The organism is Bradyrhizobium sp. P2_E8 (genome assembly GCF_056403875.1).
Map to the genome: position 1 here is coordinate 1 of NZ_JBFUES010000002.1, position 41,478 is coordinate 41,478.

35 protein-coding genes are annotated in these 41,478 nt (G+C 60.0%); 16 read left to right on the forward strand and 19 right to left on the reverse strand.

Annotation, left to right across the window (positions count from 1 at the left end; translation table 11 throughout):
* Nucleotides 1-204 precede the first annotated feature (204 nt).
* Both AC1D00_RS00210 and AC1D00_RS00215 read left to right on the forward strand, forming a co-directional pair.
* Entirely contained in the window at nt 205-2,472 is a 2,268-nt protein-coding gene (locus tag AC1D00_RS00210; RefSeq protein WP_025576378.1) for a hypothetical protein, read from the forward strand.
* Nucleotides 2,473-2,475: 3 nt separating this feature from the next.
* Nucleotides 2,476-3,990, forward strand: coding sequence for an MBOAT family O-acyltransferase (locus tag AC1D00_RS00215; protein WP_477009255.1), 1,515 nt, complete (start codon nt 2,476-2,478; stop codon nt 3,988-3,990).
* Nucleotides 3,991-4,025: 35 nt separating this feature from the next.
* Here AC1D00_RS00215 and AC1D00_RS00220 read toward each other — a convergent pair whose 3' ends face one another.
* The 8 genes from AC1D00_RS00220 to AC1D00_RS00255 all read right to left on the reverse strand — a co-directional run bounded on the left by AC1D00_RS00220 (nt 4,026) and on the right by AC1D00_RS00255 (nt 11,887).
* On the reverse strand, nt 4,026-4,778 hold the full coding sequence (locus AC1D00_RS00220; RefSeq protein ID WP_404554800.1) for an ABC transporter ATP-binding protein: 753 nt from the start codon (nt 4,776-4,778) through the stop codon (nt 4,026-4,028).
* A 79-nt stretch (nt 4,779-4,857) separates the two neighbouring features.
* Nucleotides 4,858-5,598: an ABC transporter permease gene (locus AC1D00_RS00225; RefSeq protein ID WP_198033904.1), complete on the reverse strand. Its 741-nt coding sequence runs from the start codon at nt 5,596-5,598 to the stop codon at nt 4,858-4,860.
* Between the two features lie 202 nt (nt 5,599-5,800).
* Nucleotides 5,801-6,769: an aldo/keto reductase gene (locus AC1D00_RS00230; RefSeq protein ID WP_477009256.1), complete on the reverse strand. Its 969-nt coding sequence runs from the start codon at nt 6,767-6,769 to the stop codon at nt 5,801-5,803.
* A 20-nt stretch (nt 6,770-6,789) separates the two neighbouring features.
* Nucleotides 6,790-8,772 carry a B12-binding domain-containing radical SAM protein gene (locus AC1D00_RS00235; RefSeq protein ID WP_477009257.1) on the reverse strand — a complete coding sequence of 661 codons (1,983 nt, stop codon included), beginning with the start codon at nt 8,770-8,772 and terminating at the stop codon, nt 6,790-6,792.
* A complete protein-coding gene (locus AC1D00_RS00240) occupies nt 8,738-9,367 on the reverse strand; it encodes an NUDIX hydrolase (protein ID WP_477009258.1) in 630 nt (209 codons plus the stop codon). Before AC1D00_RS00240 ends, AC1D00_RS00235 begins: the two co-directional genes overlap by 35 nt.
* A complete protein-coding gene (locus tag AC1D00_RS00245) occupies nt 9,357-10,376 on the reverse strand; it encodes a GHMP family kinase ATP-binding protein (protein ID WP_477009259.1) in 1,020 nt (339 codons plus the stop codon). Before AC1D00_RS00245 ends, AC1D00_RS00240 begins: the two co-directional genes overlap by 11 nt.
* A 1-nt stretch (nt 10,377) precedes the next feature.
* Entirely contained in the window at nt 10,378-11,352 is a 975-nt protein-coding gene (locus AC1D00_RS00250; RefSeq protein ID WP_477009260.1) for a GDP-mannose 4,6-dehydratase, read from the reverse strand.
* Nucleotides 11,353-11,356: 4 nt separating this feature from the next.
* Entirely contained in the window at nt 11,357-11,887 is a 531-nt protein-coding gene (locus AC1D00_RS00255) for a dTDP-4-dehydrorhamnose 3,5-epimerase family protein (RefSeq protein WP_404554789.1), read from the reverse strand.
* 234 nt (nt 11,888-12,121) lie between these two features.
* Between AC1D00_RS00255 and AC1D00_RS00260 the strand changes: the two genes are divergently transcribed.
* From AC1D00_RS00260 to AC1D00_RS00280, 5 genes are all read left to right on the forward strand, one after another.
* Entirely contained in the window at nt 12,122-12,973 is an 852-nt protein-coding gene (locus AC1D00_RS00260) for an NAD-dependent epimerase/dehydratase family protein (RefSeq protein WP_404554787.1), read from the forward strand.
* A gap of 168 nt (nt 12,974-13,141) precedes the next feature.
* Nucleotides 13,142-13,906, forward strand: a complete 765-nt coding sequence (locus tag AC1D00_RS00265; protein ID WP_404554786.1) for a class I SAM-dependent methyltransferase — start codon at nt 13,142-13,144, stop codon at nt 13,904-13,906.
* Nucleotides 13,906-14,688 (forward strand): transketolase, encoded by a 783-nt coding sequence (locus AC1D00_RS00270; RefSeq protein WP_404554784.1) that lies wholly within the window; start codon nt 13,906-13,908, stop codon nt 14,686-14,688. Before AC1D00_RS00265 ends, AC1D00_RS00270 begins: the two co-directional genes overlap by 1 nt.
* Nucleotides 14,672-15,562, forward strand: a complete 891-nt coding sequence (locus AC1D00_RS00275) for a transketolase family protein (protein ID WP_477009261.1) — start codon at nt 14,672-14,674, stop codon at nt 15,560-15,562. The genes AC1D00_RS00270 and AC1D00_RS00275 overlap by 17 nt, the downstream gene beginning before the upstream one ends.
* A gap of 54 nt (nt 15,563-15,616) precedes the next feature.
* A complete protein-coding gene (locus AC1D00_RS00280) occupies nt 15,617-16,570 on the forward strand; it encodes an NAD-dependent epimerase/dehydratase family protein (protein WP_477009262.1) in 954 nt (317 codons plus the stop codon).
* Nucleotides 16,571-16,587: 17 nt separating this feature from the next.
* Here AC1D00_RS00280 and AC1D00_RS00285 read toward each other — a convergent pair whose 3' ends face one another.
* The 3 genes from AC1D00_RS00285 to AC1D00_RS00295 form a co-directional block, all read right to left on the reverse strand.
* The gene (locus AC1D00_RS00285; protein ID WP_477009263.1) at nt 16,588-17,520 is read right to left on the reverse strand and encodes a class I SAM-dependent methyltransferase; all 933 of its coding nucleotides are present in this window, start codon (nt 17,518-17,520) and stop codon (nt 16,588-16,590) included.
* Nucleotides 17,521-17,537: 17 nt separating this feature from the next.
* Nucleotides 17,538-17,690: a DUF5989 family protein gene (locus AC1D00_RS00290; RefSeq protein WP_092183768.1), complete on the reverse strand. Its 153-nt coding sequence runs from the start codon at nt 17,688-17,690 to the stop codon at nt 17,538-17,540.
* Nucleotides 17,691-17,862: 172 nt separating this feature from the next.
* On the reverse strand, nt 17,863-19,506 hold the full coding sequence (locus AC1D00_RS00295) for an SGNH/GDSL hydrolase family protein (RefSeq protein WP_477009264.1): 1,644 nt from the start codon (nt 19,504-19,506) through the stop codon (nt 17,863-17,865).
* Between AC1D00_RS00295 and AC1D00_RS00300 the strand changes: the two genes are divergently transcribed.
* From AC1D00_RS00300 to AC1D00_RS00310, 3 genes are all read left to right on the forward strand, one after another.
* Entirely contained in the window at nt 19,499-19,678 is a 180-nt protein-coding gene (locus AC1D00_RS00300; RefSeq protein ID WP_156937115.1) for a hypothetical protein, read from the forward strand. The two genes, AC1D00_RS00295 and AC1D00_RS00300, sit on opposite strands and share 8 nt — an antisense overlap.
* 123 nt (nt 19,679-19,801) lie before the next feature.
* Nucleotides 19,802-20,818, forward strand: a complete 1,017-nt coding sequence (locus tag AC1D00_RS00305; RefSeq protein ID WP_477009265.1) for an SGNH/GDSL hydrolase family protein — start codon at nt 19,802-19,804, stop codon at nt 20,816-20,818.
* 3 nt (nt 20,819-20,821) lie between these two features.
* Complete coding sequence (locus AC1D00_RS00310; protein ID WP_477009266.1) at nt 20,822-22,228, forward strand: MBOAT family O-acyltransferase; 1,407 nt, start codon at nt 20,822-20,824, stop codon at nt 22,226-22,228.
* A gap of 22 nt (nt 22,229-22,250) precedes the next feature.
* On the opposite strand, the gene cysC is transcribed toward AC1D00_RS00310, so the two are convergent.
* On the reverse strand, nt 22,251-24,164 hold the full coding sequence (gene cysC, locus AC1D00_RS00315) for an adenylyl-sulfate kinase (RefSeq protein WP_477009267.1): 1,914 nt from the start codon (nt 24,162-24,164) through the stop codon (nt 22,251-22,253).
* The gene (cysD, locus tag AC1D00_RS00320; protein ID WP_477009268.1) at nt 24,148-25,086 is read right to left on the reverse strand and encodes a sulfate adenylyltransferase subunit CysD; all 939 of its coding nucleotides are present in this window, start codon (nt 25,084-25,086) and stop codon (nt 24,148-24,150) included. The genes cysC and cysD overlap by 17 nt, the downstream gene beginning before the upstream one ends.
* A gap of 217 nt (nt 25,087-25,303) precedes the next feature.
* Between cysD and AC1D00_RS00325 the strand changes: the two genes are divergently transcribed.
* Complete coding sequence (locus AC1D00_RS00325) at nt 25,304-27,148, forward strand: hypothetical protein (RefSeq protein ID WP_477009269.1); 1,845 nt, start codon at nt 25,304-25,306, stop codon at nt 27,146-27,148.
* A 34-nt stretch (nt 27,149-27,182) separates the two neighbouring features.
* Complete coding sequence (locus AC1D00_RS00330; RefSeq protein ID WP_477009270.1) at nt 27,183-27,959, forward strand: sulfotransferase family 2 domain-containing protein; 777 nt, start codon at nt 27,183-27,185, stop codon at nt 27,957-27,959.
* Nucleotides 27,960-28,077: 118 nt separating this feature from the next.
* On the opposite strand, the gene AC1D00_RS00335 is transcribed toward AC1D00_RS00330, so the two are convergent.
* The 5 genes from AC1D00_RS00335 to AC1D00_RS00355 form a co-directional block, all read right to left on the reverse strand.
* Complete coding sequence (locus tag AC1D00_RS00335) at nt 28,078-29,028, reverse strand: glycosyltransferase family 2 protein (protein ID WP_477009271.1); 951 nt, start codon at nt 29,026-29,028, stop codon at nt 28,078-28,080.
* A 39-nt stretch (nt 29,029-29,067) separates the two neighbouring features.
* Nucleotides 29,068-30,558, reverse strand: a complete 1,491-nt coding sequence (locus tag AC1D00_RS00340) for a hypothetical protein (RefSeq protein WP_477009272.1) — start codon at nt 30,556-30,558, stop codon at nt 29,068-29,070.
* Between the two features lie 101 nt (nt 30,559-30,659).
* Nucleotides 30,660-33,419, reverse strand: coding sequence for a hypothetical protein (locus AC1D00_RS00345; RefSeq protein ID WP_477009273.1), 2,760 nt, complete (start codon nt 33,417-33,419; stop codon nt 30,660-30,662).
* Between the two features lie 3 nt (nt 33,420-33,422).
* On the reverse strand, nt 33,423-34,367 hold the full coding sequence (locus tag AC1D00_RS00350; protein WP_477009274.1) for a glycosyltransferase: 945 nt from the start codon (nt 34,365-34,367) through the stop codon (nt 33,423-33,425).
* Nucleotides 34,368-34,447: 80 nt separating this feature from the next.
* Nucleotides 34,448-35,791, reverse strand: a complete 1,344-nt coding sequence (locus AC1D00_RS00355; RefSeq protein ID WP_477009275.1) for an O-antigen ligase family protein — start codon at nt 35,789-35,791, stop codon at nt 34,448-34,450.
* Nucleotides 35,792-36,037: 246 nt separating this feature from the next.
* Between AC1D00_RS00355 and AC1D00_RS00360 the strand changes: the two genes are divergently transcribed.
* The 3 genes from AC1D00_RS00360 to AC1D00_RS00370 all read left to right on the forward strand — a co-directional run bounded on the left by AC1D00_RS00360 (nt 36,038) and on the right by AC1D00_RS00370 (nt 39,931).
* Nucleotides 36,038-37,333 carry a glycosyltransferase gene (locus tag AC1D00_RS00360; protein WP_477009276.1) on the forward strand — a complete coding sequence of 432 codons (1,296 nt, stop codon included), beginning with the start codon at nt 36,038-36,040 and terminating at the stop codon, nt 37,331-37,333.
* A gap of 271 nt (nt 37,334-37,604) precedes the next feature.
* Nucleotides 37,605-38,030, forward strand: a complete 426-nt coding sequence (locus AC1D00_RS00365; RefSeq protein WP_477009277.1) for an SxtJ family membrane protein — start codon at nt 37,605-37,607, stop codon at nt 38,028-38,030.
* Between the two features lie 71 nt (nt 38,031-38,101).
* Nucleotides 38,102-39,931, forward strand: a complete 1,830-nt coding sequence (locus tag AC1D00_RS00370) for a carbamoyltransferase family protein (protein ID WP_477009278.1) — start codon at nt 38,102-38,104, stop codon at nt 39,929-39,931.
* A 226-nt stretch (nt 39,932-40,157) separates the two neighbouring features.
* On the opposite strand, the gene AC1D00_RS00375 is transcribed toward AC1D00_RS00370, so the two are convergent.
* On the reverse strand, nt 40,158-40,985 hold the full coding sequence (locus AC1D00_RS00375; protein ID WP_477009279.1) for a dienelactone hydrolase family protein: 828 nt from the start codon (nt 40,983-40,985) through the stop codon (nt 40,158-40,160).
* 91 nt (nt 40,986-41,076) lie between these two features.
* Here AC1D00_RS00375 and AC1D00_RS00380 point away from each other — a divergent pair.
* Nucleotides 41,077-41,478 (forward strand): type 1 glutamine amidotransferase family protein (locus tag AC1D00_RS00380; RefSeq protein WP_477009280.1); only part of this gene is annotated, 402 nt, incomplete at its 3' end.

The following is a 41,478-nucleotide window of genomic DNA, read 5'->3' on the forward strand; positions in this document are numbered from 1 at the left end:
TCCCGGGATTGGGCGACCATCAACTCCGAGTTTTGCAATGCAGATCTCTGCTGCGGCGCACGGCCGGAAAGTTCGGAACCGTCAAGCTCGAGCAGCGCGCTGATAGCTTGCTCCTATTCGCGTTCCTGCCCATTTGACCCTCGTGGAGTCCTTGGATAGGTTGCGCTCAACCTACGAAATCAACTCAAGCGAGCCACGACCAAGGTGAGCGCACTCGTCTCTGCGACCAGCAAGGCTGCCGATCCCGCATCGTCAATCGGCTCCAGCTTTCGACGCTTTACCGTCGGATTCATTGGATTTGTAGCGATACCTCCGCTCGCCCTCTCCGCGCTCATCGTATTGGTTGATCCCTACTACGTGTTCGGAACCCCTGACATTCCGGGGATCAATGTCGTGCGGCCGCGCTACGAAAATCACGATCCCGCCGTGAAGCCGTATCAGGTGCGGCGGATCAAGCCCGACGCGGTCATATTGGGCAGTTCCCGCGCCGAGGTCGCGCTCGATCCGCGACATCCCGGATGGGACGGCAAGAATGTCTTCAACTTCGGCCTGCCTTCGGCCACCAGCTATGAGGTCATGCTGGCGTTTCTCCACGCGCAATCAGTTGCACCGCTCAAGCAAGCCGTGATCGGCCTGGATTTCTTCGGCTTCAACATCTTCTTTCCGCGCGACCAGACATATCTGGAGGGTCGATTCTCCGGCGACGGGGTTCGGGCCTTCGCCGATTTTCTGACGGGAGAGCTTGCAAAGCGCCGGCCCCACGGCGCGGGCAAACCTCCTGCCTCCGTTGTAGCGCCTGCTCCCGGGGAAGTGGCTCGCACGCAGGCTCAGCCTGCGCTGCCGACGGAAGCCGACACGGACCCTGCTTGCAAAGACGCGGACCGTGAGAAATGCACCCAAGCCGGGTTAGCGGAGGGCAGTCCCCCCACCGACTGGAACGAAGCGCTCTACCTTCGACTCTATCCGGATGTCGCCGCCGAAGTTCGGCGAGGCACCTTCGTCAGCGGCTATCACCACTATCTTGCCGCCGGGCGCACCGAAGGTCGGCAGAACGGTGCGCCGCCACCTCACTGGAATGAGGCGCAGTATCTTCGAATCTATCCTGACGTCGCCGCCGCAGTTCAGCGGGGCACCTTTGTCAGCGGCTATCACCACTATCTTGCCGCCGGGCGCGCCGAAGGCCGGCAGGACGGCACGCCCCCGCCCGGCTGGCGCGAAGAGCTCTATCTGCGCGTCAATCCCGACGTGAAAAACGAGATTGCCCGCGGCACCTTCATCAGCGGCTATCACCACTATCTCGCCGCCGGCAAGGTGGAAGGTCGCGAGGGCGGCTTCACACCGGAGGGTTGGAGCGAGACGAGATATCTGCAAGTCAACCGCGACGTCGAATATCAGATCTCGCAAGGTCTTTTTCTGAACGGTTATCACCATTATCTCGCGGCCGGACGTGCCGAAAAGCGAATTGGCGGATTCCTCCCCGACGGCTGGAACGAAGTCAACTATCTGTCCAGGAACCCCGATGCACGCATCCGATTGGCGCTCGGCGAATACGGCGACGGCTATTCGCACTACGCCGCAGTCGGTCAAAAGCAAGGATTGACGGGCGGATTCCCGCACGCCGATCTTTCGGACGCGCTACTGTCGCGTTGGCCGACGCTCGGAAGAGCATCGTTTCAGATTGGAGAGCTATTCCGCCTGATTTTTTCGACAACGGCCGTGCGCGACGCACTCGCAACACTTCGCGGGCAATCGGAGCCCGCATCGTTCGACAACCGTGGCATGCGTATTTGGGATTGGCAGGACGGCAACATTCGCAAGAACGGAGGAAACGGCCAGGTTTTCCGCGATAACGTTCTGAGCTGGCGGTGGTACGTTTGGCTCATGCCGCCGCGGTATATGTATTGCTTCAACAACCCCGACACCGGAATGAGCAGTTTCGAAGCATTCCGCTTCCTGGTTCGGCGGGCCCATGAACGGGAAACCGATCTGCGACTCTTCATGACGCCACTACATACTTCGGTTCGGCAATTGTTCGTCGCGCTCGGCCTCTCCGGCCGCTACGAATTCTGGCAGAGGGAATTGGTCCGAATCAATGAAGAGGAGGCTGCGCGTGCCGGACGCAAACCGTTTCCCTTGTGGGACTTCAGCGATGCCAACTCGGTGGCACGTGAGACCGTTCCGGAACGTACCGATCTAACGCCGATGCGCTGGTTCTGGGAGTTTTCGCATTACCGCCATGCGGCCGGCAATCTCGTCCTCGATCGCATCTTCGGACATGGTCGTCCGGAATCCGCGCTCCCGGCGGATTTTGGCGTCCGCCTCACGGCCGAGAACATCAATGCGCATCTCGCGCATAGCCGTGCCGGAATTGCCGATTGGGCGGCCACCAATTCTGAATTTGCAACGCAGATCTCCGCCGTGACCCAAGGCTCGAAAGTTCAAAATCGCCAAAGCCAAGCGACGTGTTGGTAATCCTTGCTGTTCAACTCGCCCATCTTCCTGTTTATCTTCCTGCCGATCACGCTCGGCGGCTTTTACCTGCTTGGTTGGCTGCGCGGACGGAATGCGGCGCTGCTGTTCCTGCTTGCTGCATGCCTGATCTTCTATGCCTATTCGAGCTTGTTCAACTTCGTTCTCTTCCTCGTTTCGGTGGTCGTTAATTTCCTCTTCGGCTACGCGATCGCTCATTCCGGCCTGAGCTCGCGAGCATGGCTGATCGGCGGAATTACGCTCAATCTCGCGCTGATCGGCTACTTCAAATACACCGGCCTGATCATTTCCACCGTCAACGGGTTATTTTCGGCCTCGTTCTTCATTCCAACCATCGCGCTGCCGGTCGGGATTTCATTCTACACCTTCGAACAGATCAGCTATCTGATCGAGACCCGGCAACAGAAGCGGGCCGAACCGTCGCTGGCGCGCTATTCGTTGTTCGTCAGCTTCTTCCCTCATCTGATCGCCGGCCCGATCATCCGCCCGCATCAGCTGTTGCCGCAGTTTTCCGCCCCGACTTTCGCGCATTTCTCCTGGCAGAACTTCGCATTCGGCATCAGCTTCCTGTTGTTCGGCCTGTTCAAGAAGACGATCATCGCGGACAGCATGGCCGCCTACGCGACGCCCGTATTCGCCTCCGCGGCGAGCGGCGGAACGCCCGGCTTCGTCAACGCCTGGGGAGCCGCCCTGGCCTACACCTTCCAGATCTATTTCGACTTTTCCGGCTATTCCGACATGGCGATCGGACTTGGCCTGATGTTCGGCGTCGTCCTCCCCTTCAACTTCAACTCGCCCTACAAGGCGACGAGCATCATCGACTTCTGGCGGCGCTGGCACATCACACTGTCGTTGTTCCTGCGCGACTACGTCTACATCCCGCTGGGTGGCAACCGGTCCGGACCGGCCCGGCGCCATGTCAACATCATGCTCACCATGCTGATCGGCGGCCTCTGGCATGGCGCAAATTGGACGTTCGTCGCCTGGGGCGGGTTGCACGGCCTGTTCCTGCTCGTCAATCACGCCTGGCGGAATCTTCGCGGCGAGCGCGAGGTCAATGTCGTCAGGCAATGGATCGCGCGGGTTGCCACCTTTCTCCTGGTCGTGCTCGCCTGGGTCTTCTTTCGGGCCGAGAGTTTCGATGCAGCGCATCGCGTTCTCGATGGCATGAGGGGCATGCATGGCTGGCTCCATGGCCCTCTCCTCGATCCTGCGCCGGGATTATCGGAGATGCTGAAGGCGATCGGGGTCGGTGTTGAAGACGACCGGCTCGCCGGCGGTCTGCTCCTCGGCTGGTTCGTCGCGGCGTTGGCGATCGTGTGGGGGCTGCCAAACACCCAGCAGTTCCTGCTCGGCGAAGGCCGTTCGAAAAATGCCCGGCTGGCCTGGCGTCCGACGTTTGGCTGGGCGGCGGCGCTTGGCCTGCTGTTCGGCGTCGCCTTCACCTACAATCTGGTGGCGGTCAATCGCGTGAGCGAATTCATCTACTTCACGTTCTGAAGCAGGATGACCTCGAACGGCCTCATGACGGCGGCTCAGCCCAGCCCCTCATAAAAGGCGAAGCCTTCGTCGACACCGCCAAAGAAGACGCTCTCGCCCTTGGACAGCACCAGCGCCTTGGTGCACATCAACCGGCACAGGTCTTTCGAATGTGACGCCAGCAGCAATATCCGCGCGCGGCTGACGAACTGGTTCACCCGCTCGCGCGCCTTCTCCTGGAAATGTGCGTCGCCGGCGCCGATGCCTTCGTCGATCAAGAGGATGTCGGGATTCTGGGCGGTCGCGAGCGCGAACGCGAGCCGCGCCTGCATGCCTGCAGAGTAGATGCGCGTGGGTAACGACAGATAAACGCCGAGTTCGGTGAATTCCTCGATGTCACGCACCAGGTCCTGATAATTCTCGCTGGGCCAGTTGTAGAGGTTTGCGATCAGCCTGATGTTCTCGTAGCCGGTCGCATCGGCGTTCAGCGCGATGCTGCCGCTGAGCAGCGTAAATGCGCTTCCCTTCACGTCCACCGAACCGGTCGACGTCGGATAGATTCCGGCAACCAGGCGCAACAGGGTGGTTTTGCCCGCGCCATTGTGGCCGATCAGGCAGACACGGTCACCCTCTTCCAGTTCGAGCGAGAGATTCTTCAAGGCATGAATGACGATGACGCCGTTGGTGCGGCTTGCCGAGTCGGAGCCGACCCGGACGTTGCTGAACGACGGCAGGCGGATCAGGCGGAGCGCATGGCTGTCGTAGATCGGTATGCTGACGTTGACGTTCTTCAGACGCACGTGAGTCATGGGTCAGCCGCTTCTCGAGGTCATTTGCTGTTTGAGCATGATCTTATCGGAAAACCGGTGCCCCCTTTTCCGACATTCTCTAGACGCAGAATGCGAGTTGACCGCGCATCCGGCGATAAACGAAAAAGGCCAGGCCATAGCCAGCCACGGTGACCCCGAGAACCGTCAAATAGTGCGCGAGCGGCGGGACCTCGCCGAGCAGCGGATTGCGGATGATCTCGATGAAATAGAACAGCACGTTGTATTCGACGAGAAACTGCCGATTGCTGGCGATTTGCCGGTAATTCCAGAATATCGGCGTCACGAAAAAAGCGAGTTGCATCAAGTTGCGCACGATCAGCTCGACGTCCCGGTACCGCGCGCAAATGAAGCCGAGCACCATCACGACCCAGAAGCCGTTGACGAACAGCAGGACAATCCCGGGGATCGCGAGCAGGCTGGTCCAACTGAGCGGTACGAGCGCAAACACGATCCCCATCACATAGATGATCGCGTGATGACCGAAGGTGATCATGATCTTGAACACGGTTCGGCCGACATAAAGACCAAGACCGAGCGTGGAATTGCTGAGATATCCGGCATTCCTGACGAAGACGCCACCCCCTTCGATGACCAGCGCCGACACGGCCGACCAGACGATGATGCCAACGCCGACATAGGCGATGATATCGGAGACGCTGCTGCCGAAGATCGCCGAAGAGACGACGCTCAGCCCCAGTAGCATCACGAGAACGTTGAGGGTCTCCCACAGAGGGCCGATTCTCGACCGCCGATACTGGCAAACCGTGTCGAGCCACGCCCAGCTCAGGGCATTGGACAACGTCTTCAAGCTCCCGTGGATCGCTGACGCCACGGGATGCGGTTCCGATATCGGCTTTACAACGGTTGAGACCAAGACCACTCCCAACTTCGTGCACCACTCCGCGTCAGGCGTCGCGTTCTGAATATCGCACCCGACAGGCAGACCGGACGAGAAGTCCGCGCAGAAGAACTTACGATGTCCCGCAAGATTATCCCAGACGTCAGGCCCGCAACCGGGTTTCGTAACGGCGGTAGCCGCCTTCGATGCTCAGCATGACATCTCGCCCAAGCGGCCCCTGTTCGCAAGCCGCGACGCCGGCCAGAACTTGGCTACGCGTTAGCATGCCTGGAATCACCGTGGCAACTCCGTCCACCGAAAGGCAAAATCGCAACGCCAGCGCAACGCGATTCCCGGGCGTATCGGCTAGATCGACACTGTCGACGACCGCTTGGGCAGCCTCGATCCAGGTGACGATTCGATCTCGTGGCCATCTGCTGCGGTGGTCATTGGCGGGAAATGCGGTGTCCTTGCCGACGCCTCCGGCCAGAAATCCCGAGGCGAGCGGCGTACGGGCGACAATGCCGATGCCCCGCAATGCCGCCTGACCGGGCAATCCGGCATCGATCGCACGCCAGTCCAACATGTTGCAGTTGACCTGAAAGCAGCCGACGCCGGCCACATCGATCAGCGCGAGCGCGTCTTCCGGCGAGAGCGTCGAGATGCCCCAGCACCTCACCTTGCCCTCGGTCACGAGCCGCTGCATCAGCTCCACGACTTCGAGGCCGCCCATGACGATGTCTGGACTGCCGTTGTGGAGCTGGAGCACGTCGACATAATCCGTCCGCAGCCGGCGCAGACTGCCTTCGATCGACGTCCGTAACGCCACCGGGCTGAAGTCGTATCCGCGATAGGATGTCGTGATGCCGGCCTTGGTCGCGATGATGACATCGCTTCGGCGACCCTCGAAGCACTCGCCGATCAGTTCTTCGCTGTGACCGTCCCCGTAGACGTTCGACGTATCGTAGAAGGTGATTCCGCGATCGAACGCCGCGTTCAGGGCACGAAGCGATTCCTGATCATCGGTCTCGCCGTAGGAAGTGGCGCCGGGCGTGCAACCCCCGATCCCCCAGGCCCCGAAGCCGATGGCCGAGACCATGATTCCGGTGGAGCCGAGCGGCCGATAGCGCAAGGGCTTGGCTCGCTACGAGGTCAGTAATGTCCGGCGAGCTGCGGCTCGGCCGGGATACTGCGGTTGATATAGAGATAGGCGCCCTTCTTGTTGCCCCACCACACGACTTCGCGGCACCAGTCAAGAATATCGGAATAGCGGGACTTGCTGCGCTCGATCAATACCTCGGACGGCGCCTCGCGCAACGCCGCCGGCGCGCCTTTGCGTACATTGTCGCAGAATTCGAGGACGTTGTAGCGCGTGGACATCCGAAGATCGTCCAGCACGAACGGTTGCGAAATCAAGGCCGCGTTCAGCTTGATCGCCTCCCTCACCGCGCCTTCGAGCAGCGGCCAGGATTGATCGACCATGGACTTTGCGAGCAGATCGGGCAGCAGCCGCTCCGCCTCCGCGTAGAACGTCTGCAAGCGCCCTTCCGAGGTCAGCTTGATGAACATGTATTCGTCGGCCGGCCAATAGATCCCGAGCCATTCCTTCGAATAGACGTATTCGGGTCCGCCATTCTGCATCGACAGTGCCTCGCTGTCGAATAATTCGCGCACGCTGCAAATGACGGGATACTCTTCTTTCGAGGCCGTCAGGAACGCATCGATGATGTCGCGATAGGCCAGCCCGCCGAGCTCGCATGCCACCATCATCGGCAGCTGCAGCAGCTTGTCGAAATGCAGGAAGGCCGCCATCCAGCCGAACACCCGCGTCTTGCGCCACTCCTCCGGCGGCAGCGAATAGGTTGCGATCACGAGGTCCTGGACCTCGGGAACATCGTCGGGCATTTCTTCGCGCGTGCCGTGGATGTTGATGATCTCGGACTGCACCGTCCCCATCTCGAACTTCTTGAGATAGTCGGGGTTGCCCATTTCCGCGTTAGGCAGAATGGTCAGATTGTTGAATTGCACGCGGTTGTGCTGACCAAGCCGGATCAGCTTGTCTACGCCGTTCCGGAACGTGTCATAGGTCTCGCCGGGCAGTCCGAGGATGATATCGCTATAGGTCTCGACCTTGTCGGCCGTGAATCGCCGCGCCAGTTCGAAATAGGTCTCCAGCGAGATGTTGTCGCGCTTGATGTTCTTGAGCGTGGTCGCATCAAGACTCTGCATCGATAGCGCAACCCCCTTGTTCAGCTTTGCATCCGCCAGGATCTTCTGGGTCTGGTAGGCGCGCTCAGTGGCATTCTTGGTGTTCTGCACCGAGAACCCATGCGGAAATCCGGTCCGCTCGCGGATCTCCGCCACCGCCTCCGCGATTTCAACGTCGCGCTTCTGAATGCCGAAATTGGCGTCGCAGACGAAGATGTATTTGACCTCGTGCCTGGCAAACCAATCAAGCTCACGACGCAGACGGTCGAATTCGAACTTGGTCACCTTGCCGGCAGTCGCCGAACCCCAATCGCAGAACGTGCACTGGAACGGGCAGCCGCGATTGGTCTCCCAGAGACCGATCCACTGCTCTTCCGGGTTACTGGCGATCAGGCCATCGAAAATGCCGTTCAGGAATGGCGACGGTAGCTCTTCCAGGTCGCGCATTCGCTCGACCGGCGCGGCGCGCACGAAGTTACCGGCGGCGTCGATGTAACTGACGCCGTGAATTCCGCTCCAGTCGCGCTCCGGAAGCCGGTTCAGCAGCTCGACGAAAGTCTTCTCCCCCTCGTTGTGGACGACGAGATCGATAAACGGGTTGCTGCGCAGGAAGCTTTCGGCATGGTCAGGCACATGCGGTCCGCCAAAGATCACCAGCCGATCCGGGTGGAGCTGCTTGATGCGCCGCGCCGCCTCCAGCGATATTCTGGCGTTCCACACATAGGCGCTGAAGCCGATGACGTCTGCGCCTTCCAGCCGGGCCACAATCTCGAACACCGGAATCCGCTTATAGATCATCGGGAGGAAATCGAACTTGCCAGGCGGCAGCCGGTGTTCGGCGTAGGATTGCAGGCACGCAATCGAATACGGCAGGTAGTTCTGACCGGAAAAGCTATTGTTGATCTGGACGAGCCCGATCCGAACCATTGTCAGTTCCCAGGTCCCCACCCGCCGAAGTAGCCAGCACCGATTGGATACACGCCAGATCGGCTGTCAACAAGTCAATACCAAATAACTTCTCGGCCACATAGAGCCCGCCCAGCGCCGCGGTTTGGTCAAAACGATGCGATTTCACCAGATCCAGCAGCTCGGATCGCGGCAGGAAACGCACGGTTCCATGCTCCGTTCGCTGGTATCCCTCCGCCTCGTGGGCCCCCAGACCGACGAAGAAATGGTCGACCACATCTTCCCGCTGAAGAGCGAGGCGGCACGGGGTTATCGAGTGCCAACGCTCGCAGACCAGCCCCGTCTCTTCCAGAACCTCTCGAACGACAGCGGCATCGAGAGTCTCTCCCGTGTCCACCGACCCCGCCGGCATCTCCAGCGTCACCCGGCCAAGTGGCGGGCGATATTGCTCGACCAGAACGACCGCTCCCGCACGATCAAGCACGAAGGCAATGACGCCATTGGGACGAACCAGACAGTAGTAGGGCTCCGTGGTTCCACTCGGCTCCTGACCGGGGTCAACGGTTCTGATCTCAAACCAGGGGGTTTGAAAGACCGTCTTGAACTCAGCCGTCATTTGGCAAAATCACGTTGTTCGATTGATGGACCGTGCGCACGCCTTCGCGCTCCAGTGCAAATGGCACGTTGACGCACTGGGGTGTCAGGGCATCGATCAMCGCGGCCCGGCATTCCCTGGGCACGTAGAGCAAGACAAAGCCCGTTCCACCCGCGCCGAGAAGCTTGCCCCCGACCGCCCCTGCCCGCCGCGCACGATCGTAGAGGTCGTCGATCTCCGGCGACGATACCCTGTCGCTCAAACAGCGCTTCAGCTGCCATGTTTCATGCAACATCCGTCCGAAGTCCCTGAGGTCGCCGTGGCGCAGGATCGCCTCGCCCTCGCGGACCATCGCCACCATGCGGCGAATCTCGGCGACGCGGTTCGGCAGGTTCTGCGTCACGCTGAGCGCTTGGTCGGATGAAAAGCGGCTCCTTCCGGGAAAGAACAGCATGAGATTGGAAGAGAGTTCACGCTCGCGTTCGGGGGAGAGGTCGAGCGGATTGACGTCGAAGCGACCGTTCTGGTGGAAATTGATGACGTTCAACCCGCCGAACGCCGCCGCCACCTGATCTTGCGATCCGACAGTCTCCTTCATACGGACCTGTTCGAGCTCGATGGCCATTTCGGCGATCTTCTGCTGATCGGCCTTCAACCCACGCAGGCCCGTCAGCGCCTTCAACAACGCCACCACGAAAGTTGAGCTCGAGCCCATACCGACTCGCGAGGGAAGATCGCCCTGATAGTGCAGTTCGATGCCGAGACTGTCGTCGAAATTGAGGTAACGCAGACCTTCGCGAACGGCGGGATGCAGAATTTCCCCGATCGAATCGACCTGCTCGACGTAGCGCCAAACGACGCGATGCTTGGTGCCGAGAAACGGCGGCAGATAGCGGCAGGTGATATAGATGTATTTGTCGATCGTGGTCGACAGCACCGCACCCGGCTCGTCACGATACCACTCTGGATAGTCGCTGCCGCCTCCGAAGAAGGAGACCCGGAACGGAGCCCGGCATACGACCATCGACATGTCAGCAAACACCCTCCGCGCGAATCGCCTCGCGCTGATAATCGAGGAGGTCGCTCAGGGTTTTCCGCGCCGGAATCTGCGGGGTCCAGTTCGTCGCCTTGTGGAATTTTCCTGAGTCGGGAATCTGCAACGTGACGTCCGACGGACGCAACCGCCTCGGATCGACCTTGTGCTCGATCGGCACGCGCGCCAGAGATTTCAGGGTCTCCAGGATATCGCCCACCGTCATCGTTTCGTTGCCGCCGATGTTGTAGACCTCGCCGCTTGGACAGTGGTCCAGCAGCAGCTTGTAGGCCCGTACCGCATCACGCACATCAGCAAGCGTGCGTACGCTGTCGAGATTTCCGACGAGCACCGGACCGCTCCTCTTGTTCGCCTCGATCTCTGCAATCTGCCGCGCAAACGAGCTTTCCGMAAAGACGTCGCCGCRACGCGGGCCGGTGTGCGTGAACATGCGGGTTCGCACCAGGTCGAGATGGTACGACAGCCCGTACTGACAGGCGATCATGTCCTCGCCGACCTTGGAGACCGCATAGGGGCTTGCAGGGCGAAGCGGCGCTTGTTCCGTGATCGGAATTTCTTCGGGCCTGACCTGCCCATAGACCTCGGACGACRAGCAGATGTGCACCCTCGGATTGATTCCAACGATCCGGATCGCATCGAGCAGATTGCACGTGCCGATGATGTTGCTGTTCAGGGTGTCCGCAGGCGCGACAAAGCTCATATCGACGTAGGACTGCGCCGCCAGATGATGGATGCGATCGGGCTTCACATTGCGCAACAGCACCACCAGGGAGTTCAGGTCGCGCAAATCGCCCTGATGAAGCTTGATCTGCGACAAGATGCCCTTGATGTTTCGCAGCGGACTCCGCCACCGCACCAGCCCGTGGACTTCGATCTCCGGAAACGTCGATAGGAAATATTCCGCCAGATGGCTGCCCACCATCCCCGTAATGCCGGTAATCAGGACTTTCATGATCTCATGCGGACGTTCCGCCGTCCCTTTGCGAAATGATGGGATTGTGGATGGGCCACCAGATTTTCAATTCAGGATCGTTCCACAGCAACGTGAATTGCGAGGATCGATCATAGGTTGTGGTCTGCTTGTAGTGGAACATCGCCGATTCAGTCAACACGACATGGCCATTGCCAAATCCCGGCGGAACCAGAATCTGCTCGCGTTTCCGGTCCGACAGCGTGAACGCGGTCCATTGCCGGTATTGTGGCGATTCCGGAATATTGTTGACCACCACCAGATAAAACGCTCCGTGGAGGCACGAAACCAGCTTAGCCGTCTTTCGGTCGCCGTGGATGCCCCTCAAGACATGCTGGCGCGAAACCGAAATATCATCTTGAATGAATTCATATCCAATGCCGGCGGCCTTGTACGCCGGGTCGTTGTAGAGCTCGACATATTCACCGCGAAAGTCCTCGAATACAGTGAGCGGTTCCACGACGAGCACGCCGTCCAGTGGTGTTTTTCGAGTCCTGGGCGGCAAATCAGCCGTCATATCAAACACCCCCGATGATTGTGACTCAAACACTATTGTTGATTGTAGTGATGATTATAGCTACGTTTCCGCACCGCGCAAACTCGAAGTTGCTTTGCAACCGAAAGGTGAACTCATAACTCGTGAAGCGCTCATCCTGGTCAGCGGTTCAGGTTGCCGGTTCCGCACGATGTCAGTGACCGACCAAAACATTTGGCTGAGGACGGCCCAGTTCTTTATCGATGGCCTGACAGAATGAACGACATCGTCGCGGCAAGTCTCTCCTCAAGGGCCACACAGCCCACACGCAATGTGCTGGTAACCGGCGCGCGCAGCGGCCTCGGACACTCCGTACATCGCGCGCTCGGCGGGATCGCCTTTGTGCGCGGGATGTCGATCGACGATCCCTTGATCCGCGCCGCGGCGCCGTTCGACGCCATCATCCATTGCGCAGTCAATGCCGCAAAGGACGTCTCGATGAAGACGGCCTATGGCTACATGGCCGACAATCTCCTGCTGACGCAGCAACTGGTCAACATTCCGCATCGCAAGTTCATTTTCGTGTCGACGCTGGCAGTCTATCCGCCGACCGGCCGCGCCATCCGCGAGGACGAAGATATCGACCTGCTTCCGCTCACCGGCCCTTATGCTTTCACAAAACTGTTTTCCGATCTCTACGTGCAGGAGCATGCAACCGCGCCCCTGGTCCTGCGCACGACGACCCTGCTCGGTCCTTCCATTCGCGCCAGCACGGTCCACCGCGCACTAACCCAAAGAGATTGCCAGCTCTTCCTGGCGCCTACCGCGCGCTACAATTTCGTGATGCACGACGAGATCATCGACTTCGTGATTCAAGCCATGGATTCCGGCCACACCGGCGTGTTCAATTTGGGATCAGAGGGCCTGGTCCATCTATCCAGCATCGTCGATCAACTTGGCCTCTCCGTGCGCTATGGCGAATATCCGTACGATATCGGGCCGGTGGACAGCCGCAAAGCTGGCGCGCTCCATTCCGCCTTTGCCCGGCCCTCCTGGCAGACGCTGAACAGGTATATCGATTGGCTTGGACCCGCTTATGTCGGCACCGGTCGACTGCGGGGACCTTGATGCCCGAAGATGTGTTTAATGCGAGAGCCTTGGATGCATTTCAGAGCAACTTCCCGTAGGGGTCCGCGAGCTGCGGCACTCACTAGACGCGCCCCTGATCCGCAGTGTAGATAAAACCAGCTGCGAAATCCGGCCAACCCTTCATCCGCGACACTCCAGGCGATCATCATGGCGGACATCAAGACACAGAAGCACGACGCGATCGTGCTTTCGAGCCAAAGCGAGAAGGACCTGCAGCTCAAATTCGTTGAGATGCTCAAGCACGCTCCGTTGCCGGAGGACGAGCTCCTCGCCAATCTCGGCCTGTTTCTGTCCTCGAAATCGCTTTCGCGGATTCTGTTCTTCTATGAGATCTACCGTAAGATCATCAACACCCATGGTGTGGTGATGGAGTTCGGCGTTCGCTGGGGGCAGACGCTTTCGCTGCTGTCGGCGCTGCGCGGAATTTTCGAGCCTTTCAACCGGCATCGCAAGATCGTCGGCTTCGATACGTTCGCCGGCTTCAAGGGCATGAGCGACAAGGATGGCAAGCTCTGCAAGACCACCGACGGATCATTCTCGGTCAGCGACAATTATCAACAATATCTCGGCGAGATCCTAGAGCTGCAGGAAGCGCTCAACCCGATCTCGCACCTGAAGAAATTCGAACTGGTGCAGGGCGACGCGACGGAAACGATCCCGGCCTACCTGAAGCGCCAGCCGGAGACCCTGGTGTCGCTCGCGATCTTCGATTTCGACATTTACCAGCCGACCAAGGCAGCGCTCGAGGCGATCAAGCCACATCTGTTCAGAGGCAGCGTACTCGTGTTCGACGAACTCGCGGATGATATCTTCCCCGGCGAGACGATTGCGTTGCGCGAGGTGTTCGACGTCACCAACCTCAGGGTGGAGCGCATGCCGATGACTGCGCGCGTATCCTACGTGGTGCTTTGATGAACGATATCTGCAGAAAGATCCGGTCGGAAATCCTCAACATCTCGCACAAGAGCGGGCACGGCCATATTCCGACGTCATTCTCGATCGTGGAGATGCTGACTGCCGTCTACCAGACCATGCGGCACGATCCCAAGCGGCCCGACATGCCGGAGCGCGATCTGTTCGTCCTGAGCAAGGGGCATGCATCGCTCGGCTTCTATTGCACCCTTGCCGCACACGGCTACTTCAGCTTCGAGGATGTCTATGCGTTCGGCGCGTTCGACTCCCGGTTCGGCTGCCACCCCGATCGCACCAAGGTTCCCGGCGTCGAAGCCTCGACCGGTTCGCTTGGCCACGGCATCGGCATCGCAGTCGGCATGGCGCTGGCCGCAAAGATCGCCGGCACGACGCGCAAGGTCTACACCCTGATTGGCGACGGTGAATCCAATGAGGGCAGCGTCTGGGAAGCGATCATGGTCGCGGTCAACACCAAGCTCGACAATCTGACGGTCCTGTACGACAACAACCAGTCACAGGGACGTTGCCTTCCGATCGTGAATCCGGCCGAGCGCTTTCGCGCGTTTGGCTGCGACGTGGCGGAGATGCACGGCCATGATCTGTCGGCAATCAAGCAGGCGCTCGCCAAGCCGACCGACCGGGTTCGCGTCGTCGTCTGCAATACCGTGAAGGGATACGGCTGCCAAACCCTCTCCGAGAATGTCTACGAATGGCATCGCCGCGCACCGAAACCGGACGAACTGAACAAGCTTCAAGAGGAGCTCCATGCGGGCGCAATTTAAGAACACCGTCTCGGAGCTGGCCGCGCAGGACGACAGCATCGTCATCGTGCTCRGCGACATCAGCGTGTACATGTTCAAGGACTTTTGGGAGAAGCACCCGAACCGGTTCTACAACATGGGCATCTGCGAAAACACGCTGGTCAGCGTCACCGCGGGCCTGAGCTCGCAAGGTTTCAACCCGTTCGTGCATACGATCTGCCCTTTCCTGACCGATCGCAGCCTCGAGCAGATCAAGCTCGACATGTGCTACAACAATTTCGCCGGCAACATCGTGACCTGCGGCGCGACCTTCGATTACGCCTGGGACGGCGCCACTCACCATGCCTATACCGATCTTGCCTCGTTGCGCATGCTGCCGAATATGGAGGTCCTCCATCTCGGCTCCAAGCGGGAGGTCGACGCGCTGATCCGGTCGCAATACAAGAGCCCGCGGCCGACCTACTACCGGCTGTCGGATCATCCGCATACGATCGAGACCAATACCGCGTTCGGCAAAGGCACGGTGCTGAAGAACGAAGGCGCACCGCTGACCGTGATGACCGCAGGCCCGATCCTCACCAACGTGATGGAGGCGTGCCGCGACCTGCCGGTCAACCTCGTTTACTTCCATACGCTCAAGCCGATCGACAAGGCGCTGATCGAGCAGTTCCGCGATACCGAGATCCTGGTCGTCCATGACGCCTACGGACTTTACGAAGCGATTTCCGAAGTCCCGGCCCTGCGCATGCGCTATCACGGCCTGCCGGATGCATTCTGYGGCTGGTACGGGACGGTGCACGACATCCGCAAGCGCATCGGCCTGGATCCAGCATCGATCCGAGGTGCCGTCCAGACGTTGCTCGAGGATCGCTCGCAGGCAACGCGGCCTCGCTGAACACGACGGAGACCACACCGCGCCCGATCGCGCTGACGGGTTTTTGAGCCGCTGATGTTTTTTCAACACCGCCTATCTCTCGTGACCGGGGGAACCGGGTTTATCGGCACCCACCTCGCCCAGGCGCTCCTGAATGCAGGCGGCCGCGTGCGTCTTGCCGTTCACCAGCGCGCCCCGATCGTTTCCGATTCCAGCGTGGAGACCGTCCATGGCGATCTTGCCGACCCGCAGGATTGCCTCAGAGCAATGCAGGGCGTGCAACTCGTCTTCCACGCGGCAGGCGCGGTGTCGGGCGTCGGGGCGTCCCCGGAAGACGCCATGGCCGGGATCGTCAAGAACCTGAATTTGACGGCGCAGGTGCTGCACGCCGCCTGGGCGGCGAAAGTCGAACGGATCCTGATCTTCAGCAGCAGCACGGTCTATCCTGCAACCGATCACCCGATCCGGGAAGACGAGTTGCGCGAACAACAGCCACACCCCTCCTATCTCGGCTATGGCCGGATGCGTCGCTACTTCGAGCATCTCGCCGAATTCGTCGCCAGCCGCTCAACCGTCAAGGTCGCGCTGGTTCGGCCGACGGCGGTCTACGGCCCGCATGATGATTTCGACCCGAGCCGCAGCCACGTTATTCCCGCGCTGGTACGCAGGGCCGTCGAAAAAGCCAACCCGTTCGAGGTGTGGGGAAGCGGCAATGACATGCGCGATTTTCTCCACGTCGAGGATTTCGCGCGCGGCTGCCTGCTCGCGATCGAAAAGCATGCGGTCTGTGATCCAATCAATATCGGATACGGGTCGGCCGTTTCGATTCGTCAGGTGGTCGAGACCATCCTCAAAGCGGCGGACCATGACGTTTCGCCTCGCTTCGATTCTTCAAAGCCGACGACGATCCCGATCCGGACGGTCGACACGTCAAAGGCCAGACGGGTGCTCGGCTTTGAGCCGCATATTCCGATCGAGGCCGGATTAAGCGAGCTCGTTCGCTGGTATGCCGCGCGGACAGCAAGCTAGAGCCAGGTGATGACCGCTCAGACCGGCCGCCAGATCGTCTGCGAATAGCCTTCGTGCAGGAGACTGCCGAATTCCACGCGGTGTTCCTTGAGGATTTCGATGCGCCCCTCGTCTTGCAAGGCGTGGAGCGCGCGCGGCATTCCATGCAGGAAGTTACGGATCGCGTGCCCGCGCATGGCCAGATGATCGATGAAATTGGCGGGGTCATACCATTCGTAGATCGGCTCGACGAAAACGCACAGTTTGGGGCGCTTTGCCAGCAGGAACTCGACAAAGGCACCGAATGAATCGGATACCTGTTCGAGGGCGGCAAACGTGTAGACGACGCTGTCGCGGTGAATTTCAATATCGTAGTCGGGCTTGTAGAAATCGAACAGGCGTCCTTCGGTGTTCCAGCCGCGCAATTTCTTCATGTTGTTGATGATCTCGCAGGACGGTTCGGCCCAGTCGAGACCCGTGATTTTCTTGTCCGGAAACATCTGCGCGAGCACGCTGATGTGGCCGCCGGAGCCGCACCCGAACTCAAAGATCTCCTCGCTGTCTGCCAGATAGGTACGGAACAGCCATTCCTGATACACCTTGCGCCAGTTCTGCTCGAAGTTCGGCTCGACCGGCTGGGCAAACCGCCGATACAGCCGGACCGGCACGTTCGGTCGAACGTATTTCGGCGCCAGYGCGTCGACATCGCCTTTGCTCGCCACGAAATCAGTGAGGTTCTCGCCCCATCCCTTGATCCAGCGCGACTTGTCGCCGGGAACAACAATCGAGAATTCCTTGCGGCGGATGCGTTCGAGCAAACCGGTTACGACACCGTCGAGTTGCTCACCTTCGATCCAATCATATCGCCAGTCGCATCGCGCAATCTCCGCAAGGCAGCCTGGCGGCAATTGATCCTCGGGATCTCCCAGAAGGCGCGCGAAGTCCTTCGTCTCAAGCGAATGGCTCGTCATGACCTGATGCTGTCCATCTAGAAAATTGCGTAAATGAAGGGCGCGACCGCAGAGCCTTTCGACAATACGAGCAGCGAGCCGAATAGCAGCATCATGATGAAGATCGGCAGCAGCCAGAACTTCTTCCGTACCCGCAGGAACATCCAGAATTCGCTCAGAAACGAGAGCATGTCCAAACCTCGGAAGCGATGATGCACCGAGTCCGGGCGGGACGCCGACGGCTTTCGCGCATGATTCAACAGGTTCCTGCGAAACTATCGCATGTCCCAGGTCGATCCGGAATAGATTTTAACAATCCCGATTTGCAACCTCCGACAATCGACGGCTCGGCACGCCGAAACGCTAATGAAAGGATGGAAGTCCTAGCGAAATATTCCGCTTCTCGACCGCTCCGGCCGCCAGGTAGTGCTCAATTCCGGACCGGAACATCTTGCTGATGATCGCGTTTCGTACGTCCCCGTAGGGGATGATGTAACCTTCTTCATCCCAGCCGGAGAACCCGCCTCGCCGGTTCTCGAGCGCACCGACCTTCATATAGTGCTCCTCGCCGCTGCCATATTTGCCAGCCTTCACCGCCGCGGCAACGTCCGGGTTTGCTGCCAGATAGGTTTCCTCAATCCACTGCATGGGCATCCCCTTGCGGCGCCCTTCCGCCCGTCCCTGCTTGACGTAGTGCTCATATCCGCTGGCGAAGGCACCTGAGCGGATCAAGGCGGCGACATCAGGATTGTCTTCAAGATAGGCTTTCTCGTTCCAGCTGGGAAACCCGCTGTGGCGGAACTGAAGGAAGCCCACAGACCGGTAATGCTCGAAACCGTTCTTGAACTTGCCCTCCGAGATCAGGGCACTCACGTCCGGATTGGCCGACAAATAGGCGGCTTCCTTCCAATTGTGCGGCGTTCCCGAGATATGGCTTTGGTGCCAGTCCGGCAGCACCTTTCCGGCATAGAGAACGCGCACGATCTCATCCGCCATCCGGCCGGCCATCATCTCGCCCCCGGTGCTCAGCTCGAGAGTTTCGTACTTCATGTGCGCGAGATCCTCGAAAACCTGTTCGCGGGTAAACATCAAACTCAAATCGACATAGTGGTACGACGGGTTGCGGTCGGCCGCAGCCTGCAGCTTCGAACGCACGACCGGATAGACATCGTCCATCCATTTCAGCAACGATGGCTCCGTCCTCTTGATGACCTCCTTGTCCACCTCACCCACGATCTTGTGCTGGAGTGAGAAATAGGGCTGGAGAAATCCAACGAACTTGGCACCCGCTCCTTCCGCGAGATATGACATCGCCAGCTGGTTGCTGACGTAAGTATCGAGCCGTTCGAGTTTCGCGGTGGAATAGCCCTCGCTCGTGGGCCTGCCGGTCTCACCCTGGAACGGATGCAGAGCCTGAGGCGCGCCGAGCAATGGCGAGGCCAGCCGAACTAGCGCAGAACCGGCTGCGAGCTGTTGCAGGACACCTTGCTGCTGTATCTTTCCAGTACGCGGATCGAACGCCTTGGCCATATCGACCTGCGTTTTGTAATACAGCGAGTGCTTGAAAAGGCCTTCTCCGAACCGCAAGATCGTGCGATCGTCCAGCACAAGCATGTCGTTGATCCCGTTCAGCGAGGTCACGACATCGGGCCGGAATTGCATGGCATCGTGCGCCAGAGTGCCGAGAGACACGCTCGAGAAGCCGGCGCCGACCGATGTGTTGATGACCTCCCACTCCTCGTCCGTCCGGAGCTCGAGCGCCCGCTTGAGCTCGCCTCCGAGAGAAGCTTCCTCGCGACACCCCCAGCAAGAAAACCCGACACTGTCGCCCAGCAGGATCGCGCGTCTGACCGATTTGCTGCGCTCGATTTTGGGCTCCGGACCGCGCCACCCCCAACTGTTGATAACAACCGGCACCCAATTGCCTAGCTCGTACCGGAATCCGGGTGTGTTGCGAAATCCAGCCCACGGATGGAAAGCGCCGTATTGATTTTGGACCGTGATCATCGTCGCCTCGGGGGCTGGCGGCGCGATCGAACGCGCCCACCATTCACCGATCACCAGACAGACGGCCGTTAGCAGAAGGGTGTTCCCGACAATCAGCGACGTCGTTCGCAAGAAGCTTCCCAGCGTGGTCAAATACCGCACCGCCAAAACCACCTTCCGCAGGAAAAACTGATAGATTCAGAATAAAGCTGGCCACTGTTGCGCATGTCAATCCCTGGTCGCCGGCAGGCGGTGGACGTCGCCCTCGCGAAACGATACAGGTTGCATCATTGCTGCGATATTCGGGATAGTAGATATGGAGAGCGGGTCGACATCGGGCCAGGGCCGCGTCAGGATCTTCTTATCCGGCGCGTTGACCGTCATCCTGACCCTCTTGATATGCGCCGCCGCCGCCGAGGGCATGCTCCGGCTGAAGAACGCCTCGATGCGGAACTACGATATCGAGATGTGGCGCTATAGCCGCGAGCTCAAGTTTGCCAGCGAGCTTGCCGTCCTCGGCCACGAGCACCAACCGAATGCAAAGGCGACGCTGCAATCGGTCGAAATACGCACCAATGCCTGGGGACTTCGCGGCGGCAACGTCAGCGAGACCCCTGCCCCGGGCCGCCGACGCGTCTTGATGCTCGGCAGCTCGATTGCCCTGGGTTGGGGGGTGCCTGAGGGAAGCGTCGTATCCAGTCTGCTGCAGGCAAAATTCGAGGCTGCTGGGCAAGACGTCGAGATCCTCAATGCCGGCATCGGTAACTACAATACCGAACGCTACGTCGAACGGTTCCTCCACCGGCTGACGCCGCTAAAGCCGACCGACCTGCTGGTTCTTGCCTTCGTCCGGGATGGTGAACCGCTCGAGCAAGGCGGTGGAAATTTTCTGCTGCGCAACAGCCAGCTCGCCCTGACCGCCTGGACCGTGATCAATCGCGTGTTCGGCGAAAGCGGCGAGAAAAGTCTCGTCGCGCATTATCAGCGGATTTATGCGCCGGGTTCATCCGCGGTGACCAGAATGAATGTGGAATTCACCAAACTTGCCGCCTATGCACGGGAGCATCGTATCCGCGTCACGCTCGCGATGGTGCCGGACATCCATAATCTGGATCACTATCCTCTACAGTTCGTTCACGAGATTGTCGCCAAGACCGCCCGCGACAATGGCTTCGCCTATGTGGACCTGCTTCCCGCGCTGAATGGAATAGCTGCCAGCGACATCTGGGCGATGCCCGGCGACCCTCACCCGAACGCGCGGGGACACGCGCTGATGGCAGAGGCCATTTATCCGGTCCTGGCTTCGCCAGTCACGCCTGCCAAGGAAGAATGAGAGGTGCTGTTCAGCTCGCCGGCCTTCATCCTCTTCCTCGCCTGCTATCTGCCCCTGCATTGGCTCACCCCGAAGGATCTGCGCATCTATACGATGATCGCAGGCAGTGCCGTGTTCTATGGGTACTGGAACTGGGCCTACGCGGGCTTGCCGGTCGTTCTCACCCTCGTGACATTCATCGCAACAGCCTGGACGACATCAGCCGCCCCGGAGCGCCGCCGATGGCGGCTCGGCATCAGCGTGCTGATACTGCTCACGCCGTTGTTGTTCTTCAAATATACCAACTTCATCTGGAATGGCGTGATCGGCGCCGTGAGTCGTCTGGCCGGCGTCGCAAACGATGAAAGATTGTTGAGCCTCGGGCTGCCGCTCGGCATTTCGTTCGTCACATTCACGCTGATCGCCTACCTGGTCGATGTCTCGACGGGCAAGTATCCGCATCGAGCATCGCTTCGTTGGCTGCTCGGATATGTGCTGTTCTTTCCTCATCTGATTGCCGGTCCGATTCTGCGTCCCCACGAACTGATCCCGCAACTGCATCGGCAAATGCCGATCCTGCGCCGGAATATATTGCCCGGCCTGGCGCTCTTCGCGGTCGGCCTCATCAAGAAGCTGGTGTTTGCCGACCCGATCGGATCGGTCGTCTCCGAAATCTACGCTCAGCCGGCCGGACTCGGCACGGCCGAATATCTATTCGCACTCTATGGGTATTCGGTGCAGATCTATTGCGATTTCAGCGGCTACACCGATATGGCCATCGGTCTCGCACGACTGATCGGCGTACGCTTGCCGGGCAATTTCCGGCGCCCTTATATGGCGACCTCGATCGGCGATTTTTGGCGCCGCTGGCACATCACGCTGTCCCATTGGCTGCGCGACTACGTCTATATTCCCCTCGGCGGAAGTCGGGATGGCGACGCCAGGACCTTGCGCAACATTCTGCTGACCATGGCGCTGGGCGGTCTGTGGCATGGCGCCAACTGGACGTTTCTGGTGTGGGGCGTCCTGCACGGGGTGGGCGTGGCGGCGAGCCGGCTCCAGGCGCGGCTGCCGTTCGGCGGGCTCAAGCCGCCTCGATGGGTCCTCGTCTTTCTGACCTTTCATGTCGTGGCCCTGCTCTGGGTCTTCTTCCGGGCACAGGATTTCGGTTCGGCACTCACCATACTCTCGGGCTGCCTCTTCTCGTGGTCATTCGCCAACGCATCGGCGTTTCTGACGGCGCACGCGTTCGAGCTCACGCTGATTGTCGGCTTCTTTCTGCTTCACCCGTGGGACGATGCACGCCGCGTGCGCATTGCCGCCCGGAAAGCCCCTCCGCTCGTGGTTTACACCGTCATGGCGGTAGCGTGTGTTCTCGCATATTCGATTGGCTCGCAGAGTTCGAACCAATTCATCTATTTCGAGTTCTAGCGCCGAACAGTTTCCCTGGGGGTTAGACGCCTGGTCGATCCAATACGCCACGCTGCCGCAGAAATTGCATGATCCGGTCGGCGAGACGTTCGGCGTCCTCAACCGCTGTGTTGAGGATCAATTCCGGATCCTCGGGTCGTTCATAGGGCGAGTCGATGCCGGTGAAATTGCGGAATTCACCGCGCCTTGCCTTGCGGTAGAGCCCCTTCGGATCGCGCTGCTCGCAGATATCGACCGGTGTATCGACGAATATCTCGATGAATTCACACTGCTCGACGATGGCACGCGCCATTCGTCGTTCGGCGCGGAACGGCGAGATCAACGCAACCAGCGTGATCAGGCCGGCGTCGACAAAAAGCTTGGCGGTCTCGGCGACGCGACGAACGTTTTCCACCCGGTCAGCCTCCGTGAAGCCGAGGTCGCGGTTCAATCCCTGACGAACATTGTCGCCATCGAGCAGGTATGTTCGCTTGCCCAACGCGTGCAGCTTCCGTTCGAGCAGATTTGCGATTGTCGATTTTCCCGCGCCCGACAACCCCGTGAACCAGAGAATGAAAGGACGCTGGCCATTTAACTGCGCCCGTGCAGCCTTGGTGACGTCGAAATCGGCATGGTGAATGTTGGCGGCGCGGTTGAGGCCGAAGCGGATCATGCCGGCCCCGACTGTCTCGTTGGTAAACCGATCGATCAGGATAAAGCCGCCGGTCGTCCGGTTCTCCTGATAAGGATCGACCGCGATCGGCTCGGCGGTCGCAATGTTGACACAGGCGATCTCATTGAGCGCAAGCTGCCTGGCCGCCAAATGCGCATAATTCGTAACGTCGACGCGGTACTTCAGAGTTGTAATCGTGGCCCCGACGATGCGGCTGCCGCACTTCAACAAATAGCTGCGTCCCGGCAGCAAGGGAGCCTCCGACATCCAGACGAGGTCACAGGCGAACGCGTCGGCGATTTGCGGTGGTTTGTCCGGGCTGGCGAGCAGGTCTCCGCGCGAGACGTCGATATCGTCCGCCAGCAACACCGTGACGGCATCGCCCCCGCCGGCCCGCTCCAGGTCACCGTCCATCGACACGATTCGCTCAATTCGCGTCCGAACGTTGGTCCGCGCAATCAGGATCTCGTCGCCGGGACGCAATTCACCGGACGCCACCGTCCCGGCATAGCCGCGAAACGTCGCATCCGGCCGATTGACCCATTGCACGGGCATCCGGAGCGGCCGCTGCGGCGCATCGGGATTGATCTCGACGACTTCGAGCTGCTCCAGCAGCGTCGGCCCGTGATACCAGGCCATGCGGTCGCCGCGCCGTGTGACATTGTCGCCCAGCACCGCGGATGTCGGTATCGCTACGACGCTCCGAAAGTGAAGAGAAGCCGAGAACCCGGCAAAGGCATCGCGGATTCCGTCGAAAACGCTCTCCTCGAAATTGACGAGATCCATCTTGTTGACGGCGAGGACGATGTCCCGGATTCCAAGCAGTGCGCAGATAAAGCTGTGCCGCTGAGTCTGCTCCAGCATTTCCTTGCCGGCATCCACGAGCAGAACGGCCAAATCCGCGTTCGACGCCCCCGTCACCATGTTGCGAGTGTAATGCAGATGACCGGGCGTATCGGCGACGATGAAACGCCGGCGCGGCGTCGCAAAGTGATGATAGCCAACATCGATCGTGATGCCCTGCTCGCGCTCGGCCTGCAGCCCGTCGAGCAACAGCGCGGCGTCGGGCGCATCACCGGTCGTCCCTGCGACCTTCGAATCCCGCTCCAGCGCCTGCCGGCGGTCCTCGAACACTGCACCGCAATCGAGCAACAGTCGCCCGATCAATGTCGACTTGCCGTCGTCGACCGATCCGCAGGTGATGAGACGCAGCAAGTCGCGCTGGACCGGGCCCGCCCCCCGACCTGACGGCGGCTTGGCTTTCGGGTCAGAAATAGCCTTCACGCTTCTTTCTTTCCATCGATCCAGACTGATCGAAATCAATCAGCCGGCCCTGCCGCTCGGACATCGAAGCCGTCTCCAGCTCGCGCACGATATCGCTGACCGTCGCTGCACTGGACTCGATCGCGCCGGTCAGCGGATAGCAGCCCAGCGTGCGGAAACGGATGTCGAGATCCTGCACCACCTCGTCGGCCCCGATCGGAAGCCGCGCATCATCGACCATGATGAGATTTCCGCCACGCCTTACCACCGGCCGTCGTGCCGCAAAGTACAGCGGGACGACCGGAATATTCTCATATTCGATGTAGCGCCAGACATCGAGTTCGGTCCAATTGGAGAGCGGAAAGACGCGAATGGATTCACCTGGTGCAATGCGGCAGTTGAAGATATTCCACAATTCCGGACGCTGGTTTCTCGGATCCCAGACATGGTTTTTCGAGCGAAACGAGAACACGCGCTCCTTGGACCGGCTCAATTCCTCGTCACGGCGCGCCCCACCGAGCGCAGCATCGAATCCAGGCGCAGCCAGCGCCTGTTTCAACGCGTCGGTCTTCATCACGCCAGTATAGGCAGCGGAGCCGTGCTGAATTGGGTTGATGCCCTGTTCGACCCCTGCGCGATTGACGTGGACGATCAGCTCGAGTCCGAGACGCTCCGCGGTTTCATCGCGAAACTGGATCATGTCGCGGAATTTCCAGGTGGTGTCGACATGCAGCAGCGGGAATGGCAGTTTCGCCGGATAGAACGCCTTGCGTGCCAGATGCAGCATGACCGAGGAGTCCTTGCCGATCGAATAAAGCATGACTGGCTTGCGGCACTCGGCGACGACTTCACGGAAGATGAAGATCGCTTCCGCTTCCAGGCGACCCAGATCGGCGGGTAGATGTTCCATCACCGACATCCCCCCTTGCCGGGGTCGGCGCATCCAGGACGTTCACTTCGTGCAATACATACCGGGAGCATGTCGAAACTTGCCACGCGATCGCGAAACAAACCAGCATGCTTTACTAGTGGATTCCCGGCCACCTCGCCATGGGCTTGGGCTTGGGCTTGGGCTTGGCACCAGGGGCCGACTTACGCAGACTGTTTGTTCCAGTACGGAGTGGTTATAGTCGGAACATGCAACTGATCGGGACGTCAGCTTGACGCTCATTTGGCAATCCGGCGATGTCCCATTCGGGACCGAGGCCACGAGACCGCAGACCGGTTATCGCCGATTCGCATTTGCCGTGCTGGCATTCCTGCTGATTCCTCCGGCGGCGTTCGCCGGCTTCATACTCGCGGTCGACCCGTATTTCATCTGGGGATCGCCGAGCTGGCCCGGCATCAATGTGGTACGCCCCACCTACGAGCCGAAGGTGATCGTGGCCAAGCCATACCAGGTCGCCCGCCTGCACCCGAGTGCCGTGTCATTGGGGAGTTCGCGCGTCGAAGTCGGTATCGATCCAAGGCACAGGGGCTGGACACCGGGCACCGTCTTCAACTTCGCCCTTCCCTCGTCCAATTCCTACGCGGTGATGCTCGCTTTCCTGCATGCGCAGAAGTACGGCGCTCCGCTGAAGCAGGCCGTCGTCGGCCTCGATTTCTTTGCGTTCAATATCAACTCTCCACTTGCTTCCACCTTTCAGGAGCAGCGCTTTGATGAAACCGCTGTTCGGGAATTTGCCGAATATCTCGACGCCGCACTTCGCGACCACCCTAAATCCGCGGCGGTGCCGGTCGCCGCTGGTGACTGGAATGAAGCGCTCTATCTTGCCGTCAATCCCGACGTGAAGGCGGCAATCCTTCGCAAGGAATTCAAATCCGGCCGGGAGCATTTCGAACTCGCCGGCCGCGCCGAAGGCCGCAAGGGAGCCGCCGTGCCTGCGGATTGGGATGAAACCGGCTATCTCCAAGTCAATCCCGACGTCGCCGCCGCCGTCAAGAACAGCACTTTCGTCAACGGCTATCATCATTGGCTCGCAGCAGGACGGGCAGAAGGACGGCTGGGCGGGTTCAGGCCGCCAAATTGGGATGAAGCGCGATATCTCGCCGCCAATCCGTTTGTGCGAATTCGAATAGCGCGCGGGGAATATCGCGATGGCTATCTGCACTTCGCTGCGACGGGCAGCAAACAGGCCCTCCGTGGCRCCTCCCCTTCCACAACCTTGCTCGACCGCTTGTTGATGCAGAACCCGTCGTTGAGCCACGCGGTCTACGTCGCAAGCGAGCAGTTCGGTCTGCTGTTCTCGGCGACAACTCTGCGCGACGCCGTCGCGACACTCCGCCGGCAGTCGGAACCGGCTGATTTTGATTCCCAGGGCATGCGGGTTTGGCACGGCCAGGAGGCGGTCCTGGATCGCGCCGGCGGCGCCACGGCCGTGATCCACATGCTCCTACGAGCATGGAATCCCATACTGATTGCACCAAAGATGCAATACTGCTTCACCAATCCCGAAACGGGAATGACGACGTTCGATCCGTATCGCTTCATGGTCCGGAAGGCCTACACCGACGGCACTGATCTCCGGCTCTTTGTTACACCGCTTCATGCTGTGGTACGCGCCGCGATCGAAGCTCTGGGGCTCGGAGAGCGCTACGCGTTCTGGCTCAAGGAACTCGTACGCATCAACGAAGAGGAAGCAGCGAAAGCCGGACGCCAGCCTTTTCCCGTTTGGGACTTTAGTGCACCCAGCTCCATTACCACCGAACCGATACCGCCGCTCGGTGACCGTTCGCCGATGCGCTGGTTTTGGGAACGGTCGCATTATCGAAAGGCAACAGGCGACCTCATTCTTGACCGGGTGTTCGATTATAGTGGTCCGAGTCGTGCGGTTCCCGCCGATTTTGGGGTCCGCCTGACATCGGCGACCATCGATGCACATTTGGCCGAGGGAGCGAACAGTCTCGCAAAATGGGCCGCGCAATCCGAGCTGGCTTCCAACATAGCCCGTGAAGCAGGCAAACCGAGTAAATTCAACCAGCAGGCCAGTGCAACATGCTGGTAGCCACCCCGCGAATGACTGGTCCCAAGTTGCCTCGATGAACGTCTACAGCTTCGACGATTTGCTCCATCGGCGCGAGCCGTTGGCTCCGCCGCTAATCCACGTCCATGTCCAGAAGTCTGCCGGCTCCACACTGAACGGGCTTCTGATGAAGAATTACAAGATGCGGGTTTCTTCGCGCGGCGTCGATTTTATTCCTCGGTTCACCAAGGCTGAAATCATCACTCTTGCCGGGCCACCGCGATCAGAAGATGATCGGGTCCGCCCAAGCTTTTTCACTGGCCATATCGATCTGGACAACGAAATATTCGGCCTGATGCCCGGCCGCTTCGTCACCGTTGCGGTCCTGCGCGATCCGGTTGAGCGCGTGATTTCCCACTATCGCTTCAACTCGACGCAACCGGACGTGTTCCGGAACACCATCAACAAAGAGGGCATGACCGTCCTCGACTATCACCACAAGTTCGCGGGAGCGATTGGTACCCAGTTCGGCGTATTCGCGCCAAATGGGTCCGTCAACGACGCCGTGCGGCGGCTGGAGCATGAGGTGTCGCTCTTCGGCCTTTCATCGAAGTTTGACGAATTTACCACCGCGCTTTCGTGGCTGCTCGGGTTTCAAACGTGGGTCTACAAATCTTTGAATAGAACGCCTTTCGACGCGGCCAAAGTGAGCCGTGAAGAGGTCACCGAACTGAAAGTCATCCTGGCTGACGACATCGCGTTCTATGAGGAAGCCGTCRCACTTTACGATCGAAGGAAGCCACACCTCCCCTCGTTCATATCCCAGCACGAGTGGACCAAATTCTACACTTAGCCGAGACACCGCGCAGTCGCGGCCCTGGTTGGCTAGTGCCGCCGCTACCCATGATATGCAAATCCAGCGCACCAAAGCGAAACCCGGTAGGTCGCGCGCACACAACCAGAAGTCCAGGCTAGCCGCTGGTAGGGACTCCGATCCTGACGCGCCCGGCGGCATCGCCGGCCGGCTCTATTTCGGTCGGTGGCGCCTCAAATCGCCAAAACTTCGCAAGATGCAGCGTCGTCCGAGGGACCCGAAAGAAAGACCGGCCGAGATAAAACAACACGCCGAACCATCGCTTTTGGCTCGAGCAACACGCCGCACGTTCAATATTCATATACGCCCTGAACCGACGTGCCAGCTTTCCAGAGAGACGATCCGGGCTCTGCTTCGTAAGATACTTCTGGCTCAAGCGCGCGACGGCCCGCGTCAGATGAACCTCGGCAAAATGAGATTCAAAGCCGATCAACGCGGTCGGCTTCTTCCAGACTTTCAGGGCCCCTCCTCGAAGCGCCAACCGCAAGAACCAATCCAAATCCTCGAGACGACGCAATTCAATATCGTAGGGACCAACCGAATCGAACGCCTCCTTGCGCACCAGGAGCGTCGAACCAGGTGCGAACCAGCAACCGCTTGCGAAGTCCAGGGGATCTGAACTTTCGCGGGGTATGCGCGTTTCCAGCCGCCTTGTGATCGAGCTTTCCAGGATGAAACCTGCGGCGTGGACCGCGAGCGGATTCCGATCGATGGCGAAACCAGCCTCGGCGATTTCCAGCCGGGGCGCCAATGTCCCCGGAAGCCAATAATCGTCGGAGTCGAGGAATGCGATCCAATCCGCGCCGGCCGAGGCAATACCGGTATTTCTCGCCGAGCTCGCACCTAGGTTATCGGGATGGCGGACAAGCTTGATTGATTCATTCGAGCGGAGGTCCGGCGGAATTTGGAATGGTGGGTCCGACGCATCATCGACAATAATGATCTCGGTTTGCGAGACCGCCTGGGCGGCGGCGCTCCTCAACGCCCGCTCTCCAAGCTCTTGCCGATTCCTGATCGGGATAACGATGGTCAGTCTTGGCTTAGGCACACGCGCGCATCCACATTGAACGCCATCAGACTCGAGCTATCATCCTGCCCGTTGAAATGCGGGACGGCTGGGATCTGCCGGATCCCGCAGCGCCACGATCTTACTAATCGCCTCGTGGCTCGATCTGATCAGTGGCAGCACGTCGGACAACACAGCCTGCAATCGCTGGTCGGCCATACGCCTGTCGTACTCCTTGACCGCCTCCTGATAGAACCAGATATCATCCTTCATCAAGCTTCCCAAACCGTCCCGCTCCTCCGCCGTCAGCGCTGTCTTCAGCGGAAGCCCGGTCAAATCCTGGATTTCACTCGTGACGTTCGCCGGAGCGATCGCCAATATCTTTGCGCGGCCGAGCAGGTAGCCGGTCAGGGCCGCAAACTCGTCGAAGCGTTCGCTCAATCCGTAGAAGCTGACCTTTGTCAGCAGATTGGCGAGACATTCCTGAACCGTCGCGTTGCCGGTACGAGCGAATACCCCTTTGCCCGTTTCATCGAAGAAGCTGTATTGCGGGCCGATCGCGTCGAGCATTCTGGACGAATATTCCACGAAGGACATGCCCTTGTTGACCACCTCGTCATGCCAAGGATTGGCGGGTCTGCGCAGCGTGAAATTGTAGTTCGACAGCATACGTTCAACGGGATCGCGCAACACCGATACGATCATGTGCGGCATCCAAAGCCGGCGGAACATTGGTTGATCGAGGCGCATATGCCCCGTCATCAAGTAAGCATCACGCGGTGGTGGCGCGGCATAACCTTCAAACCAGCGATCCTCCCGCACGGTGGCAAAGAAATCGTTGGTATTCATATCAAGCGGCACCGGGATAAAGCCCAACTGCCGGAACAGGGCATTGACGGTGTTGCCTGCAGCCTTCGGAATATGAACGTTGAACACCAAGTCCAGTCCGAGGCTCTCCACCTCCCGATTCAACAACTGCTCGAACGTATAGGGCTTGACGGTGGGGCGCGAGGGCTGGTCGCTCCGACTTCCCTCGACGGCATTGACAACGGCAGCCGGCGTGCTCGCCGGCGCCGCCATCATCTGGCGGACGATGTCGTTGAGCGCCGCAAGCTGCATCTGCTGCGCGGTGATCGTCGAATTCAACGCCCCGAGTTGAAGCTGCTGTCCGTGGAGAGCGGCCTCCAGGTTCATGCGGTGCGCCGGAGGCAGATGCTGCGAGACCTCGGCCAATCCAGCGCGGTACTTTTCGCTATCGGCGATCAACCGGTTGACCTGCGCGATCAGCGCGTCGATCTTGGCTTGCATGGATTGAGTCGCGTCACGCGTAGCCGACTGAGCTTGCTGTGCAATCAGTTCATCGATCTTTTCGTGCTCGGTCTGAATAACCGATTCGATCTGCGCGTGCTCCGCACTCAGTTGCCCCCGATCAGCTTCGAGCGCATTGAGCCCGGCCTCGAGCACGTTGAGCGCAGCCTGCTGCTTCGCAATTGCATCCTCCACATTCAACAGTCGCAGCATCACGCGCCGTACGGCCGGAACCTTCATCAGGAGTCGAACGCCACGCCCCATCTAGCCGCTCCTCACAACGTCACAGGCTTGATCCTGAGCGACGACCGCCCCGAGAGCAATCCCCGCGCCTCCGAAACCGTCTGAAAATCGATGCACACCAATCATTCACGCCGGACAGGGCCCCTGCCCAGCCGTGTCAGCCACATCCGCAACGAGGAGATTCCCCATCTTCGTGRCCGCAGACGTGCGTTCAAGCCTTCGCCCTTGGACCATTTGCTGACCGCCGACCATTTTTGGGTACGCACCAGTGCTTGCTTGAAGTCGCCGCGCAATCCGAGGCGCACCGCCTTTTTGAGGTAGATCCAGCGCACATCGCTCGGCGCGCGCAGCCAGATTTCTATTGCACGCAGGATGCCGGAAAACACCACGCGCTCCTGCCCGTAACCACTCTCGGCCAGCAAGCGGGCGATCTGGTCGTCGGCCTGGGCCTTTGCAGACCTGAGGGACCACCACTTTCGCTTTCTCTCGGGGGRATTGCTGATCCGCGAAACTTCGATCATGCGCCGTTCAAGCTGCGTCAGATCTTGCACGGATTCCATGTCCCAGAGCGCCTCATCGATTCGATCCAGCAGCGTCTTGGGAAGCAGGGAGCGGTGGTTCCAGAGCAACCCGTACAGCGCCAACTGATGCGCCTCGTCGTCGACCCGCAGTTTGTGGACGATGTTGGAAAGCTGGTGCCACCCCGCAAGCACCTCCCTCGCCGCCTGTCGCTCGCCGTTCTCCGCAAGGATCGGAACGATGGTATAGACGTGCGTCAGCAGGATCGACGGATTGACGTTCGCGACCGCAATGAAAGCCTCGGCCAGATCGGACGCCAGGCTTGCCGGAAGCTTCGGAACCTTCGCGGCAAGCCGAAGCAGCGTGTCGAAGTGGAGGCGCAACATCGGCAGCCCATGCGGATAGAGCTGCGTGCCACGCCGCAACCACGCGACGCCGCCCTCATTGTCGTTGCGCTTGAGCCTCGCCCAGCCGGCGTAGCCATGACACGCGGCGATGATCATGTCGCGCGTGCTGTAAGGCAGCTGCTTTCGATCACGAAGCTCTGGTGTATTTTCCAGCACCAGTTCGCTGGTCGCAACGTCGGCATATTCGTAGCAGGGAAACACCTCGTCATTGCCATGCAACGTATAGGCAAACGCGACGTCCGCGCCGCGCGGGTCGAAGACGAGTTCCTCGTCCCGATCGATGATATCGAGGAATTTCTGTTCGGCCGCTCGAAAATCCGCGCCGGGTTTGAAGAAGCTCCAATGCGCCTCGTTGAACCGCAGTAACAACGAATTCGGAAAGCGCGCCAGCCCTTCCCTGAAATATTGGTCGGCGCGCGCTGCCCATTTCCCGGCGCTCCTGTTTTCGTGGAACGTGAAGACCGCTTGGGCATGCAAATGGGCGGCGTTGTTGTAATCGATCTCGTCGGACAGATCGTCCGGCCCCACCTTCCCGCCGAAATTTGCAATCTGCTCGCGGATGTTATCGGTACCGAAGCAACCGCAATCGACCGCCGGCGTCAACCATACCAGCCTCCGCTGGCGCTGCCGTTTGGGGACCGGCGTCGCGTGGGGCCAAACCAGTCCCATGAACAGCGCATACTTCAGCAGCCGCTGATAGCTTTCCTCACGCGGCTCGCGAYGAATCGCGAAGCGCTCGTTCACCACGGGCACGACAGTCGCAAATTCGTAATCCGGATGGCCGGCCGCGCAGCGATCCAGATGACCCGCAATATCAGCCGTCATGGTCTCCGCACGAAACGAATAGCAGCCGGGCGCGATCTCGTCGTAGAACGATCCTTCCGGAAACAGCAGAAACGCACCGTTGGAAAGCGCATCCCGCCATCGCGGCGATGGCGAACCGGCGTAACGGTTGACGATGGGGAGGAATTTCGCGTGCGAGACGACTTCGAAATATTCCTTCTCCGGCATATGCCCTTCGATCACCTTGACCTTGTAACGCGGAGCCAGGCTGGAAAGGTTGAACAGGAACCGGGGCTTTTCGGAATGGAACGGCGCCAACGCGGAGCCGGTGAAGATGATATCGACGAGCTTTTCACGATGTGGCGATGCCTCGGGAAACGGCGTCGCTATCGGGTGCAACAGCATATTGGCCGCACAATAAAGACCCGGCGTCCCCTGGCTCAGTTCAAAATGTTCCTGCGAGCAGTTGCAGATCGCTACATCGTAGAGCGCATAATTGTCGGCGTTGCGGTACTGGAAGGCGTCAGAGTCGTGACACCAGATCACCTTCGGAACGGTGACCTTGTGGAAGTCCTTTGCCACCAGCCATTGCGGGCTCAATGAAAAGATCAGGTCTGGCCGCTCGCCCGCGGGCAGGCCGTCGATGAATTCGCTGAACGAGTCCGTCGGTGAATAATCGTAGGCGTTGCTGGCAAGCTGACTTCCGACGTACTTGACCGTGATCGAACCATATTTGTAGACCGGCGCAATGAAGCTCTCCGAGTAATGCTCCGGAAATACGGACAGGATCGCGCCGGGCACGAAGATGGTCACATCGTCGCGCTTGATCAAGGTCCGGAAGGCGGACGCTGCCGGCATGAACTCCGCGCCGCCGACCTTCGCCAATTCCGCGTCCGCTTCCGCATCCCGTTTCAGCGACCAGAACGCGAGCGCCCTGCACAGCCTCGCGCGATCGCCGACGGCTGTCAGGCCATCGAGCAGCGCCAAGCCCTGCTCGAGCAGGCCGCCCAGAATCAGCGCGCAACCCCGCAGCTCCGAATCCGCGGGCGCCATCTGGGCGACGTTCAGGAAATCGCCACGCGCGAACGCGGTGTCCGCCGAACCATACGCAAGGCGGATGTCTTCAGCGGTGAATCGGAATGAAAATTCGGGGGCGATCTTTCGGGAGCTCATGCCTCACTTCGTTTCGGTCAGGCGGAGGCGGTCGATCGCCTTCGCGTTGTAGAGCCTGTGCCGGAGCCGACGCGCCTCCACGATGCTCACGGCGCGAAAAATCCACAAGGGGTCGGCCAATTCTTCGCGAAAAAATGCCTGTGTTGCCTCCTTCCAATGCCGGGCGCGGCACTGATAGATCATGAGCCTTACCATCTCGCGCGCCCGCCAGTTTCGCAGGAAGCGCCGGTCCTCGTCGGAGATGTCCTTACGGGCCAGCCATTGGTCGGCGATACGCACATGCTCCTCCAGGTAGGGCGGCGTAAAGCCCTTGCGAAAGTGCATGGTGCGCGAGTCATCGTGCATTCTCATTTCGGACACGACAACATCGAGCGAACCTTCCCGTACCCCTGCAATGGTCGCCCGCAACAGGAATTCGCGGTCACTGCTTTCCGAAAACATCGGATCGAAATTGCCGATCTGGGAAAATACCGAGCGATGACAGAACCGCGCCGACAACAGAGGCATATCATCGCAGATGTTCTCGAGCGACAACCGGGTCATTTCCTCGCCAACCATCCGGCGCACGACGAGTTCCTCGCCGTCGGGGAGCGTGCAGAACATCTGCGCGCCACCGGTCCAGATTTTCACGTCAGGCCGAGCGGCTGCCTCGCGTGCCAATCGGGCAAGCACGCCCGGGCGAATTCGGTCGTCGCTATGAACGAGCAGAATGAAATCGCCAGTCGACGCTTGGACACCGAGAGCCGCCGCCGCCGTGGCGCCGGCTCCGCATCCGCCGACGAATCTGATGTGCGGATATTTCTGCGCCAGGCGCCGGGTGAAGCTCTCGGTGCCGTCGTGGACGACAATATGCTCGAGTTCGTAAGGCCCTTGATGCTCGACGCTGCCAATAGCTTCATCGACATAGGCCGACGAATCAATGGTCAACGTAATAATTGAAACTCTCATTTAGCTTCCGCGACGAGAACCTGCCCTTTTAGGTTGCCGAACCAGGGCTCCTGCCCTCATTAAACGAACCGCGATCGGTTTCAAAGCCGTGAATGGCCGGACGCATCGGCACAAACCGTACGCGCGTTCTCAGCCGGCAAGCCCTGAGATTCTCCGCTGCATCGCTGCGCTCGAAGGCTCATGCCGCCCGCAATTCCCACGCCCAGCACGTACATCCACCCTTCGACAAAATCGAACAGGTGAGCATTGAAGAGCGAGCTCACCAGATTTTGGACGACGACCAGTAATCCGATCCAGTTCGCCAGGCCCTGGCCGCGGAATAGCAGCAGATGCGCGACCCACATCGCATACAGCGCCGCTATTCCGACAATGCCCCATTGGACCGCCACGTAGAGTGTCTGATTGTGCGGGTTCCTGGTGATCTCGGCGGCAAGCCCGGATTGCCCGACCGCAGCCTGCTCGAACAAATGCCGGATCGAGCCGGTTCCATGACCGATGAGCGGCGCATCCGCGAAGAAGCCGAGCGACTTTTGCCAGTATTCGAGCCTCCTGCCGGTCGATGCGGCAATGTTTTGCTGATAGTCGCGATATTCAAGCGCAAACGCTGCGATCCGGCCCTGCAAATAGGGCGACGTGAACCACACCGTGGCGGCCAGCACGACAAGACCCGCGAACAGCAGCGCCGTCGCTCGACGATCAAGGTGCACGAAGGCCAACACAACCAGCAGCGCCGGGACATAAATCAGCGCCGCGCGTGCCGAGACCACGAACGCCATATTGGCGAAGAAGCCCAGCACCAAGGCCGCGCAGGCCAGCGCCGCCGCGTATCTGCCCTGCTTATAGAAAGTGAAAATGAACGGCATCAGCGCCACCATGCACAGCGCGAATTCCTGACTCTGGTCGATATAGTTTTTTACGGGTACGCCGGGGCTCTTGCCTGGCGCCAGCGCCAGTTCCGGTGCGAACCACACAATCCAGGATAGCCCCATCAGAATCGCGCAGGAGACCAGAAACCCGACGAAAACCCAGGCACTGCGTTGCCAGCGCGCGAAATGGTAGAGCAGGAGCGGAAGGGCCAGCAGCTTGGCGACGGGACTGATACCTTGAAGCCGCTCTTGCCACGGAACATCCGCCCACAGCATTCCAACCAGCGCGAGTGCGACCAAAGCGAGCGGCCACAAACATATCGGATTTGCGAGCAGGCGCAGGAACGCGCGGTGATCGAAGGTCGGGAGCAGCGGGACCAGCGAGAGCAGCCAGAATCCAAACAATATCGCGACGGCGCTCGTGGACCAGGGCAAGGCCACCGCCGCGAGAACCACGAGCAGATTGGCCTCAAGAGGCATTGCGGCCAGGCTGAACTTGGAAGCAACAAGGGCCGCCCAGTTGGAGACCGTTGATGTGCGACGCATGGCCTCAGTCATGTGCGACCGTTGGGCAGGCTTCCGAGGTCCCGAGACGGCGCCGGTTCCATGGGGCTGGCCGGCAGCGCTTTCGGCGACCGATTGAATTTCTCCCTCATAACAACCGTATGCTGGATGCGACCAAAATTCCGTTTCCTGGGGACCTCGATCAGGCTGGGTACGTCATTTTTTCAGTGAATGCGATATTTGGGTAGCGGTTTGTTTAGGAACCGTCCACCCTTCAAGGGGAAGGCCTCGAAAGGCAACATGATCCAGAGTAGGCAAATGGGCGGGCGGAATTCCGAGCGTCAGGAAGACTTGATCCCGGAATTCGAGGGCCCCCGATATTGCGGATCCGGATATCGGGTCCTCGTGATTTGCAACGATGGCGCCTACTTTCTTCGCCATCGGCTGTTGGTCGTCACCCATCTCACATCCATCGGTGTCGATGTAACGGTTATCGCTGGCGGCGATCCAATTCCTGCAGAGAGAATTCGGGGCTGGAAATATATCCATGTGCCGATCGAGCGCTTCAGATTCGATCCACTTGGCGATGCGGCGCTGATGATTCGGACGGCGCGGACGATCCACGCGTTCAAGCCGCATGCCGTGCATCTCGTAACGCTCAAGCCCGCCATTTTTTCCGGATTTGTGTCGATCGTCTCGCGTTTTCTCCATGGGGACCCGAAACAAGTTCTGATCACGCTTCCGGGTTTGGGCCGGATGATGTCGCCGAAGGCCCCCGGCCAACGGCGCTACCCGGTCGCAAGCACGCTTACGCTTCTGGCATTTCGAATGTTGTCGCGACGGGATTACGTACACTTCACTTTCGAGACAAGGCACGATTGCGAATTCTGGGCGGACCGGGGCATTGCCAACGACAGGAATTCATCCCTCATCGACGGCGCCGGCGTGGACCCCAATCTGTTTTATCCGCTGGAAATCCCACGATGCTGTCGCACAACAAAGGTCCTGTTTGCTTCCCGGCTCTTGAAGTCGAAAGGCTTGAGCACTTTTCTGAAGGTGGCGCATGACCTGTCGCATCGTAGCGACGTGGAGTTCGTCGTCGCCGGCGTTCCGGACGATCACGATCCCGACGCGATACCGCACCGCGATCTCGAACAAATGACGGAAATCCGTTTCCTCGGCCACGTCACGGATATGCCGAACCTGCTCCGGCAATGCGACATCGTTTGCCTGCCGACAAGGTATGGCGAGGGAATCCCCCGCATCCTGATCGAGGCCGCAGCAACCGGCCTGGCGTCGATCGCCTCCAGCCACCCCGGATGCCGTGAGGCGGTCGAAGATGGCGTCACAGGGCAAATCCTGTCGGCGACGTCGGACACCGAAATGAGGCGGGAGCTATCTGATGGCATCGTCGAATATCTCGAAAGTCCCGACCTGCTGAAGCAGCACAAGCAGGCGGCCTATCGACTCTTCCAGTCGCGGCAGTTCGACCAGGCTGCGGTTGCCGACCGCTTCACAAAACTCCTGGGAGTGCCAACCGCAGGGGACGGGGCCCGGGCGGAACCTTTTCTTGAAAAACAACCCCATGCACAGTAGACGACCCCAGTTAAATCAATAGCTTAGCGGAGCCAAAAAATGGCGCCTGTCGCGCACCGTCGGCAGCTCCGATGCACCAGCCTTTGCTGGGATAACAGCTTGACTGGCCTGCTCGGAAGGGATTGGCTCCCGGCCTGATTGACTCGGCTCGCGTTCCAGTGGCATGCACTTCATGCACAATCAGAAACGTTTGAAGCGAAGCCGAGCCAAACGATATGACTGCCACTACGCACCACGGTTTTTTGGCTTCTGATGCGGGCGCTGACTAAGGGTGGAGCAGAACACTCACGAGCTTTTCTCCCGCGAGGAGCAAGTGGTTGTCGGCTCCGACCGGACCTTTGGATGGGTGATGGCTGCCGCGCTCGCGCTCGTCACCCTGTTCAACAGCTGGCATGCTGGCCGCCTGTGGCCATGGACGTTAGCCCTTGCCGCGGTGTTCGCGGTCATTGCCGCAATCCGTCCCGCCACACTGCACCCGCTGAACCGTGCCTGGACGAAGCTTGGTCTGCTCCTGCACAAGATTGCCAATCCCATCGTGATGGGGCTGATCTTCTACGGTACGATCCTGCCAACCGGCCTCGTCATGCGCTGGAGCGGCAAGGATCCGCTGCGGCTGAAGCGTGACGCGAGCACCGAGAGCTACTGGATTCGCCGCACGCCCGGCCCTGCGCCCGAAACCATGCGAGATCAGTTCTGATGATCGATTTGTTCCCCGCAATCCGGCGCGTCCTTCGCGCGGCGCCACCTATCAACACGCTGCCTTGAGACATGCGCGTTCTCGGCATCTCGGCCTTCTATCACGACAGCGCGGCGGCTCTGATTGAAGACGGCCGCGTCATTGCTGCGGCGCAAGAGGAACGCTTCACCCGAAAAAAGCACGACGCGTCGTTTCCGCACCATGCCATCGCGTACTGTCTGGAGGTGGCAGGCGCGAGGCTTTCCGACATCGATCAGGTCGCCTTCTACGACAAGCCGTTCCTCAAGTTCGAGCGGCTGCTCGAGACCTACGTCGCCCTCGCGCCGCACGGTTTCCGCTCCTTCCAGATGGCCCTGCCGCTCTGGCTGAAGGAGAAACTGTTCCAGAAGAGCCTGCTGCAGAAACATCTCGCCAAATTCGATGCTGACTTTCCCCTCGACCGGCTCCTGTTCACCGAGCACCATCTGAGCCACGCGGCAAGTGCGTTTTTCCCGTCCCCATTCGAGAAGGCCGCCGTGCTCACGATGGACGGCGTCGGTGAATGGGCGACCACCTCGGCGGCGATGGGGGACGGCAACCGTCTCGAGATATTCCAGGAGATTCACTTTCCCCACTCGCTCGGCCTGCTCTACTCCGCCTTCACGTACTACACCGGCTTCAAGGTCAATTCGGGCGAATACAAGCTGATGGGACTTGCTCCCTATGGCGAGCCGAAATACGCGCAGCTCATCCTCGATTCACTGATCGATCTGAAGGCGGACGGCTCGTTTCGCCTCGACATGTCGTATTTCGATTATTGCACCGGGCTGACGATGACCAATGACCGGTTCGCCAAATTGTTTGGGCAGCCGGTGCGTTCGCCGAACGAACTGCTCACGCCGTTCCACATGGATATCGCAGCCTCCATCCAGGCAGTCCTGGAGGAGGCGGTACTTCGCTTGACCCGCAGCCTTGCGCTTCAGACCGGCGCACGCAATCTGTGTCTTGCCGGCGGCGTTGCGCTCAATTGCGTCGCCAACGGCAAGGTGTTGCATGACGGCAGATTCGATTCGATCTGGATTCAGCCGGCCGCCGGTGACGCCGGCGGTGCAGTTGGAGCTGCACTCGCTGCCTACCATCAGTTCAGACAACAACCGCGCCATATCGCGGCCGGCGACGGCATGTCCGGCGCTTTTCTGGGACCCGAATTCTCGCAAGAGGTGATCGAGCAGCGGCTGCGCGCCGCCGGCGGCCGCTTCGATGTACTCAGCGAAGATGCAATGATCGAGACGGCGGCGGCGGCGCTGGCCGACCAGCTCGCGGTCGGCTGGTTTCAGGGCAGGATGGAATTCGGCCCGCGCTCGCTCGGCGCACGCTCGATCCTGGGCGATCCGCGGTCGCCCTCGATGCAGAAGAACCTCAATCTCAAGGTGAAGTTTCGAGAGAGCTTCCGGCCGTTTGCGCCGGCGGTCACGCGCGAGGACGTTGCGGATTGGTTCGAGCTCGACGGCGACAGTCCGTACATGCTCCTGGTTGCCGGCGTCAGGGGTGACCGGCGTCACATGATGAGCGCGGACGAGCAAGCATTGTTCGGCATCGACAAGCTCAACGTGGTGCGCTCGACGATCCCCGCGGTGACGCATGTCGACTATTCCGCCCGAATCCAAACGGTGAGCGCCGACACCAATTTGCGCTTCCATCGCTTACTGTCTCGTTTCAAGGCGCTCACCGGTTGCCCGGTGCTGGTCAACACCAGCTTCAACGTTCGCGGCGAACCGATCGTCTGCACACCAGAGGATGCCTTCCGCTGTTTCATGGGTAACGAGCTCGACATGCTGGTGGTCGGCAACTGCATCCTGAGAAAAGAACAGCAGGATCCCGCACTCAAGCGTGACTACAGTGCAGCCTTCTCGCCGGACTGAACGTCCGGCATGGCATGGTGGCTCGGATTGCCACGCCTCGGCGAAGCCCTAGGACCCACCAGCCGCCGACCCATTCCTCCCCGCCCCTCTTTTCGTCCAACGCATCAGGGGCTCCAGCCATGGCCTCCTGGCCATGCGCTCCGTTATGACCTGTGCCCACACATCCATTGCGCCCATCAGTGACCCTTCCCTACCGGGTTATGTGCGCCCCTCCACAGCCGAAGCATCAACACGATGTGGGTTTCAGGCGCTTCCGGAAGAAGGCGAGAATCTCGTCCCGGGCAGCGAGCGTTGGCTGCCCCACCTCATCGACAAGATGAACCGTTACGACACTGTGGGGCGTCTTCACGAACTGCTCGAAGAACGGCGGCTTGGGTCCGGTATTCGCGGCAGTGTCGGGCAAGACGCGACCAATGAAGCGATCGCCGAGCGCGGCCTGGTAGGCCGCAAACCGTTCGGCGCGGCAGAATGAATCGCCCGCAAACCGGTAGGCAAGGACAGTCAGATCTTCTCGTTCCAGCCGCGAACGGACTTGTCCCAGTTCCTCGGCGGAGCTCTCGATGCCTCCGGGATCGTCCAACGGGAGCGACGGCTGGGAGACGACAGGAGCCAGCAGCACCGACTCCAGCATCATGTTCAGCGCGAAGTTGCCGGTAAAGCACATGCCGATAGCGCCGACACCCGGCCCGCCGCTCTCGTCATGGGCCAGCCTGGCGAGCGCCCGCAACCAGTTGGACACGGGGCTCGATGATCCGCCGCCAAGTGCGCGGAATTCCGCACTGACGCACGCGCGCCGAAAGACGCCGACAGCGGTCTCGGCGTCCGGAACATCGCCGTCCTTTCCAAACAGCGAAGGCATGTAGACCCGGAAGCCGGCATCACGAACCCAGCGAGCGAAACGCGCGACGTGAGGGCTGATACCCGGCATCTCGGTCATGACGATGACGGCTGGTCCCCCGCCCGCCATGTAGACCGGTTTTGTCGCCCCCTCCAACGTGAGGACCCGCTGGTCGAAATCCGATAGATCGTCAGGCTTCAGCAGCGCATCGCTCATGTTGTCCTCCGGAAAAGGTTGCACAGACGGTATTTCCCGGGCATTTATTCCGACAAGTGTCAAAACTGACATTAATCGGGTCTATTTTGCCATGCTGCTCGTTGACGTTCTCGTCCTGAAAGGCGCCTCCGCTGCCAGCGTCGCCATCACCTTCGAATTGATCGCAGTAGCCAACGGCATTCGTGCAAGGGCCGGACGACCGTCCTGCTTCGACGTCAGAATTTCCGGTTCCGGAGCGAGATGGGCCACGAGGCTCGCAAGGCTTTCCTCGAAGGAAGTCGCCAGCAGACCCGCGGATGTGGTGATCGTCCCCGGCCTGGCCTGGATGGATGAGCAACTCATTCGCGAAGGATTGCAGCGGCGGGACGCCGAAACGGCGAGGAAGGCTCTGCAGGCGGCCTTTCGATCCGGAGCCGAAATTGCCAGCTCCTGTTCGGCCGTATTTCTGGTCGCGAGCGCCGGGCTGCTGGATGCCCGCCGTGCAACCACGACC

Coding starts and splice junctions, on each gene's coding strand:
- AC1D00_RS00220 (WP_404554800.1), bottom strand. CDS start 4,778: ATGACTCACGTGCGTCTGAAGAACGTCAACGTCAGCATACCGATCTAC.
- AC1D00_RS00235 (WP_477009257.1), bottom strand. CDS start 8,772: ATGGTTCGGATCGGGCTCGTCCAGATCAACAATAGCTTTTCCGGTCAG.
- AC1D00_RS00240 (WP_477009258.1), bottom strand. CDS start 9,367: ATGACGGCTGAGTTCAAGACGGTCTTTCAAACCCCCTGGTTTGAGATC.
- AC1D00_RS00255 (WP_404554789.1), bottom strand. CDS start 11,887: ATGACGGCTGATTTGCCGCCCAGGACTCGAAAAACACCACTGGACGGC.
- AC1D00_RS00260 (WP_404554787.1), top strand. CDS start 12,122: ATGAACGACATCGTCGCGGCAAGTCTCTCCTCAAGGGCCACACAGCCC.
- AC1D00_RS00265 (WP_404554786.1), top strand. CDS start 13,142: ATGGCGGACATCAAGACACAGAAGCACGACGCGATCGTGCTTTCGAGC.
- AC1D00_RS00270 (WP_404554784.1), top strand. CDS start 13,906: ATGAACGATATCTGCAGAAAGATCCGGTCGGAAATCCTCAACATCTCG.
- AC1D00_RS00280 (WP_477009262.1), top strand. CDS start 15,617: ATGTTTTTTCAACACCGCCTATCTCTCGTGACCGGGGGAACCGGGTTT.
- AC1D00_RS00290 (WP_092183768.1), bottom strand. CDS start 17,690: ATGCTCTCGTTTCTGAGCGAATTCTGGATGTTCCTGCGGGTACGGAAG.
- AC1D00_RS00295 (WP_477009264.1), bottom strand. CDS start 19,506: ATGATCACGGTCCAAAATCAATACGGCGCTTTCCATCCGTGGGCTGGA.
- AC1D00_RS00305 (WP_477009265.1), top strand. CDS start 19,802: ATGGAGAGCGGGTCGACATCGGGCCAGGGCCGCGTCAGGATCTTCTTA.
- cysD (WP_477009268.1), bottom strand. CDS start 25,086: ATGCGCCGACCCCGGCAAGGGGGGATGTCGGTGATGGAACATCTACCC.
- AC1D00_RS00340 (WP_477009272.1), bottom strand. CDS start 30,558: ATGGGGCGTGGCGTTCGACTCCTGATGAAGGTTCCGGCCGTACGGCGC.
- AC1D00_RS00350 (WP_477009274.1), bottom strand. CDS start 34,367: ATGAGAGTTTCAATTATTACGTTGACCATTGATTCGTCGGCCTATGTC.
- AC1D00_RS00355 (WP_477009275.1), bottom strand. CDS start 35,791: ATGACTGAGGCCATGCGTCGCACATCAACGGTCTCCAACTGGGCGGCC.
- AC1D00_RS00360 (WP_477009276.1), top strand. CDS start 36,038: ATGATCCAGAGTAGGCAAATGGGCGGGCGGAATTCCGAGCGTCAGGAA.
- AC1D00_RS00370 (WP_477009278.1), top strand. CDS start 38,102: ATGCGCGTTCTCGGCATCTCGGCCTTCTATCACGACAGCGCGGCGGCT.
- AC1D00_RS00375 (WP_477009279.1), bottom strand. CDS start 40,985: ATGAGCGATGCGCTGCTGAAGCCTGACGATCTATCGGATTTCGACCAG.